The sequence below is a fragment of the Acidiferrobacteraceae bacterium genome (genome assembly GCA_037388825.1).
In the GTDB taxonomy this organism is placed as follows: domain Bacteria; phylum Pseudomonadota; class Gammaproteobacteria; order Acidiferrobacterales; family JAJDNE01; genus JARRJV01.
Genome location: JARRJV010000002.1, coordinates 1 through 54032, shown reverse-complemented (window position 1 = coordinate 54032; position 54032 = coordinate 1). Strand labels below are relative to the sequence as shown.

Below are 54032 nucleotides of genomic sequence, written 5' to 3'. Positions count from 1 at the left end.
TTGTTGGCTTGCCATTGCTCGGCGTACTCACCTCCGGCTTGCGGCTCCAGCCATTTCTGGAATTTCCCCCGACCCCACGGCCCGCGTACCCGGCGCCGTTCTCGTGGCCGGTGTTCTGGTCCATGGCCCTGTTCGTGCTGCTGGTGGTCGGTCCGCTGCTACTCCATGTATTGCGTTCACAGACAAACATCCGTACCCACCCAAACAGCGGCCGGCACTTCCCGTGGTGGGGCTGGGTCGGCCTTGCCTGGCTTGCCATTGCCTGGCTCCTCGCCTGGACCCGCTTTGACTGGATGGCGCCGTTGCAGCGTCACACCTTTGCTCCGGTCTGGCTGGGCTACGTCGTCGTCGTAAATGCCCTCGCCTGGCGGCGTGGCGGCCGTAGCCTGATGGTCGAACGGCCCGCGACCCTGGCCGTCCTGTTCGCCGTCAGTGCGCTATTCTGGTGGTACTTCGAGTTCCTCAATCGGTTCGTACAGAATTGGGGGTATGCCGGCATCGGCCGGTTCGGAACGCTGGAATATCTGGTCTTTGGCACGGTATCGTTCTCCACCGTGCTGCCGGCGGTGATCGGTACGCGCGACTTGTTCGCCACCTTCCCCCGCCTCAGCGCCGGGCTGGACCGATTCGCACCCCTTCGCCTCCCACGTCCATGCACTGTCGCATCGGTGGTACTGGTACTTGCCGCCATCGCCCTCGGCAATCTCGCGCGCTATCCTCACTGGCTGTTTCCGCTGCTGTGGGTGGCACCCCTGCTGGTCCTGAGCTCGGTCCAGGCGCTTCGCGGCGAGGCCCACGTGTTCGCGCCCCTCACTCGCGGCGACTGGCGCGGCATCTGGCTCGCGGCCCTGGCCGGCCTGGCCTGCGGACTGTTCTGGGAGATGTGGAACTACTACAGCCTGGCGCACTGGGAATACAACGTGTCTTTCGTGCAGCGTTTCCACCTGTTCCAGATGCCGCTGCTGGGCTACGCCGGCTATCTACCCTTCGGCATCGAGTGCCTGGCCATCGCCGCGCTCCTGGGTGCGGACAACAACAAGGAATCGGATCGATCGACATGAATGCCGTCGACGTCCCCGTGGTTCGGGAAAAACTGAGCTTTCCCAATCGCCATGGTGAAATGCTTTCCGCTCTGCTGGAAAAACCCGAATCGGGCGTGCGCGCGTACGCCCTGTTCGCCCATTGCTTTACCTGCGGAAAAAATATCGGGACGGCGACGCGCATCTCGCGCGCCCTTGCAGCGCGCGGCTTCGCCGTGCTGCGTTTCGACTTCACGGGACTGGGCAGCAGCGAGGGTGATTTCGCCAACACCAATTTCAGCTCCAATATCGATGACCTGGTGGCGGCGGCCGACTACCTGCGGGAGAACTACCGCGCACCCGACGTGCTCATCGGCCACAGCCTGGGTGGGGCCGCGGTCATCGCCGCCGCTTCCCGCATCCCCGATGCCCGCGCCGTGGTCACCATCGCCGCTCCAAGCGACCCGGGCCACATGCGTTATCTATTGCGCGACCGCGTGGAGGAAATAAACGAAAAGGGGTCGGCGCGAGTGGAAATTGGCGGTCAACCGTTCACGATTACCAGGCAGTTCCTCGAAGACGTGGCGGAGCATTCCCTCGACGAAGCATTGCAGCACCTGAAGAAGGCCTTGCTCATCCTGCACTCGCCACAGGACGAGCTGGTCGACATCGAGCACGCCCACCACCTGTTCGCCATGGCGCACTGCCCCAAGAGCTTCATTTCGCTGGATACGGCCGATCACCTGCTCAGCAAGCAGGTAGTCGCCGAGTACGCGGCAGAAGCCATCGCCGCCTGGGCCAGCCGCTATATCCGGGAGTCCTGAACCAGGCACCTCAGTAGACCGGCACCAACTGGTATCCCTGTGTCTGGTAGCCGATCGCCTCGACAAAACCATTGCCCACCGGATGAACCCCGGCGATAAGATCCCCGGGCTGCACGTCCATGCCCTTCATCGCGACACCGCAGGCCTTGGTGGGAATTGCCATCTTCGCCAGTTTGCCAACCTCTGTCTGCAGTTCCAACACCGCCCGCTCATCCATGTAGCCGATGCCACGCCGGTCCCTGGTCAGGAAGGCCACCGAGGGGCCGATAGCCACCACCACGATGTGGGGCTTAACGCCCTGTTCACGCAGGCTCTTGTCGGTCAGTTCGATAGTCTTGAATACGTGCGCAACACGCCCGGGTTTGTCTACGTCGATCAGGAATACCGCCTTGGCCACCTTGAGCCCTTTCAGCGCCTCCGTGTCCTTGAGGGGCGCAGCACTGGCGGCGGAAATAAACAGACTTCCGAAAACCAGCACGAATATCCGCAATGCGGTGTCTATCTTGGTCATGGTCGATCTCCTTGGTGTTTGGGAAACATGGATTGGCGACAAAGGACCAGCAGGACCCCCCTGCGCACAACTCATTCAGACCACGGGGATGCCTGGAAATTCGTGCCGAATTCAATACAACGACTGCGATTCGTCCTTGGCAGCGGCGGAAAGCCAACGACGGCCGGGGTGTGCCGGCGGAACCTACTTGTTCGCCCGAAAGACCCCTCTAACAAACCTTATCTGCCCCTCGCTCACGCTGCGCATGGCATTTTCAGCCTTCTGCGCGAGGTCGTCGACGTATGTGGACAGGCTCAGCTCCACCTTCGGCGCCGGGTCGGGCTTGCCGCTTGGCGACACACTGTTCACGTCCTCGAAGAACTCGGGAACGAAGCCACACTCGCCGAGCAGCGAGTGCATCTCCTCGATCGAAACCAGGAAGTTGTCCGAAGGATCCGTCGCCCAGGGCAGCGGAAAGTAGGAGGTGTTTGTATCGCCGGCCGCCATCTCCTGGAAGGCGAAGCGGCCACCCGGCTTGAGCACGCGATAGACCTCTTTATACAGTCCGCGCTTGTCCTCGATATTCATGCCGACATTCTGCATCCACGCGGCATCGAATGAATCGCCACCGAACGGCTGGTCGAGCGCGCTGCCCTCGTAGATTGCCACCCGGTCCTCGAGGCCGGTGATACGATTCAGTAGTGCCGCACCGGTGCAGTAGTCCCGCGACAACTCGATGCAATCGACATCACAACCGGGATTGACCGCGAGCATGCGCGCCGGACCCGCCAGACCCGCGCCGATATCGAGCACGCGATCCCCGGCCTGAATCCGCGACAGTTCCAGCAGGCGCAGGGAAGCACGGTAGCCACCGGTGTGGAAATGATCGAGCGCGCCCAGTTCCTCCGGCGCCAGGCGCTGGTCCGGATCCAGTCCCGCCGCGCGCAGCGCCGACAGAATGCGCGTCTCGATATCCCGTGCCGAATAATGTTCTTCGATTCCTGCCATCGGCGTGTGGCCTTTGAATCCACGATGAAAAGATCATACCCAATCGAGCTGGCAAGTGTCTGCTTTGATCAGTTAGCGGACGCCGATGAACCACTTTGGCTTTATGCGACCGAAGTCGGTGCGCACATGCTGCTTCACGCGCAGGCTCGAATCCAGAACACGGCCTTGGCCGTCTTCGCGCACGAACACCGCCCAGTGCCAGAACGGAACGCCGTTCTCGCGGTGCCACTTGATCGCCAATAGAGCACAATCGGGAAGAGTACCCCAACTGCGGAACGGGGTTTCCATCGCGTCGGCGCGGATGCCCAGCTTGCGCAACATGGTGCGCACGTAGTCGGTGCGGGACCACAGCTTCCGGTCGTCGGCATGGATACCGAGACTGCCGGCGAGCTTTCTTGCCTGTGGGTAGGTGAGGCCGGCCAGCACGGCGACGCTGGCGATACCGCAGCCGGTCTTCTCCTGCTGGACCACGGGTCTCAGTTTCTTCTTCATCCCTGAAGTCTATCAGCCCTTGCTAGCGGCGGCGCTTGCCGCGACCGGCGGGGCTGCCGGGTTTTTCGTGGCCGCGCGCGCCCTTGCGCGATTTGGGCTTGCGCTTCGATTCGCCGCGCGGCGGCAGACCGGTGTGCTGGGTGAGGATGCGACCCTTGCGCACATCGCCTCCACGAGTTTCGGCCTTTCCCTCGTATCCCGCCGGCTGTCGCGGCGGGACCAGGCACTGCTTGCCGTAGCCGATGAGGTCGGCGCGGCCCATGCGCTTGAGTGCCTGGCGCAACTTGGGCCAGTTGTCCGGATCATGATAGCGCAGGAAGGCCTTATGCAGGCGCCGCTGGCGCAGGTTCTTTGCCGCCGCCACGTCTTCCGAGGTCCGCGTCACCTTGCGCAGCGGGTTCTTGCCCGAGTAGTACATTGCCGTCGCCACCGCCATTGGCGAAGGCAGGAAGGTCTGTACCTGATCGGCGCGAAAACCGTTGCGCTTCAGCCACAAGGCCAGGTGCATCATGTCCTCGTCGGTGGTGCCCGGGTGGGCGGCGATGAAGTAGGGAATCAGGTACTGCTCCTTGCCCGCCTCCTTTGAATACTGGTCGAACAACTGTTTGAAGCGATCGTAGGCGCCGATGCCCGGCTTCATCATCTTGGAAAGCGGGCCCTCCTCCGTGTGCTCGGGTGCGATCTTGAGGTAGCCACCCACGTGATGGCTGGCCAGCTCCTTTATATAGGTCTTCGATCGTACCGCCAGGTCGTAGCGCAGGCCGGACGCGATCAGGATCTTCTTGATGCCCGGGATCTCGCGCGCCTTGCGGTACAGGTGGATCAGCGGCTCGTGATCCGTATTCAGGTTGTTGCAGATGTCCGGATACACGCACGAGGGCTTGCGGCAGGCGGCCTCGATCTCGCGGCTCTTGCACGCGAGCCGGTACATGTTCGCCGTCGGCCCGCCAAGATCAGAGATCATACCGGTGAACCCGGGCACGGTATCGCGAATTGTCTCGACCTCCCTGAGGATGGATGCTTCGGAGCGGCTCTGGATGATGCGGCCCTCGTGTTCGGTGATGGAACAGAAGGTGCAGCCACCGAAACAGCCGCGCATGATGGCAACAGAGAAGCGAATCATTTCGTAGGCCGGGATACGCGCGTTGCCGTAGGCCGGGTGCGGCCGGCGTGTGAACGGTAGTTCGTAGATCGCATCCAGCTCTTTCGTTGTCAGCGGAATCGGCGGTGGATTCAGCCACAGCTCCCGTTCGCCGTGGCGCTGCACCATGGCGCGGGCATTGCCGGGATTGGTTTCGAGATGAAACACGCGCGAGGCATGGGCATAGAGCACAGGATCGTCGCGCACCTGCTCAAACGACGGCAGGCGGATCACCGTGCGCTCGCGCGGCGGGCGCGGTCGACGGGCATGTGCCGTCACCGTCTGCACGCCCGCCCCCGCTGCCGGTTCGCACGGGGCGGCATCCCCCATGGCATAAGGGTGCGGCTTGGTATCGACCCGCCCCGGTGTATCGATGTGACTGGAATCGATTTCGCTCCAATCCTCGGGGGCAACGGTCGGAAGAAAGGCGGTACCGCGCAGATCGCGGATCGACTCGATCGGCTCGCGCGCCGCCAGGCGGTGGGCAATTTCTACGATCTGGCGCTCGGCGTTGCCATACACCAGCAGGTCGGCCTTGCTGTCGAGCAGGATAGAGCGACGCACCTTGTCCTGCCAGTAGTCGTAATGGGCGATGCGCCGCAGGCTGGCCTCGATTCCGCCGAGAATAATGGGTACGTCTTTATATGCCTCGCGGCAGCGCTGGGCGTACACGATCACCGAGCGGTCCGGCCGACGCCCGCCCTCGCCGCCCGGCGAGTAGGCATCGTCGGAGCGGATCTTCCGGTCCGCGGTATAGCGGTTGACCATGGAGTCCATATTGCCGGCGGTGACGCCGAAGAACAGGGTCGGCTGGCCCAGGGGCATAAAGCCCGACGGGTCGGTCCAGTCGGGCTGGCTGATGATACCGACGCGGAATCCCTGGGCCTCCAGCACCCGGCCGATGACCGCCATGCCGAAACTGGGATGATCGACATAGGCATCGCCGCTAACGAGAATGATGTCGCAGGCATCCCAGCCCAGTGCGTCCATCTCCTCCCGTGACATGGGCAAGACCGGCGCCGGACCGAACTTGTGCGGCCAGAACTTGCGGTAAGAAAACAGGTCGGGGGCGGCGGAAGGGTTCATGGGATAAACGTGCGGGCGGTGCTGGGGGCCGGAGATTGTATCGCCGGGAGAACGGGTACACACGGAATTTTACGCATTTTTTCCCGTGGCAGCGGCTTGGAAACCCTGCGGCCATGGTGTATTTTCATTTCTACCCTGAATTTCCGCCGCATACTGAATCGAGGAACCCCCATGGCTATGGATCCGCAATTGAAAGAAAACGTCACCGCGCGCACCACCTGGATCCGGGGTCTGTTCATCCTCCTGTTCGCGGTCATCTACAGCCTCGCCGAGATCCTTATCGTCGCCGTGGTCGTGTTTCAGTTCCTGTCCACCCTGCTCACGGCCAAGAACAACCACCAGCTCCTGCGCCTGGGCCGCAGCCTCTCGGAATTCGTGAAACAGGTCCTGCTATTCGTGACCTATAACACCGAAGAAAAGCCATTCCCGTTTGGACCGTGGCCAGACGGCGAGGCCACGAGCTCTGCGCCCGCCAAGAAGACGACGAAGAAAGCGGTGAAGAAGGCCGCTCCCCCCAAGGAAGAATGATCCACGCGCCGGTAGAGAGCGATGCCGGCGACCCGTTTCCATAACTTGAATTTCACAGTTGGAATCCGCCCCACCGGATGTCCTGCGCCGCCTTATCCCCTGATTTCTTTGCAGTATTTTTCCTGAGAAAAACAGTCCATTATTAAAACTAAGGTACTAACGGCGGTATCGCGCATGGAAGCAATAACACTCGGAACAGGGACGGACAGCCCTGGGATGGTGGACCGAATGAAACTATCGACAAAAAGCCGCTACGCAATAAGTGCACTGATTGAGATCGGCATGCAGGACAGCTTCGGCCCTGTTCCACTCAGTGATCTCGCGGCCAGCCATGGAATCTCACTTTCCTACGCGGAACAGCTGTTTTCGGCCCTGCGCCGTAAGGAACTGGTGCGTGGAACCCGGGGACCCGGCGGCGGTTTCAGCCTCGCGCGGCCGCCGGAGCAAATCACCATTGCGGAAATCGTTCGTGCGATCTACGGCCACGATTCATCCTCCGGGCGCACGAGCGACGAGAACCACCTTCCCACCCGGCTATGGATAAAGCTGGACCAGCGCATCGATTGTTTCCTGGACCGGCTCACCCTGGCCGATGCCCTGGAGCCCCTGACCAAACAAGGCGACGCCGTCGCCCGGCTAGGATCCAAATCCGGCGCTTGAGGCAAGCGGACCGGAGCGTCAGTTCTTCAACAGCGGTTTCAGCCCTTTCCAGACATTCTCCATCAGGCGTTGCTGCGCCTCGTCCCGGGGATGAACGCCATCGGTCTGCATCAGTTCTGCATGGCCGGCCACGCCCTCCAGAAAGAACGGTACCAATGCGACGTGGTTACGTTTCGCGATTTCGCCATAGATTGCATGGAACCGACCGGTGTACTGGGGACCATAGTTCGGGGGTATGCGGACTCCGAGCACCAGGATTCGCGCACCCGCGCGTTTCCCCTGGCGTACGATGGCCTGAAGATTATCTTCCAGCTGCGCCAGGGACAGGCCCTGTAGACCGTCGTTGCCTCCGATCTCCACGATCAGAACACGCGGATGAAAGGTCTCCAGGGCTCGTGGCAGACGGGCCAGGGCACCGGCCGAGGTATCGCCGCTGATACTGGCGTTCACCACGCGGTAGGGATAGCCTTCCTGTTTCAGGCGCTGTTGCAGCCGCTGCACCCAGCCCTGACGCACATCGATTCCGTGACCCGCGCTCAGGCTGTCGCCGAGCACAAGTACACTGGCGGCCCATGCGCTCATCGGGGCCAACAGCAGAACGAGCAAGAACGAACGTCTTAGCATGAACACAACCTCTTCCTCCCCGGTCGTCCAGGCAGATCAACTGCGCAAACAGGTTCGCAGCCCCGAGGGCGAACTGCTTATCCTCGATGATATCACCCTGTCCATTCAAGAAGGCGAATCGGTCGCCATCGTCGGGCCTTCGGGTTCGGGCAAGTCCACATTGCTCGGGCTGCTCGCCGGTCTGGACACCCCGAGCAGCGGGTCCGTTTACCTGGACGGGGTGGACCTCGCTACCCTCGACGAAGACGGGCGGGCGGCACTACGTGCGCGGCGCGTGGGCTTCGTGTTCCAGTCCTTTCAATTGCTGCCGGCGTTGACGGCGCTGGAAAATACCATGCTGCCCCTGGAACTGGCTGGCATGGAAGATGCGCGTGACACCGCCACGGAGGTTCTCACGCGGGTGGGACTGCAGCATCGGCTGCAACACTACCCAAACCAGCTTTCCGGTGGCGAGCAGCAACGCGTTGCCATCGCCCGCGCGTTTTCCGCGGGACCGCGGATCCTGTTCGCGGATGAACCCACGGGCAATCTCGACCATCGCACCGGAGCAACCATCAATGACCTGCTGTTCGAGTTGAATCGCGAACGCCACACAACCCTGGTGCTGGTCTCCCATGATGTTTCTCTGGCACGCCGCTGCAGTCGCGTACTTGAGCTCGACGGCGGCCGAATGAAGGCCTCGTGAACCGTTCCCTGCTGTTTTCGCTTCGCCTGCTCTGGCGCGAATGGCGTGCCGGCGAACTGCGCATGGTTGCGCTGGCGGTGGTAGTCGCCGTCGCTGCCTCCACATCCGTCGGTTTCTTCACGGAACGGGTGCGCGGCGCCATGGCCGCACAGGCCAGCGAGTTGCTGGCCGCCGACATCGTTGTGGAATCGCCGAATCCGATCAAGGTCGCCTGGCGGGCCAGGGCCCGGGGACTCGGTTTGCGTACGGCCGAGACCGTCACCTTTCCCAGCGTCGTGGTCGTGGGAGAACGTACCCGGCTAACCGAGGTCAAGGCCGTGGGACCGGGCTACCCCCTGCGCGGTCACGTCCGGGTCGCACCCGAACCGTTTGCACCGGACCATGTCACCTCCGCAATCCCCGCCGACGGCGAAGTGTGGCTGGATGCGCGATTGATGACATCGCTGCAACTCGCACCCGGCGACCAACTGGGCTTGGGAAGTCGGCGCTTCCGGATCCGACAGGTGGTGAGCTACGAACCGGATCGGGGCGGTGATTTCTTCAGCATCGCCCCACGCCTGATGATGCGGCTTTCCGACCTCCCATCCACGGGCCTGGTCCAGGTAGGCAGTCGTCTGCGCTACCGATTGCTGCTGGCCGGCAAACCGGAAGCCGTGCAGGCGTTTCGTCGCTGGATGGCTACGCGTCTGCCACCCGGTACGCGCCTGCTCGGAATTCACGATGCCCGCCCGGAACTCAGCGCGGCGCTGGATCGGGGCGAGGAGTTTCTCGGACTTGCTGCCCTGGTCAGTGTGCTGCTTGCCGGTGTCGCCATTGCCATCTCTGCCCGCCGCTATGCACGGCATCACCTGGATCCGGCCGCGGTGCTGCGTTGTCTGGGCGCCTCACAGAACTTTCTCGCGACTGCGTTCGGCGCGCAGCTGTTCTGGCTTGCGCTGGGCGCGGGCGTCGTCGGTGCGGCCCTGGGCTATCTGGCACAGTTCGGGCTGGCCTACATTCTCGGCGGTCTGGTTGGGGGTACGCTACCGAACCCGGGGCTACTGCCGGCCGTGGCAGGCATCGCCATGGGCGCGGTCATGTTGCTGGGCTTCGGCTTTCCTCCAATCCTGGCGCTCAAACAGGTATCACCTGCACGGGTCCTGCGACGCGATCTTGGCGGGCCGCCGGCGCGTTCGCTCCTTGTCTATGGCGCCGCACTCGCCGCCATCATCGCGCTGCTATGGTGGCAGACGCGCAATACAGAACTGGCTTCCTGGGTGCTGGCTGGCACCGCGGCGACCCTGGCGGCGCTCGCCCTCGTCGCCTGGTTGCTGGTTCGGGCAGTCGACGTGGTTCGCCGCCGCGGCGTTGGCATCGCCTGGCGTTTCGGAATCGCCAACATCGCGCGACGTACGCGCACCAGTATTATCCAGGTGGTTGCCTTCGGTCTGGGGATCACGGTGATGCTGCTACTCGCCATCGTTCGTACCGATCTGCTCAACCAGTGGCGGGCAAGCCTGCCCGCGGACGCGCCCAACTATTTCGTCATCAACATCCAGAAACAGCAACTGGATGCCGTGCATTGGTTCTTTGCCGACAACGGGCTTCGAACCGTCCAGCTCTATCCCATGGTGCGGGCTCGACTGGTCGCCATCAACGGCAAAGATCTCGATCCGGAACACTATAAGGAAGTGCGCGCTCGCCGCCTGGCCGAGCGCGAACAGAACCTGTCCTGGGCGGCAACGCCGCAAAAAGGCAACCGCATCGTCGCCGGGGCCTGGTGGCGGCCGCAGGACCGGGGCAAAAAGGAACTGTCGCTGGAAAAGGGAATCGCCAAGACCCTGGGAATTCACCTTGGGGATCGCCTGCGGTACACCATCGCGGGCGAAACCCTGGAGCTGACCGTAACCAGCCTGCGCGAAGTGAACTGGGATTCCTTTCGCGTGAACTTCTTCATGGTTGTACCGCCCGGGGTGCTCGACCCATACCCGACCAGCTATATCACCGGCTTCCGTCTGGACAGTGATCGTTCAGCGCTGCTCGGGCGGCTGGTACACCGGTTTCCCAATCTGACCGTCATCGAGATCGGGGCCATCATGGCCAAGGTGCGAAGCATCATGGACCGCGTATCCCTCGCGGTGGAGTTCGTATTCCTGTTCACCCTTGCCGCCGGAGTAATCGTATTGTGGGCGGCGATCCAGGCGACCCAGGATGAACGCATGCATGAGGGCGCGATCCTGCGCACCCTGGGCGCGAGCCGCGCGCAATTGCTGCGCGGCATTCTTGCCGAGTTCCTCGTCCTGGGAGCACTGGCAGGACTGCTTGCCGGAGTGGCCGCCACCGCAATCGGATGGACACTGGCGGAGAGGGTATTTCACCTCGACTACCAGCCCGGCTTGCTGGCGCTGGTGGCGGGATTGCTCGGGGGCGCCCTGGGGGTCGGGCTTGCCGGCGCCGCCGGTGCCCGACCCATCGTGCGCCTGGCACCGATTTCCATCCTCCGTCGGGGCTAGGCGACGTGCTTGATCCCCTTTCCCGGGAAGACAACAATAGAGCAAAAGACAGGAGGAGTCCGCCATGCGCAAGACCATTGCCGTTGTTCTGCTGTCCCTGACTCTCGCCGCGATCAGCCCGACCACTCACGCGCGAACCGTGTCGGGTGTCGAGTTGCCCGACCATGCAAGCGTGAAGGGGACAACCCTCGTACTGAACGGTGCCGGCATGCGCGTGAAGTTCTTCTTCGACATTTATGTCTGCGGCCTGTACCTGCCTAAGGCGGCGCACGACACGAAATCCGTGTTGGCACAAACCGGACCCCGGCGCGTACTCATGCATTTCGTGTACAAGAAAGTGGGACGCGACAAACTGGTGGAGGCCTGGAACGAAGGCTTTGCAGACAATTCATCCGAGGCGGAACTGGCAGGACTTCGCAAGCGCATCGACGCATTCAACGGCTTGTTTGAGACAGTGCGCCATGGGGATGTCGTCCTGCTGGACTATGAGCCCGGCATCGGGACGCGCGTGTCAATCAACGGCAAGGACAAGGGCACCGTCGCCGGCAAGGACTTCAACGACGCCTTGCTGCGTATCTGGCTCGGCAAGGAGCCCGTCACCAGTTCGCTCAAACGGGAAATGCTGGGCAAATAGATACGATCTAGGGGCAGACCACGGGTAGGCTCCGGTCGAGAACGATTTCCCGGGTAGTGACCCGCGCACGGTAGGCGATCAGCTCCACGCCTGCCTCCCGCGCCGCGCGCAGCATCTCGCCGTATTTCACATCGATCTCGTCCGCCGGGCGGACTTCTGTAACATCCCCGCGCTGAACCACGAAGAAGATGGCGGCCCGGTCGCCGGCGCCGGCGACCTGTATCAATTCGCGCAGGTGCTTGCTGGCACGGTCGCTGACCGCGTCGGGAAACAGCGCGATACCTCCGTCGACGGCCGCCGTGACGTTCTTCACCTCAACGTAGCACGGCGCTCGATCCCCTTCGCCTTCCAGCAACAGGTCGATCCGACTGCGCTCCTGGCCGTAGGGGACTTCCCGCCGGATGCTCGAATAGCCCTGTAGTTCCCCAACCCGCCCACCTTCGATCGCCTCCTGGACCAGTCGCGGCGGCAGGGCCGTGTTCAAACCAACCAGAGTGGCGCCTTCGACCTCGACCAGTTCCCAGGACAGGGGATATTTGCGGCCGGGCGTGGCGACCTCGCGCAACCACACGCGACTGCCCGGGGTCTGGCATCCGAGCATGGAACCCGTATTTGGGGTGTGAACCGTCGTGATACGACCGTCGTCGAACTCGACGTCCGCGAGGAAGCGCTTGTATCGCCGGATCAGGCGTGCCGGCAGCAGGGGACTAGCGAACTGCATCTGGAGCCACGGTATCGTCGGACTCAGAAACGCAGATTAACCCCGAGATGGATTCCGTCGTCCAGGGTGACGCGCCCGCCGGACGTGCCCGGCTCCACCGTGACATTCTGGAAACCGACATAGATGCTTGCGGTTTCCATCAACTGAAATTCGGCGCGCGCACCGAGCTGAAGGAAACTGCGCCCGCCGCCGGTGGTGATGTCCGGTGCGTAGTAGCCATAGCCGCCGACACCAAACCTGGAGGATCGGGGAAACCAGATCGCCTGGCCGCCGATCCCGAGCGCGGTGACCGTGCTACCCCCGACGTTGGCCAGAAACAGCTTGCCGCCAAAACCGCCTTCGACCTTTGAATTCCGCCCGTATTCCCGTCCTAATACAAGCAGGCCCGCGTTCGCGACCCAATCGCTGCTCTTGTTAAACATAAAGCCCGCGTTGATGTCAGCGCCACGATAGCTCGTCAGGTAATCCACACTGACCACATCGTTGTTGAGGAAGATATCGAGACCGTCGGCGCGGGCGACGGGAATCATAACCAGGAACGCGGCGGAAAGCAGGAGGCGTCGCATGAGAATACTCCGGGGAAACAACATTGCAGGAATTTCGACCGGCCCAATCTTCACATCACGCCGTCCGGAATTCAACCGCATGTCTGCCGCTAGTTCCCGGGCAAGGCAACGATAATGCGATCGCGGTCCTGTTCCCTGGCGAGGGCAAACGCCTCATCGGCCCGTTGCAACAGCGCGTCAGGTTTGTCGCCCTGGCTGTAGAGTGTCAGAACGCTGGTGAAGGGAGGGACCTTGAAGCTGGCGCCCTTGTGCTGAATCACCATGGATGACGCCCGTTTGTGGGCCTTGTCCAGGGCAGTCATTGCGCCTTCCTTCTGGGTATTCGGGAACAGGATGCCGAAGCGGTGTTCGCCGATGCGTGCCACGCAGTCGTAGCCTCGAAAATTGGAGAGTATTTCCTTTGCATAGGTACGCAGGATCTCGTTTACCGCCTCTTTACCATCTTTCCGGGCAATCTCGGCCAGGGCCTCCATGTGCAGAACGGCTACGGACAGCGAAAATCCATATCGCTTGGTACGCCCGATTTCGGCCTCGAGTTGACGCATGAAACCGGCACGGTTGTTCAGGCCGGTCACGTCATCGACCAGGCTCTGGTCGCGCACACGCGTGAGTTCGTCCTTCAACAGGTCGCGGTCCAGCTGGCTGATGCGAAGGTAGTGGCTCGTCGCACCCAGATCCTTGCCGAGGGATTCACTCCCCTGCAGCAGTTCCTCCAGCCCCGCGACCAGCAACTGTTTCAAATCGCCGATGTCCCGCGCGCCATCGGCAAGCTTCAGCCTCTTCAGACTGGAGCGCAGCAGGGTGTGGTATTCGCGGCTACGGGAAATGCTGTCGGCGAGCTTGTTGGCGAAGGTCTCGTGCAACTTGTCCACCCGATCGCGCGGATCGGCTGCTTCTGTCGCCTTTGCCGGCGGTGCCGCCGGAGCCGGTTCGGCGGCCCTGGTAACCGCAGGCACTACCGGCGCCGGATCCTGCTTTGCCCCCGCGGGCGCTGCCGGTGGCGGCGCCAGGGGTTGGGGTGCGGCGAAAATGGAGTTTGAGGCCGCCGCCGGGGGTACGGGTTCCGTCGAGCGGGTCCACGCCGGCGGCGCGGATTCACCCACAACGATATCCGGATCGTCGCTTTCCACCTCGGGGGCCGCGGGCCCCCAAGTATCCTGCAACTGCAGAGACTGTTTCGGTTTGGCCCGGGGTGGCTGTTTCGGTTCTTGCGCACTCACCGGCTTTGCCTGCTTGCTTGTCCTCTTTTTCTTCTTGCTTGCCGGTTTGGGTTTTGCCGCGGCCGGTTTCGGCTTTGTGGAAACAGACTCGCCTTTCTCCGGACTTGCGGATTTCCCCTCCGTCTTCTTTTTCTCCGGGCTCGCTTTTGGTGCTGGCGCGGAAGCGGCCTTCCGCTCTACAGGCTTGGGTCGGGCGGTTTCAGCGGCGGCCGGAGGGGCGGGTGGGCTGACCTTCTCCTGGACCGGGTTCTGCCCGGTCTTCGGCTCACGATCCTCAGCACGAACCTTGTCCACCGGCTGAGCATCGGCAGCCCGAGGCGCGTCGACCGGCTTCGCTGCCTTCTCCACCCCGGGTTTCGCCTGAGCCACCACCGGTTCCGGTTTCGCCTTTGGTGGTGCGGGTTCGGCCGGTACCGGCTCCAGTGCCGGTTCCTTTGGCGGATCGGTGGTTTGCGACGAGGCACCGGTGACTGGCTCCATGTCCGGCACCGGTGGTTCCTCATTCACGGATTCTGCCTCGGGGGCCGCTACCGGATCGGGCTCCACCGTTTCAGCATCGAGGGTGATTGTTTCGTCGTCCGGGATTCCCAGATCCAGTTCGTCCATGAGGTCCGCAAACAGGGGCCGGTTGGGATCGGCACGCGGAACGCTCTCATCCTCTGGCACGCGCCGGAATCGAAGCAGGTCGTCCGCGGCTTCGTCTTCGTCTTCCTCGACTGCCTGATCCGTGGATTCGATCGGTACGGTATCTCTTGCCGGCTCTGGTGCCGGCTCTGGTTCCGGCTCTGGTTGCGCCCGGGAAACCTCTTCCTGAATCTTGCCCGAGGGTGAATCGGTACCGTCCATCTCGGCGGACTCGGCCAGGAGTTCGTCCACGGCCGCCTGCAGCGGATCGGAATCCAGCGGCTCGTCCGGAGCCGAGTCCCGGTCGGTGGGCTTACGGGTGACAATCTCTTCCACCGGCGTCTCGATGGGCTCGACGGGGAGTTCTTCTGCCGCCTCCGCCTCGGGATGCGGCTCCAGCATATGAGAGGCGATACGGCGTTGAATCAAACGCACCTTTACCCGGGTAACGGTATCGCCGGAAGGCGTGGCGGCATATCGGCCGAGAATATTGTGCAGAAAGGCGACGAAGGCCTGACCGGTATCCCCTTCAAAATCCTGATCGCGACGTTTCAGCCCGCGCTCAATCAGACGATAAAGGAATTCCCCGTCGGTGGTCTTGCGCAGACCGTCCAACTGGGATTGGATAGAAGCGATAATGTCCTGATCGCTGGTGCTCAGCGCCACCTGCGAGACCCTCCCGCGTGGTGAGTATGAATTCTTTTTATATAAGCAATTTAGACCGTGATAACAAAAATAACAAGAAAGAATGTATGTAAGTTATTGATTTATCTTGGACATGCATATCTACAGGGGGTCAATATGGACCGATTCCGGCGACATTCCGGCAGATTCGAGCATTTTCCTCAGTTCCGGGGCATTGGCGGCCGGAAGAGCGGCGTAGGTCTCACTGCCGACCAACCCCTGCTCCCGTGCCATCGGGCCGCGCAGGAGGGCCACCGGATCGGCCCCGCTGCCGTCTTTTCCGTCTACCAGCGAGACAAAACGGAAGTTGTCGAGGGCATCGGCCCAGGACCGGCAATACCGCTCAAGATAGAGCCCCTCGTCGTCCGCGGCGGCCCAGTACAGGGTCATGGGATTGGCCAGTTCAAGGGCAATGGCGTGTTCGATGAGGCTGTTGATGGGGGCAAAGCCGCTTTCCCAGGCGATGAAGGTAATCGGCGATTTTACGTCTTCATCAAGAATAACCCCGCCCACCGGGCCCTGTAGCTGAACCGCGTCCCCGGGACGTGCGGTCTCGAACACGTGACGCATGAACGGGTCTTGAGGGTCCTGCAGCAGGTGGAACTGGAGTTGGAGCCCATTGCAGGGGCAGCTGGCCACCGGCAGCTCGCGTGGCGGAAGATCCCCGAGCTGAAGGTGCACGTGCTGCCCCGCCAGAAAACGAAACACCTGGCTGCGCGGTGCCCGCACGTGCAGGATTCTGGCACGATCGTTCAGGCGCTCGAGACGGGTAATCTTGGCGCTGATCCGTTGAACCGGGATGTCGCTGGCGTGGCTGGCTTCATCGGTCTGCAATTCCAGGTCTCCGGCGGCGTGGGCACGGCACAACAGGGTGACACCGGCCAGCTTATCGGCTTCCGACAGGACGTAATCGTGGAAATCCACCGGCCCGGGTTCACCGGACAGCACCCTCGCCCGGCATTCGCCGCAGCTCCCGTTGTCGCAGTTGTAGCGCGGCGACAGACCTGCGCGCAGGGCGCCCGAAAGAATGGTTTCGCCAGGTTCGACGACGAATTGGTGACCACTGGGGCGAAATGTAATCGTGGATGACATAGGGATGAACCGGAAACCGGGTTGCGAATACAGAAACTATGGTGCCCCCGGAAGAGGCTCGCAAGGATTGCCGTACCAATTGCAGGGAATGACGGGGGCTATTGAGCGACGACAATCAGTATGGATTGTTCGATGCGCCGGGCCAGATCTTCCAGCGACGCCTTTTTCGCCGGGATCTCATCCAGAATCATATCCATATCGGCTTTTTTCAGCATGGTGACTACATAGGAGGATTTCATCGCGTAATTCACGTTTTGCGGCAGGTCGCCGGTCCACTGGAATACACGCACGGCACTCAGCTTGGACGTTACCACTCCCACCACCTCCCCGTTCATATTGATCAAGGGGCCTCCGCTGTTGCCGCTCTGTACGGCAACGGATATCTGGTAGGTGCGCGGATCGTCGTGCAGTCCGGTTTCCGCGTTGACCACGCCCGTGGTCAGCTTGGGCTTGCTGCCCATGATGTCTGGATGGGGGTAGCCGATGGTAAATACTTCCGCACCGATGGGTGCAGGTTTCTTGGCAATGGTGAGGGCTGTCGGCAGCTGGTCGGTATCGTCGGGGGAAAGCAGGGCGATGTCGTTCGTGGTATCGGTAGCCAGGACCGTGGCCGAAATCTTGCGTCCATCCGTCGCGACCAGGGTGATTTGTTCATGACCGGCAATGACATGATTATTGGTCACTACCAGACCCTCGGCGACCGGCCAGCCGGTGCCCATACTGTAGGTATCGGAATCCGAAGGCTGCTCCGCGCCGTCTCCGGATCGGTCCTCCCCGCCTCTACGCAGGCCTCGCGCGACTTTCCGCGGCTTGGTTGTCCCGTAGACCCCGTTCTGACACTTGTTGTAGACCAGCTGCCCGATTTCGATGGTCGAGGTCGTTCGGTCGTCGCGAAATAGATAAACATAGTAGATCAACGGTCGCAGTACGGGCTTCGGGTTCTCCAGATACGACTGGAATTCCTGTTCCCGGGAGGTTGCCCAGCCAATCGCCGCCTCCAGCGAGGCGCCCCGACGCATGGAATTGCCAATCTTGACCGCCAGATCCCGCAGGGCGATACAGTAGGCCGGATTGATCTCGCCACCCTGGCTGGGCAGGCTCGCCGATAGGCCGACAATGAGAGAAAGAAAAATCAGCGTCCTTTTCATGTTCTTGCTTCCTGTTGCCTGTCCCGTCGCCCGATTAACTAGCGATGATAGTCGCGACTCAATTCGTGCACAGCGTCGATCAGCACCGAAGCCCGTTGCGGGTCCACGTTGGGATGGATTCCATGCCCCAGATTGAACACCATCCCTTCACCGGGGCCAAAGGCCTTGAGAATCTGGCCCACCTCATCCCGGATCCGCTCAGGCGATGCGTACAAAACACAGGGATCCATATTCCCCTGCAAGGCCACGCGATCGCCTACCCGGCGCCGGGCATCACCCATATCCGTAGTCCAGTCTATGCCCAGGGCGTCGCACCCGGAATCGGCAATGTCCTCGAGCCACTGCCCGCCATTCTTGGTGAACAGGATCACGGGCACCGGCCTTCCCTCGTTCTCGCGCGTGAGCCCGGCAACGATGGCGCTCATGGCACGCAAGGAGAAATCGCGATAGTCCCGCGGCGTCAGTACCCCACCCCAGGTATCGAAAATCATCAGCGCCTGGGCACCGGCGGCCACTTGCGCATTCAGGTAAATGGTGACCGCCTCGGCGACGGTGTCCAGCAGGCGATGCAACAGCGCCGGCTCGTCAAACATCATCGCCTTGATGCGCGAAAAATCCCGGCTGCTCCCGCCCTCGACCATATAGGTAGCCAGAGTCCATGGGCTGCCGGCGAAACCGATCAGCGGAACGCGGCCATGCAACTCGCGCCGAATCAGCTGGACGGCATCCATTACGTATTTCAATTCCTGCTCCGGATCGGGAACACCAAGGCGTTTCACGTCGGCCGCACTTCTCACCGGGGAATGGAATTGGGGACCCTCACCAGCAACGAAGTGCAAACCCAGGCCCATGGCATCCGGGACAGTAAGAATATCGGAGAACAAAATGGCCGCATCGAGCGCGAAGCGATCCAGAGGCTGCAGCGTCACCTCGCAGGCCAGTTCCGGAGTGGAGCACAGGGTCATGAAGTCGCCAGCCTTCTCGCGCGTGGCGCGATACTCCGGCAGGTAGCGCCCCGCCTGGCGCATCATCCATACAGGCGTGTAGTCCACAGGCTGTCGGAGAAGTGCACGCAGAAATCGGTCGTTTGTTAGCGGTTCCATGTGTGGCTTGTTGATCTGGCTGGGCTTCCGGGACACAGGCCGCGCGCTGCCTTCGCGCCCCTAGACCTGGAGATAGTCCAGGATCCCCTCGGCCGCCTGCCGCCCTTCCCAAACGGCCGTAACCACGAGATCGGACCCGCGCACCATGTCGCCCCCGGCAAAGATTTTCGGGTTGCTGCTCTGGTACTTGAACTCCCCGTTGGCCGGGGCCTGCACGCGACCGCGCTCATCGAGTTTCACCGATGCCTGCACCAACCAGTCCGGTGGACTCGGTCGGAAACCGAAAGCGATGATCACGGCATCGGCGGGAATCACTTCTTCGCTATCGGGAACGGGTTCAGGACGGCGGCGCCCCCGTTCGTCGGGCTCACCCAGCTCTGTGGTAATCACCTTCACGCCTTCCACCTTGCCGTCGCCCACAATCTCCACCGGCTGTCGATTCCACAGGAAGTGAACACCCTCTTCCTTGGCATTGGCCACCTCGCGCCGCGACCCCGGCATGTTCTGTTCATCACGCCGATAGGCGCAGGTCACCCGAGCCGCGCCCTGGCGAATGGACGTGCGATTGCAGTCCATGGCGGTGTCGCCGCCACCCAGCACGACGACCCGCTTCCCGCTCATGTCGATGAAATCTTCGGAATTCTCTTCCAGTCCCATGAGGCGACGCGTGTTGGAAATCAGGAACGGCAAGGCCTCGTACACGCCGGGCAGGTCCTCGCCCGGGAATCCGCCCTTCATGAAGCTGTAGGTGCCCATACCCAGGAACACGGCGTCGTGCCGATCCAGCAGGTCTTCGAGACTCACGTCTTCGCCGACGGTGGTATTGAGTACGAACTCCACGCCCATGCCCTCGAGCACCTCGCGGCGGCGCGCGATGACTTCCTTTTCCAGCTTGAAGGCGGGGATGCCAAAAGTCAGCAGGCCGCCGATTTCCGGGTAGCGATCGTACACCACGGGCTTGACCCCGTTTCGCGCCAGCACGTCGGCGCAACCGATACCAGCCGGGCCCGCACCCACGACAGCGACGGTCTTGCCGGTGTCCTGGACTGCCGACAGATCGGGACGCCATCCGTTCGCGAGGGCGGTGTCTGTGATGTACTTTTCCACCGCCCCGATGGTGACGGCGCCAAATCCGTCATTCAGGGTACACGCGCCTTCGCACAGGCGGTCCTGCGGGCACACGCGACCGCAGATTTCCGGCAGGCTGTTGGTGCGATTGGAAAGCTCCGCTGCCCTGGACAGATTGCCCTGGGCCACCAGCGCCAGCCACTGGGGAATATAGTTGTGAACCGGGCACTGCCACTCGCAATAGGGATTGCCACAGTGCAGGCAACGCTCGGCCTGGACCGAAGCGGTCTCGGCATCGAACTGGCCGTAGATCTCCTTGAATTCGTGGATACGCTGATCCGACGGTACCTTGGTAGGATCCTGGCGCGGGACTTCGATAAACTGCAGGGTGTTCTTCTTGGCCATGACGTAGTCCAGATCAGGCCGCTTCGCGCAGCGTGTCGAGCAATGTGGCGAGATCACTGGCGATCGGTTTCACCAGCCAGAAGCGACGCACCATCTGATCAAAGTTGTCCAGGATTTGCTGGCCACGCGCGCTGCCGGTTTCCTGCACGAACTCATGCACCACTCCATGGAGATAGTTGCGATAGGCCTCCATGGATTCGATGTTGATGCGATGGATGTCAATCAACTCGTGGTTGTAGCGATCGACGAAGGTGTTGTCCTCGTCCAGCACGAAGGCAAAGCCACCGGTCATGCCGGCACCGAAATTCAGTCCGGCGCGCCCCAGGACCGTGACCACGCCGCCGGTCATGTACTCGCAACCGTGATCGCCGACACCCTCCACCACGGCATGCGTTCCCGAGTTGCGTACGCCAAAGCGCTCGCCGGCCAGGCCAGCCGCATACAGCTTGCCGCCGGTGGCACCGTACAGGCAGGTGTTGCCTACGATGGGCGTCTCGGCGCTGTTGAATGTACTGCCATCCGGTGGCCGAATGACGATCTTGCCGCCGGCCATGCCCTTGCCGACATAGTCATTGGCATCCCCTTCCAGGTACATGTGCAGACCACCAGCATTCCACACGCCGAAACTCTGACCGGCCGTGCCCGTCAGGCGCAGGATGATCGGGTTGTCGCTCATGCCGTTGTTCCCGTGCCGAAGCGCGATCTCGCCGGAAAGCCTCGCACCAATGGACCGGTTCACGTTACGGACCGGGTATTGGAACTCGCCGCCGCTGGCGTTCTCGATCGCGCCCAGGGCATCGGCCACCATGCGCTCTGCCAGGTCACCCTTGTCAAAGGGTTCGTTGCGCGGGACCTGGCAGTAACGCGGCTCGTCCGCCGCGACGCCCCCATCAGACAGGATCGGGCTCAGGTCCAGGCGCTGCAGGCGCGCGCTATCGCCGGATGCGGCCTGCAACAACTCTGTATGGCCGATGAGTTCGTCCAGACTCCGCGCACCCAGGGATGCCATATACTCCCGCACCTCCTCGGCGACAAAGCGGAAATAGTTCATCACCATTTCCGGCAGGCCGATGAAGTGCTTCAGGCGCAGTATCTTGTTCTGCGTCGCCACGCCGGTGGCGCAGTTGTTGAGGTGACAGATACGCAGGTACTTGCAGCCCAGGGCTATCATGGGCGCGGTGCCAAAACCGAAACTCTCGGCGCCGAGAATGGCGGCCTTGATGACATCCAGGCCGGTCTTGAGACCGCCATCGGTCTGCAGGCGGACCTTCTCACGCAGCTTGTTGGCACGCAGCACCTGATGGGTCTCGGTCAAACCAAGCTCCCATGGACTGCCGGCGTACTTCACGCTGGTCAACGGTGATGCCCCGGTTCCGCCGTCGTAACCGGAGATGGTGATCAGATCGGCATAGGCCTTGGCCACGCCGGCGGCGATGGTGCCTACGCCCGCCTCGGCCACCAGCTTGACCGACACCAGGGCCCTCGGATTCACCTGCTTGAGGTCGAAGATCAGCTGGGCCAGGTCCTCGATGGAATAGATGTCGTGGTGCGGCGGCGGCGAAATCAGCGCGACGCCGGGCTTCGCGAACCGAAGGCGCGCAATCATCTCGTCGACCTTGTGGCCGGGCAATTGTCCACCCTCGCCGGGCTTGGCACCCTGGGCAATCTTGATCTGCAACACCTCGGCGTTGGCCAGATAGTGCGGCGTGACACCGAATCGGCCGGAGGCGACCTGCTTGATCTTCGACATCTTGTCGGTGCCGAAGCGCGCCGCGTCCTCGCCACCCTCGCCGGAATTGGAACGGCCACCAAGGCGATTCATGGCCTGGGCCAGGGACTCGTGGGCCTCCGGTGACAAAGCCCCGAGGGACATGGCCGCGGTGTCGAAGCGGCGAACAATGTTCTCCACTGGCTCGACTTCGGACACATCGATCGGCGTGCGGTCGCCGCGTAGGCTGAGCAGGTCGCGCAAAACCATGGGAGAACGCCCATTCACCAGCGCGGCAAATTCGCGATAGGCGCCGGCGTCGTTCTCCTGCACTGCACGCTGCATCAGAGTCACCACGTCCGGGTTGTAGGCGTGATACTCGCCATCGTGGATGTATTTCAGCAGTCCGCCGGCCTGCAGCGGCTTGCGGACATTCCATGCATCCCGGGCCAGGCGGCGCTGATCGTCGTCCAGATCCTGGAACTGTGTCCCCTGGATGCGGCAGGTGGTGCCCTTGAAACAGAGATCGATCACATCGCTGTGCAAACCGACGGCCTCGAACAGCTGCGCGCCGCGATAGCTGGAGATGGCCGAGATTCCCATTTTCGACATGATCTTGTACAGGCCCTTGTTGATGCCCTTGCGGTAATTGTGGAGGGTGCCGGCGGTGTCCCGCTGCCGAATCTCTCCGCCGCTCATCATGTCGCACAGGCAATCGTAGGCCAGATACGGAAAGACGGCGGTGGCGCCGTACCCGATCAGGCACGCGAAGTGATGGGGATCGCGGGCGGTTCCGGTTTCGACCACGATGTTGGCGTCGCACCGTAGCCCTTCGGAAACCAGTCGATGGTGCACGGCCCCGGTTGCCGCCAACGCGTGGATCGGTAGACGCCCGCGTTCGATTTGCCGATCCGACAGGACCAGTATGGTCTTCCCGTCGCGCACTGCGGACGCGGATTGCTCACAGATACGGTCGATGGCATCGCGCAGGGATTCCGATTCGGAATAGTTCAGCTGCACAAGCTCATGCGCGTAGGCTGCGTCGTCGATCGCGAGCAGGCGATTGAACTTGCTCGTCGAGAGGACCGGCGAGTCGAGCAGCAGACGCGGCGCGTGTTCGGCGGTTTCGACAAACAGGTTCTTCTCCCGGCCGAGACAGGTCTCCTGCGACATGACGATCTGCTCGCGCAGCGGATCAATGGGCGGATTCGTGACCTGTGCAAACTGCTGGCGGAAGTAGTCGTACAGGGAGCGCACCTTGCGCGACAGTACCGGTAGCGGTGCGTCGTCACCCATGGAGCCAACGGCCTCCTGGCCCGAGTCGGCCAGCACACTCAGTACCTGTTCGCGTTCCTCCAGGGTCACCTGGAACATCTTCTGGTACTGGCGAATGGTTTCCGCATCCGGGGTGACCGCACAGGTTTCCTCGTCGTCCAGTACCGTTTCCAGCCGTCGCACGCCCTTCTTGAGCCATTCACGGTATGGGTGGCGGGACTTGAGCTTGGTATCGATATCCTCAGGCAGCAGCAGGTTCCCGGTCTCGGTATCCACCGCCAGCATCTGGCCCGGTGCCAGGCGTCCCTTGCGTACCACGTCCTCCGGCTTGTATCCATAGACCCCGATTTCCGAGGCCAGGGTGATGTGTCGATCTTTTGTCACCACCCAGCGCGCCGGACGCAGTCCGTTGCGATCCATGGTGCAGGCCGCATGGCGGCCGTCGGTAAGCACAATTCCCGCGGGGCCATCCCAGGGCTCCATGTGCATGGAGTTGTATTCGTAGAAACCGCGCAGGTCGGAATCCATGGTCTCAACGTTCTGCCATGCCGGCGGGATCAGCAGACGCATGGCACGGAAGATGTCCATGCCGCCGGCAAGCAGGGCCTCGAGCATGTTGTCCAGGCTGGAGGAATCGGAACCCTCCATGTTCACCAGCGGACGGACGTCCGCCATGTTCACCAGTGGCGTTTCGAACTTGTGGCTGCGCGCCACCGCCCAGTGGCGATTGCCCTGGATCGTATTGATCTCGCCATTGTGGGCGAGGAAACGGAACGGCTGTGCCAGCCGCCACTCGGGCCAGGTATTGGTCGAGAACCGCTGGTGAAAAACGCACAGGGATGATTCCAGGCGCTCGTCTTTCAGGTCGAGGTAGAACACGGGCAGATTGGCCGGCATCACCAGGCCCTTGTAGGAAATCACGCGCGCCGACAGGCTGGGTACATAAAAGGTATCGTCTTCGGGCTGAATTGTCTTTTCGCATCGGCGGCGCGCGACGTACATATGCCGCTCCATCGCATCCTCTGCCATATCGGCGGGCGCGTTGACGAATACCTGTTCGATCCGCGGCAGGCTCTTCAGGGCCTCTTCGCCACAGGCGGACTGGTCCACCGGGACCACGCGCCAGCCAGCCACTTCCAGGCCTTCGGCGCTCAATTCGGATTCCAGCCGGGAACGGGCCTTCGCTGCCAGCGCTTCATCTTGGCTCAGAAATACCATGCCGGCGGCATAGCGATCACCCAGCCCCAGGCCCGCATCAGCGGCGATGGCACGGAGGAAGGCATCGGGCTTGCGCAGCAACAGGCCGCAGCCGTCGCCGGTCTTCTGGTCGGCGGCAATGGCGCCGCGGTGGGTCAGGCAGGCGAGGGAATTGATCGCCGTCTGCACCAGCCAGTGACTGGGCTTGCCATCCATTTGGGCAATCAGACCAAAACCGCAGCTTCCTTTCTCAAAGGACGGATGGTACAGGCCCCCGTTGATTCGCTTGTTCGTGCTCACTTTCTTGTCACCCGATTTCCTGACTCTGCTGTTCCATCGCCTCGGCTCGCGACAGCCGGACACACCCCGACGGTCCCGAAGGCCGGGCAAAGGGCGAAAAAGTATACCGGCGGGTTATGAGGCGTTCAATGAGAATACGCCTTCAAAACCGGGGAAATTGCGGAAAATCAGCCACCGGCCTCGGGGAAATACAGGCGTTCGTGCTCGCGGATCGCGTAGCGGTCCGTCATGCCGGCGATATAGTCGGCGATGGTGCGGGCACGGCAGGCTTCCGCCTCACCCCCGCTGGCGGTGCAGGCCGCGATCTTTTCCTGGTACTGGGGAGGCAGCAGGCGGCTGTCCTCGAAAAAGGCCTGAAACAGCCGCCGGATCACGGTCACGGATTTCAGGCTCATGCGGCGGACCTGGTAGTGATTGTACAGGGCCTCGCGCAGAAATCGCTTCAGCGTCAGGGCCTGCTCGCGCAGATCCGCGCTGTAGGCAATGACCGCGCCCTGGGTCGAACGGACCTGGTCCGGATGGGTGGCGCCAACAGCGTCAAGCAGGCGACGGCTGTTTTCGATCAGGTCCACGACCTGCCGATTCACCATACGCCGGATGGTCTCGTGGATCTGCCGGCGGCTTCCCAGCTCCGGATACCGGCTTTCCACCTCCCGGTACTGTTCATCGAACAGGGCGATTCCCCGCAGGTCATCGAACTCGATCAGCCCGTACCGCAGACCATCGTCAACATCGTGATTGTTGTAGGCGATCTCGTCGGCAATGTTGACCAGCTGCGCCTCGGCACCGGGCCAGGTTTTTTCCAAAAACCGCTTTCCCAGATCGCCGAGCTCGCGGGCATTCCTGGGCGAACAGTGCTTGAGAATTCCTTCGCGCGTCTCGAAAGTGAGGTTCAGTCCCGGAAATTCGGCATAGCGTTCTTCCAGCAGGTCCACCACGCGCAGGGACTGGAGATTGTGCTCGAAGCCGCCGAAGTCCTTCATACAACTGTTGAGCGCATCCTGTCCCGCATGGCCGAATGGCGTGTGGCCCAGATCGTGGGCCAGGGCAATGGCCTCGGTGAGGTCTTCGTTCAGGCCCAGGGAGCGCGCAATGGAGCGTGCAATCTGCGCCACCTCAATGGAATGGGTCAGGCGCGTCCGAAAAAGGTCGCCCTCATGATTGACAAAAACCTGGGTCTTGTATTCCAGGCGCCGGAATGCCGCGCTGTGGACGATGCGATCACGATCGCGCTGGTACTCGCTACGATATTCGGGCTTTGGTTCCGCATAATGACGGCCGCGGGTGTGCGCGTCGCTTGCTGCATAGGGCGCCAGACTCAAACGTCCGTCTCCGCAAGAGCTTTCGCCGCGCGACAGGACTCGATGGTCTGCCGCAAGGCCCCGCGGTCAAACTCGTCGGTGACGAAGGCATTCCCAAGGGACTTCAACAGCACCAGACGCCAGCGGCCGTCCAGAACCTTTTTATCCACCGCCATATGCTCCAGGAAATTCTCCACCGAAATGGAGTCCGGTGCACGCACCGGCAGATGTGCTGCGCGCAACAGCTTCTCGACGCGCTCGACGTCGCTTTTCGTCAACCAGCCCATGCGACGGGAAAGATCCGCGGCCATGGCCATGCCGGCGGCGATCGCCTCCCCGTGCAGCCATTGCCCATAGCCCAGACCGGTCTCGATGGCGTGGCCGAAGGTGTGCCCGAAGTTCAACAATGCCCGTTGTCCGCTTTCGCGTTCGTCGGCAGCGACGACTTCGGCCTTGATCTGGCAGCTTCGCTCGATGGCGCAGGCAAGCGCTTCCGGGTCGCGCGCCCGCAGCGCGTCGAGGTGCTCCTCCAGCCAGGCCAGGAACTCAACATCGCCAAGAACGCCGTACTTGATCACCTCGGCCAGTCCTGCCGCCAGTTCGCGATCAGGGAGCGTATCGAGAGTATCGGTATCGATGATTACACAGCGCGGCTGGTAAAACGCGCCGATCATGTTCTTTCCGAGAGGATGGTTGACTCCGGTCTTGCCTCCCACCGAGGAATCCACCTGCGCGAGCAGGGTCGTCGGGATCTGGATGAAGGGCACGCCGCGCTGGTAGCAAGCAGCCGCAAATCCGGTCATATCCCCGATCACGCCGCCCCCCAGAGCCACCAGCGTGGTCTTTCGGTCGCAACGGGCCTCGAGCAGTTGATCGAAAATCCGGCTCAGATATTCCAGGTTCTTGTACTGCTCTCCATCAGGGAGAACCACGGTTACCGGATCGTATTTCGCAAGCACCGACCGGACTTTCTCAAGGTAAAGGGGCGCGACCGTTTCGTTGGAAACAATCGCGACCCGGTGTCCGGCAATGTGACCCGTCACGAGTTCCGGACGCGTGAGCAGTCCCCTCCCGATATAGATCGGGTAGCTACGTTCACCGAGCTCAACCTGAAGTGTCTTCATGACCGGATACCGATTTGCGCTCGAGTTCGTTCAGTATTTGCCGGGCCACGGCCTTCGGGGGCCGCTGGTCCGTATGGACGACCACATGGGCGGTCTCGCGATAGATCGGGTCGCGAACCTCCAACAGTTCAGTCAGTTTAAGCTTGCGATCCACGTTTTGCAGCAAGGGCCGGTTCCTGTCGCGTCGGGTACGCTGAACCAGGGTATCGATATCGGCCTGCAGGTAAACCACCACGCCGCGTGCGCGCAGGCGCTCGCGATTGACCGGATCGAGGACGGCGCCGCCCCCGGTTGCCAGCACCACTCCGTCGCTCGCGCTCAGTTCGTCGAGCAGTGCCGACTCCCGGGTACGGAAACCACTTTCACCTTCGATCTCGAAGATCAGTGGAATGGAGGCACCGGTTCGTTTTTCGAGTTCCCGATCACTGTCGACAAACTCTTTTCCCGTCATTTCGGCTAGTTGTCGACCGATGGTCGATTTGCCCGCGCCCATGGGGCCGATCAGGAAAATGTTTTCGGGGATCGCCATGCCGGGCAGATATGCCAGCATCGAGGTGATAAATCAAGAAACCGCCGGGCGCCCCGGGGCGCCCGGCGGTTCATCGTCAGCGAAGACTGACCTTATCCGAAAGGATGCGTGGTGTCAGGAAGATGAGCAGCTCGGTTTTGTTGTCCCGGCGCTCCCGGTTCTTGAACATCCAGCCGATCATGGGCAAGTGCCCCAGAACCGGAATCTGCGTGGTCTGTTCGCTCTTGTCCTGTTCGTAGATACCGCCAATGGCCACGGTCTCGCCATTGTCCAGCAGGACGTTGGTCGTGACGCGTTTCTTGTTGACCAGGCCCGTGGAAGACGGGTCGAAGCTGTCCTTGGTAACAAACACATCCAGGATCACGCGTCGATCTGGCGTGATCTGGGGGGTCACTTCGAGCTTGAGCGATGCACTCTGCACCTTGGACACACCAGCGCCAAGCGAGAATTCCCGCTCCTGGCCCTGCTCAATCGTGGCCTTCTCCTGATTGCCCGTGATGATGCGCGGGCTGGAAATGATCTTTCCTCGACCTTCCTGCTCCAGGGCGCTCAGTTCCAGCTGCAGCAATTCGCCACCCGCCGTAGCCAGAGTGTAAGCGATCTGCCCTGGAGGAGTGGTTCCTATACCGGTAGAGGGAAGATTCACGTTCAAACCGTCTGTGTTGGCGTTCAGCGGAGTGCCGTTGAGGATATCAATATTGCCCTCCAGGCTGCCGGTTACGCTGGTGGTGGAAGTCGGTCCCGTATTGGTATTCGTGACACCGAACCGCGCACCGAGGGAACGGGCAAACGTGGAAGTCGCCTCCACCAGCCGCGCTTCGATCATCACCTGCTCGACCGGCTGGTCCAGCTTGGCGATCAGGGCACGCACCTCGCGAATCTTGCTGGGCGTATCCTGAATGAGAATGGAATTGGTGCGGTTATCGACCGTTACCTGACCGCGCTTGGACAACAACGAGTTCGAAATGGTCTTCTGCTCGCCGGCGTAGCTGACGGTCTGGAACGGACTGGTCGTACCGACGTTGCTCGCGACCGCCTTCACAGATTTCAGCAACGCGGCAATGTCCGAGGCCTTGGCATAGTTGATGCGGATCAGTTCCGATACCAGGGGCTCGAGCTCGCGAGTTGATTTCTTCGCCTCCAGCTCAGCCTTTTCCTGTGCCGCCAGTTCCTTGGCCGGCGCGATCACGACCACGTTTCCCCTCTTCTTCATTCCCAGATTCTTGCTCTGGAGAATAATGTCCAGCGCCTGGTCCCACGGAACGTTCTTCAGTCTCAGGGTGATGCTTCCGGTAACCGCATCACTGATGATGAAGTTCAGACCGGTGAAATCTGCCAGAACCTGCAGTGCATCGCGCACTGCGATCTTCTGGAAGTTCAAGGAGAGCTTCTCGCCGGTGTACTCGGTTCCGCCCTCTGCCTTGCTCTTCTTGGCTTCGGGCTTTGCGACAGGCTTCACATTCACGGTAAAGACATCGCCCGCCTGGTACGCCAGATGCTCGTAGGGACCATGAGGGGTAATGACGATCCGGGTATTGTGGCCCTGGCTGAAGGTGTCGATGTATTGCACCGGTGTGGCGAAGTCCGTCACGTCCAGACGTTTCTGCAGACGTTCCGGAGCGGATGTGTTGAGCAGATCTACGATAATGTCTCCGGCCTGTTGGTGAATATCGATTCCGGCGGAAGGATCTGACAACTTGACCATGATCTTTGCGCCGCCGTTGGTGTCGCGGCGGAAGTTGATGCTCTTGACCGTGTACTTGGTCTTGATCTGGGTCCCGGCGAAATGCGTAGCGCCCGGTTCCACGGCTCCGGCCGCAATGCTTGGGCTGTTGACGGTCAACACATAGGAGTTCGCTTGAATTTCAGCCTTGTAGGGAACGGACTGATACAGGCTCAGCACGACGCGTGAGCGGTCGCCCGCACTGACAACATTCACGGAATCCACGGCACCAATCTTCACCGGTATACTTTTCTTTGCCAGGTGCGGCACCGTGTTGGGGAAATCCAGGGAGATTCGCGCCGGATTGCTGATCGTAAAGGTATGAGGCTCCGAAGGGGTCTGCGCCATCTTCAGCGTGATCTGAACGCGGTTGCCGGGAAGCTTGGCGTAGAGCACATTGGTGATCGCATTTTGTCCTGCATTCGCGGACGTAGCGGCTTCGGCGCTCGCCGACGCTCCACGATTGATGGAAACCCGGAACCTGTGCCGGCCCGGATCGACGCTCAGCTTGCCCGGTTCGTTCAACAGGAAATCGATATTCGACGAAACCCCGTCACCGGCAAGGTAGGGATAGACGCCCTTGACGATACCCACGCCCTTCAGGTCGAGCACGTTCGAGGCGACGGTGGTGTCCTTCAGGGTCAGGCGCAGACGGCGACCGCCATCAAACGACTTCACGTCGTATGACGATGGCCTGGTCGATACCTTGATGTCCAGTACCGGTTCGTCGGTCTTGTTCTTCCACGCCAGCTCACTCACCTGGCCAGCAAGCGCGGTTGACGCAAAGCCGCCCAGCAAGATCGATGACATCAGCGCGACAGCAAGCCGCCGGCCCCCGGTATTCCATTTTTCAAGTATTGTGGTCATAGGCCTGACCCCTGGTCTTATTCTTTAAGTTGCAGAGAAGTTTCCTTCTCCACCCATCCCCCGAGGGCGCTTTTCACAAGTTCGACCAGGGTAATCTGGTCGTTGCTGATTTTCGTAATCATTCCGAAATTGCGCCCCATGTGGTCTCCCACCTTCACCTTGTATACATCCCCGTCGCCGACGGTAACCTTGATGATTCCGTACATGGTGTTCTTGCGTTTCAGCGTCCCCACCATGGCCAGGGAAGCCAGTGAGTAGTCCTCCAGAGGCTCCTTGACACGCGTCGGGTCCGGTCGCGGTCCGTTGTCATTGCTGTTGTCCAGGGCAACGTTGGATGCGCCCCCGGACAGATTTGCTGTGGAGAAGGGATCCGGAAGGCTGCTTGCCGAATACGCAAATTTTTCCTGCACCTTCACCTCGGGCATGGACTCGATTCGAGGTTTTTGATCCTTGTAGGCATCCTTGACGAAGCGCTGCAGGTCGTCCGTGTTCCCGCTGCTACAGGCAGCGAGCAGGAACAGCATCATTATTGGCGTAAGTTGCTTCTTCATAATCATCTCGCCCTACCGCCGACGGCGACCTCTCCTGCCCCGCTTCTTCTTGGCCGGTGGTGCCTCACCGGGACGAAGATACCGGTAGGTATGCGCCTGCGCGGTCATGTTCAGGGTCGAGCCGGTCTTGCCCTTGTGCCCGATTTGCACGTTTGTAATCGTCACAATCCGGGGCAACGCAGCCACATCGCTTACGAATCCGGCCAACTCATGATAGGTGCCGGAAACCTTGATATTGATGGGCAACTCGGCGTAGAAGCCCTTCTTCGATTCATTGCCTGGTTTGAACAGGCTGAAGGTTAGCCCCCGTCCGAGCCCCGCCTGGGTGATATCCACGAGCAGCGACGGGACCTCGGTAGAATTGGGCAGCTGCCTCAGCAAACTGCCGAAAGTCTGGTTCATGATCTCCATCTGCTTCTGATACGCCGGCAGATTGATCGCCAGGGCCTTCTTGTTCATGAAAGTGCTCTTGAGAGACTCTTCCTGTTTTTGCGCCCGGGCGTAGTCATCAAGCTCGCCACTGATGATGAAGTAGAAGCCACCGATCAGGATTGCCACGCAGATCAGGAAGACCCCCGTGACCTTGATAAAAAACGGCCATGCCGAAAAATCGTTCCAATCTACGGCCTGAAGTTCCGCCCATTTCTGGTTGAGATCGATCTTCACGAGCGCTTACCCTTCTTTGCCGGTTTCTTTTTCTGCTCCTTCTTTTCCTCTTCCTTCTTCTTGGTTTGGTCCTTTGCCTCGCTCAACTGGGTGACTGTCAGATTGAAATTGCTGATGCGCGAACTGCCCTTGTGTACGACATTGACCACCTTCAGGTTCGGGTTCGCGAACCACTGGGATCCCTCGAAATTACGAAGAAGGGCGGCAATGCGGGCATTCGATTGCGCGCCTCCCGTGAGAATGAGGTTGTTGCCGCTCTGCTTCATCGATTTGTAATAGACACCTTCCGGCAGCGTGCGAGCGAGCGCATCCATGATGTGCACCATGCGGGTACGATCGGACTGCAACTTGTAGATGACGCCCATACGATTTACGAGGGCCGAACGCTGCTTTTTGATGTCCTTGATCTTGGCAATAACCTTGTCCAGGTCCGCGATTTGGGTGTGGAGGTACTTGTTCCGTGCCTGCTGCCCCTCGATCAGCGTCGTAACCTGATGGTGGCCGTAAAAGACAACCAGGCCCATCAACAGCCACGCAAAGATGCCGATACTCAGGAGCTGGCGGTCCTGCTCCTTTCGACGCATATCGCGCCAGGGCAACAGATTGACGCGGGTCGTCATCAGTCAAAACTCCGCATGGCCAGGCCACAGGTAATCATCAGGGACGGCGCGTCATTACTGAGAACCTGGGGTTTGACACGGGACGCAAGCGACATGCTGGTGAAAGGATTCGCCACCATGGTCGGAATTCCGGTGCGTGCACTGACCAGTTCTTCGACTCCGGGAATCTGCGCACATCCGCCGGCCAACAGAACCTGATCGACACTGTTGAAGGTACTGGAGGAATAGAAGAACTGTAGCGCCCGCATCACTTCCTGACACAGGGCCTCCATGAACGGCCGCAGTACATCGGTCTGGTAGTTATCCGGCAAGCCACCCTGTTTCTTGGCCAGGCCCGCCTCTTCGTAGGAAAGTCCGTAGCGGCGCTGGATCTCTTCCGTCAACTGCCGACCGCCAAAGGTATGGTCGCGCGTATAGATTGAGCGGTTGTTGTGCATCACGTTGATGTTGGTCGTGGTCGATCCGATATCCATCACGGCAACGGCCTTTTCCATCCCGGCTCCTGGCATGTGCTGGGAAATCAGCCCGTAGGCGTTCTCCATGGCATAGGTTTCGATATCCACCACGGAGGCCTTCAGCCCCGAGCTCTCGATCACGGCTACGTAGTCGTCCACGATTTCCTTGCGGCAGGCGGCGAGGAGAACCGCCTCTTCCTCCGCACCCTCTTCCGACGGGGACTGCGGGATGTCCAGAACCTGCCAATCGAGATTCACCTCGTCCAGGGGGTACGGAATATAATGATCCGCTTCCATTTCGATCTGACCCTGGAGTTCAACCTCGGAAAGCTCCGACGGAACCTTCAGGGTCTTGGTAATCACATGGGCGCCGGCCACGGCCACGGCCGCATTGCGGGTCTTGGTACCGCTGCGCTTGACCGCCCGACGCACCGCATCCGCCACCTGCTCGACCTCGGTGATCGCATGCTCGACCACCGCGTTCTGGGGCAGCGGCTCCACGGCGTAGCGCTCCACGCGGAAGTGCTCGCCACTACGGCTCAACTCCAGCACCTTGACGGAAGAGGCGCTGATATCGATTCCAATAAGCGGCGGGCGCTTTTTCTTGAATATATCTGCCAGGCTCGGCACGTTTTTTATCCTTCTAAATCATAGCCTTACGAGAGATACATGTCCCTCTGGATTAAATACTATACTCAAATATAGACGAAGACAAACAGAAAAACCAAGGACGCTTTAAGGATCAATGGTTTTGGCTATATACTTGGCCGCCTGATCTCCCTGGTCGGCCCGCCCCGTGCGCCGGCCCCACCGACAAGAGTAGTACCCTGGGCGCCTGCCGAGTATGAGATGGATAAGTCGTAGCAAGCGGACGGACAAGCAGCTAGCCGCCGGCTTCGGCCCGCTCGACCCCGAAACCCGGGTATCGCCCAAGCACCCTGTTTTGCGGCGCCTTCTGCGGATTTCCCTCTATCTCGCCGGCGCCGGCACGATTGCCGGCCTGATCGTGATCCTGCTGCTGGTCCCCACCCTTCCCCCGGTCAGCAACCTGGCCGAAGAGCACCTCAAAGTACCCATGCGCATCTATTCCGCGGAAGGGCGCCTTCTGGGCGAATTCGGGGAAGAACGGCGTATACCGGTATCGATCGATGAGGTGCCGAAGCAGCTGATCCACGCGGTGCTGGCGGCCGAGGATGACCAGTTCTACCACCACTGGGGTGTGGATTTTCCGGGAATCGCGCGCGCCGCCATCACCAATATCATCACTGGCCGCCGCGGCCAGGGCGCCAGCACCATCACGATGCAGGTGGCGCGCAATTTCTTCCTGAGCCCGGAACGAACCTATACCCGCAAGCTGAAGGAAATGCTGCTCGCGTTCAAGCTTGAATACCAGTTGAGCAAGGACGAGATTCTCGAGCTCTACCTCAACAAGATCTTTCTCGGCCATCGCGCCTATGGCTTCGCGGCCGCGGCCCAGGTCTACTACGGCAAGTCGCTGGATGAGCTTACCCTGCCGCAAATGGCCATGCTCGCCGGGCTACCCAAGGCACCTTCGCGCAACAACCCGGTGAGCAACCCCGACCAGGCACTCGAGCGCCGGGCCTATGTGCTGCACCGGATGGCCAAGCTGCAATACATCGACGAAACCCAACTCGAGCAGGCGCTGAAGGCGCCGGTCACGGCGAGCAAACATGACTTCGAATACGCTGTGAAGGCACCGTACGTGGCGGAGATGGTCCGGCAGTACATGTACCGGGCGTATGCGGAGAAATCCTATGCCGGCGGATTCAATATCCACACAACGATTCGTGCGGAAAACCAGAAAGCCGCAAACCAGGCACTTCACGACGGCATCATCGCCTATGACCATCGCCACGGCTATCGCGGCCCGGCCGGTCACGTCTCGCTTCCCCGAAACGCGGACAAGGATGCCTACGACGATCTTCTCAAGGGCTACCATCAGGTGGGCGGCCTGGTCCCGGCCCTGACCCTTCTCGTGGGGGACAAGCAGGCGGTCGCCTATACCCAGGACGGCTATGTCGCGAACATCGACTGGAAGGGCATGGCGTGGGCCCGTCGCTATCGCACACGAAACCTTGTGGGCTCTCCGCCGAAGAAGGCGAGAAACATCCTTCGGGTCGGTGATGTGATCTATCTCGATACTGACGCCAAGGGAAACTGGCTGTTGTCCCAGGTACCCGAGGTTTCCGGCGCCATTGTGTCCTTGCGTCCGAGCGACGGGGCGATCCTTGCACTCAGCGGCGGTTTTGACTTCAACGAGAGCAAGTTCAATCGTATTACCCAGGCGCAACGCCAACCGGGTTCCAACATCAAACCATTCATCTATTCGGCCGCCCTGAACAAGGGCTTCACGGCGGCAAGCCGGATCAGCGGTGCACCCATCGTCATTGAGGACGCAAACCTGGAGACCCAATGGAAGCCAGAGAACTACAGCGGCAAGTTCTTTGGCCCAACCCGGTTGCGCATCGCCCTGATCAAGTCATTGAATCTGGTTTCTGTGCGCCTGTTGCGGGCCATTGGTCCCGAGTATGCGGTGAATTACTTGTCGCGCTTCGGTTTCAACGCACAGGAGCTGCCGGCAAATCTTTCGCTCGCGCTGGGTAATGCCTCGCTCACGCCGCTGCAAGTCGTGTCCGCATTCTCCGTGTTTGCCAATGGCGGGTATCTCATCAAGCCGTACTTCATTACCCGTGTGGAAGACGCGGAAGGCCACGTACTGGAACAGACCAATCCGCTGGTCGTCTGCAAGACCTGTAAGGAAACCCCGAAACCCTATCTCGACTCGCCACCCCCCGTGGCCAACGCCAGTGGCGAGCCGGCGGCACCGGCCAACACCGGCACCCAGGCAAAGGCGCGGACGCCTCAGGATGCACTCCCGGCGGCCGCCAGTGTTGCACCGGCTCCGGAAGTCGTTACTTTCCCGCCGGTCCGGGAGGGCGAACCCCTGCCTACAATCGAGATCAAGCCGCGCTACGCACCGGAGGTGATCTCGCCCGAGAATGCCTTTATCATGACCACCATACTCCGGGATGTGATTCAGCATGGCACCGGACAGCGGGCAAAGGCGCTCAAACGTGAAGACCTTGCCGGCAAGACGGGCACCACGAACGATTTCAACGATGCGTGGTTCTCCGGCTTCAACGGCGACGTGGTCACCACCGCGTGGGTCGGTTTCGATCAGCCCGCTACTCTGGGTCGACACGAATCCGGCGCCCGGGCAGCTTTGCCAATCTGGATGGACTACATGCGGGTGGCCCTGAAAGAAAAGCCGGAAACCAAGTTGGTGAAACCGGACGATGTCGTCGAGGAAATGATCGACCCGGTCACCGGCGACTATGTCGGTCCGGTCGCCGACCAGACTTCCAGCCCCGACCAGCCCGGTTTCAATTCCACCCAGACAGCCGCGAACGACAGCGCGTCGGACAACAACGATAGCGAGGACATCGATCCCGCTGTTGGTGAAACGCCGGTGACGGACCAACCGCCAGATGACGAGCACAAGCCGGTGAAGGAATACTTCATCGCGGGCACGCAACCCGGTCCGGCCACCACCGCAACCGACGGCACCGCACCGGCGCCTCCACCGAAACCCGCCAGCGACGACCTACAGGGGCTGTTCTGATGGCCCGGCCGCGCCGAAATCGAGAGCATCATCGGCCGGCCATCCACCAGCGCCTTCGTATTGCCGCCGACGCCGCCCGCATGTTGGCGGACGACGGGGTGCGTGACTACCAGACCGCCAAACGCAAGGCAGCCCACCGCCTGGGGCTGACCGAAGCCGCATCGCTGCCAACCAATGAAGAGATTGAACGGGCCCTGCACGAGCACCTGGTGGTATTTCATCGCGAGGCCTATATCCGGCGCATTCAGAAATGGCGAGCCATCGCATGCCAGACCATGGAGTTCCTGCACGAATTCAACCCGCGTGCCGTCGGTGCTGTCCTGTCCGGTACCATCACGCCCTTCAGCCCGATTCAGCTGCACTTGAGCAGCGACGGACCCGAACCGGTTGCCGACTTTCTGTATGAACAGGGCATCCCGTACGACCAGAAGACCCGTCGGCTCCGGTTCAGCGGATCCCGTCATGTAGACGCACCCAGTTTTCTCTTCCATGCAGAAGAAGTGCAGGTGGAACTGGCCGTATTGACGATGACAGCCATGCGCGAGCCTCCCCTAAGCCCCATCGACGGTCGCCAGATGCGGCGCGCCGATCATCGACAGCTGCTGCGCCTGCTGGAGGAAAGCGGCGGCGAACGCTAGAACCGGCTGTGGGCCTTCGACAGGCTTCGAAATTGTCTCTAGAATCGCAGCGATCTCCATAACGGTCCGGATAAGGCCGCGCGCATGGCCGCGCTACTAGAAAAACTCAGACAGACTTTTCCTTCATTCTCGATTGGTCGCCTGTCCTCTCAGTGGGTGGCGATCGGCCTGACTCTGCTCTTCGTCGCAATCTACATCGGAGACATGTTCAGCGACCGCAGTCTGCTCGATACCATCGAACACCGGACCTATGACACGCGCCTCCTCTCCCTGAAGGACCCGGCTGCGGCCCGGGACGTGGCCATCGTAACCATCGACGAAAAAAGTCTGAACGCGATCGGTCGGTGGCCGTGGAATCGCAACATCCTTGCGGAGTTGATCCGCAGGATCGATCAGGACGGCGCAAGAATCATCGCCTCGGATATCTTCTTTCCCGAGGCGCAAAACCCCAGGCTCTCCAGACTGGTAAATCAGCTGCACAAGGAACAACCGCGGGTCGCCTCGGTTCCTGCGTATCGCCAACTGGAGCGGTTTGCCGGCGGTGACGAGGCCCTCGCGGCTGCGATCCGCAAGAGCGGCAAGGTCATCCTTTCCATGGTATTCCTCACTTCGAGATCCCAGGCCAGTCACCGAGATGAGGCGACGCGACAGCAGGTCAAGGACGAACTTCGGGGCGCGGCCGTGCCGGTCGTTCACGGTCATAGCGGAAACCCGGCGGCCATCGGCCTGCCGTACGAAGTCTTTGGTGTGGATGCCAATATCCCGCCCATCCAGAAGGCCGGTCTCTACGCGGGGCACATCAACACGATGCCGGATACCGACGGCACCCTGCGCTGGACGCCGCTGGTCTTGCGTTACCACAAGACCTACTACCCCTCCGCGGACGTACAGGCAGTGCGTGCGTTTCTGGGAAACGGGCAACTGGTTCTGGACACTGATGCCGCGGGTATCCGCGGTCTGCGGATCGGCACCCTGAAGATCGCGACCGATGAGGAGGGGCGCGCCCTGGTACATTACTATGGTCCGCAGCAGACCTTCCCGACCCTGTCGGCGGCCGATGTACTTCAGGACAAGGTTGCTCCCGACACACTGAGGGGAAAGATCGTGTTGCTCGGATCCACCGCCGTATCCGTCGGTGATATCCGGGTAACCCCGTACAGCCCTGCCTTCCCGGGAGTGGAGGTGCGCGCCACCATCATCCAGAATCTGATCAACAACGATTTCATGCAGCGCCCGCGATGGATGACGCTGGTCAATCTTCTGCTCCTTCTGGTGTTGGGGGTGGGTCTCTCCTTTGTTTTCCCCCGTACGGGGGTCCGCGTTGGAGCCGCCGTGCTGGCGGCCAGCTTCGCCGCCCTGATCGCGGTCACGCTGTACCTTTTCGACCGCCACCACATCTGGCTCAACGTCACCTACCCATCGCTTCTGCTTCTGACCCTGTTTGTAGCCACGACGATGCTGCACGATTTCCACACCGAGGGTGAGAAGCGCCAGATCAGATGACCTGGACGATCCGGTGAGTCGTTATTACGTCCGGCGCTGCGACGCGCCACAAGAACGCAAATCCGACTAGGTCGGGCTTCTCGGCGCGGCCACACACCGGTAGAATCCGCATCCAACTCCAATCGCCAGAAGATTTCGCGTGAAGGAAAAAATCCAGCATCTTTTGCACCAGGCAATCCTCGGCTTGCAGGCCGGGGGTATTCTCCCGGACAGCATCGATGCGCCGATCATCGTCGACCGGGCGAGACAAAAGGAACATGGCGATCTCGCCAGCAATATCGCCCTGGTGCTGGCCAAGAAGGCGAAACTGAAACCGCGCGCGCTCGCGGAGGCGATCGTCAAGGCCCTTCCCTCATCCGACGACGTTGTCCGAACCGAGATCGCCGGTCCCGGATTCATCAATTTCTTCCTGCGCGCCGATGCGGTGTTTGCCGTAGTGCCACAAATCCTGGATGCAGGAACGGCCTTTGGCCGTAGTGAGGCCGGGAAAGGCAAGACCGTGCAGGTGGAGTTCGTTTCTGCCAATCCCACTGGTCCGCTGCACGTCGGACACGGCCGTGGCGCCGCCTACGGGGCCACCGTTGCCACCCTGCTGGAGGCGGCGGGATTCAGTGTGCACCGGGAATATTATGTCAACGACGCCGGACGCCAGATGGACATCCTCGCTGTCAGCGTCTGGCTCCGCTACCTCGACCTTTGCGGCGAGGAGGTGCCATTCCCCAGCAACGGATACCGCGGCGACTACGTATGGGACATCGCCGCCACTGTGCACCGGGAACAAGGCGATACCCTGCGCCACGGCATCGGGGACGTTTTCGAGGATCTCCCGGCGGATGCGCCTGCTGGCGGCGACAAGGAAGTACACATTGACGCACTGGTTGCACGGATGCGGACCCTGCTCGGAGAGGACGCCTACCGAACCGTGCACCGTACCGGACTCAATGCCATTCTGGAGGACATTCGCCGCGATCTCGAGGAATTCGGCGTGACCTACGACGAGTGGTTCTCCGAGCACAGTCTGGTGGAATCCGGCGCCGTAGAACGTGCGCTCGAACGCCTGCGCAAGTCCGGCCATGCCTACGAGAAGAACGGGGCCTTGTGGTTCCGATCGACCGATTTTGGCGATGAGAAGGACCGGGTAATTGTTCGGGACAACGGCCAACACACCTACTTTGCCGCGGATATCGCCTATCACATGGACAAGCTGGATCGCGGCTTCGCCCGTCTGCTCGACATCTGGGGGGCGGACCATCATGGCTATGTACCGCGGGTCAAGGCCGCGCTGGCAGCCATGGACGAGGACCCGGCGCGGCTTGACGTCCTGCTGGTTCAGTTTGCCGTTCTCTACCGGGGTGGTGAAAAAGTGCAAATGTCCACGCGTAGCGGCGAATTCGTTACCCTGCGCGAACTGCGCCACGAGGTGGGCAACGACGCCGCACGTTTCTTCTATGTGATGCGCAAGAGCGAACAGCACCTCGATTTCGATCTGGACCTCGCAAAGTCGCAGTCAAACGACAACCCGGTCTATTACATCCAGTACGCCCACGCGCGGATCCACAGTGTATTCCGGCAGATGCAGGAAAAGGGGATGAGTCACGATGTGGACGACGGAAATGCCAATCTCGCACGCTTGACCGAAGATCACGAGGGCGAACTGCTGAACATGCTGCAACAGTACCCCGAGCTGGTGGAGCAATCGGCCTTGCGTCACGAACCACACCAGCTTGCCCACTTCCTGCGCGAACTGGCGAACCGCTTCCATACCTATTATAACGCCCACACTTTCCTGGCCGACGATGAATCCCTGCGAAATGCGCGCCTGAACCTGATCAACGCAACACGGCAGGTCATCGCCAATGGCCTGGCCCTGCTGGGCGTTTCCGCCCCCGAGGCGATGTAGGAATGGCGGCGACCCGACGCAAGAAGAAGAACGTACGTCGTACGTCCACAAGCGGCCGCCGGAAGACCGCGCGCCGTAGCGGGAAACGCAAACTGCCAAACTGGAGTCTGCTGGTATTGGGCCTGTCCATCGGAATCGTGGTTGCCGTGTCGGTCCAGTGGGCCGTGCAACGAGCACGCACGCCCGGGACCGGTTTGTATAACCTGTTCTCGCGACCTACGCCTCCGCCGCGAAAACGGGTCGCGCACCACACAGCGCCTGCCACCCCTCCCAAGACGACCTTTGATTTCTACACGATCCTTCCGGAAACCGAGACCGTCATCCCCGACCGGGAATGGGAAGATCTGCGCCACAACCCGGAGAAGGGTTCGCGCTATATCCTGCAGGCTGCGTCGTACAACAATTTTCAGCAGGCCGACAAACTGAAGGCACGCCTGGCGATCAATGGACTGGTATCCGTCATCCAGAAGGTGACTGTAGGGAACAAGGGGACGTTCTACCGTGTGCGCCTGGGACCGTACGGTGATGCCGCCTCCGCCGATGCCGTGAATCGCAAGCTTTCCGAGCTTGGTATTCACGCCCTTCGTTTGCGACTCAAGAAGGAAGGCTAGTTCCCGGGCGTGTCCTTTTCGAACAGGGCGCGTTTCTGTCGAATCAGGGCGCTCATATCATCATCGCCGTGACCCGCCTCTCGCAACAGCCGGTAATGCACCAGGGTCATCTCAACCATAGGAAGGTGAACGCCCAGGGCGCTACCCAGGTCGCGGCACAAGCGGAGGTCCTTTTCATGCAGCGCCATTCGGAATCCGGGGGCGAACTCTTCCTGCAGCATGGAGCGACCGCGGTGCCTCAGTAACCAGCTGCCGGCCGCGCCCTCCCCCAGGAGATCCACCAGCCGATCCATGGGCAGGTCCAGCGCCTCACCGAAGGCCAGGGCCTCGGACACGGCCTGGTTGATTCCGGCGGCCATCAACTGGTTGACCGCCTTGGCCGCCTGGCCGCTTCCGGCCGGACCCAGGTACTCAATCCGGCGAGCCAGGGCCTGCAGGGCGGGGCGGACGCGCTCAAGCTCCGCCTCGGGTCCACCCACCATCATGACCAGGCTCGCCTGGCGCGCGCCTTCGACGCCACCGGAAACCGGGGCGTCGAGAAACTGGACCCCAAATCGGGCCAGTTCACGGGAGATTTCCCGGGACAGGGAGACCGACACGGTGGACGTGTCGACGACCACGGCGCCCGGCAGCAAATGTGGCGCTGCTGCATCGACCACCTCGCGCAGGGCTGCATCATCACTGACGGAGATCAGCAGCAGATCGGCTTGCGAGGCGAGCTCAGCCACGGAATCGAATCTCCCGACTCCGGTTTCGGCGGCAAGGGCCTCGGCCTTTTCGCGGGTGCGGTTCCAGACGCCGGCCAGATAACCGGCATCGTGCAGATTGCGCGCCATCGGTGTACCCATGGCGCCAAGTCCAATCACGGCGGCTTTCATGTGGTTTCCTCGGTCAGTCTTCGAGGTAAGTGTAGCCCTTCAGGCCCTCGGACAACTCATTGCGATAGGCACGGCGGGTCGCATCATCCAGCGACGCGCGCGCGACCTTTTCGTCGAAGCGGGCAAGCAGGGATTCCGGATCGAAATGTACATAGCGCAGTACCGTATCCACATCATCGCCCTTGCGAACCTGCGTCAGCTGGTGGCTTCCGTCGTCACGGATCTCGACATGCACCGAATCGGTATCGCCAAACAGATTGTGCATGTCGCCGAGAATTTCCTGGTAGGCACCGACCATGAAGATGCCCAGCAGGTAGGGCTGATCGGGTCGCAGTTCGTGCAAGGGAAGGGTTGTCTCCACGCCCTCGGCATCCGGGTACAGATCCAGCCGGCCGTCGGAGTCGCAGGTGATATCCTCGAGCACGCCGCGACGTGTCGGTCGTTCGTCAAGACGGTTCAATGGCACCACCGGAAACACCTGGTTGATGGCCCATGCATCGGGCATCGACTGAAACACGGAAAAATTGCAGAAGTACTTGTCGGCAAGTTTTTCATTCAATTCGTCGAGCAACTCGCGGTGGGAGCGTGTCTGCGGGCGCAGCAGCTTGCGTACCTGCTGGCACAATGCCAGATAGATCTGTTCCGCCCGCGCGCGCTGCGCCAGTGACAACATGCCGTGATTGAACATGCTCCGTGCTTCCACGACCCGGTAGGTGGCATCGTGGTAGGCCTCGACGGCGGAGCGGGCCGTGACGCCGTCGAGACTGGCCCACATTTCCTGCAATACCACGGGCTCGTCCTCACCAACCGGTTCCCCTGGGGAACCGCCAGGGGCTGATTCGATCTCCAGTACATTCGTGATCAGCAGCGCGTGGTGCGCAGTCATCGCGCGACCCGATTCCGTGACCAGATCCGGATGGGGCAACTCGTGTTTGGCACAGACCTCGGCCAGGGCGCGAACGATATTGGCGGCATACTCACCGACGGAGTAGTTGATGGAGCAGTGGCTACGCGAGCGCGTGCCCTCATAGTCCACACCCAGTCCCCCGCCGACATTGACGCACGAGATCTGCGCACCCTGGGCATGAAGTTCGGCAAAGAACCGGGCACCCTCCCGCGCACCGTTCTGAATGTCGCGAATATTGGAGATCTGCGATCCCATATGGAAATGCAGCATTTGCAGGCAATCCAGGCGTCCGACGCTGCGCAGACGCTCGATCACCCGAAGTACATCGGCAGCCTGCAGGCCAAACTTGGATTTCTCGCCGCCGGTGTTTTGCCATTTGCCGACGCCGAGGGAAGCGAGTCGAACACGTACGCCGATCAGCGGTTCGACCTTCATCTTATCCGCCTCGCTTAGCAGCAGCTCGAGTTCCGACAGCTTCTCGATGACGACATGGATGCGATGACCCAGGGCACGCCCAATGAGGGCAAGCCGCAGATATTCACGATCCTTGTAGCCGTTGCACACAATCAAGCCCCCGTCCTGGGGCGCCTGTCCCAGTACCGCAAGCAGCTCGGGCTTGCTCCCGGCCTCCAGCCCCACGCGGTTTCCGCCATGGTTGAGAATCTCTTCGACCACACTGTGCTGCTGGTTCACCTTGATCGGATAGACGGCGGTGTAGCGGCCCCGATACCCGTACTCCTCGCCCGCCCGATCGAAGGCGGCGGCCAGGGTACGGACGCGGTGGCGAAGGATTCCGGAGAATCGCACGAGCACGGGCAAGGAAAGACCCGCTTCACGGAGTTCATCGGTCAGCGCGAACAAGTCCAGGGAGGGACCGTCCCGTTCGCCGTCCGGAAATGCCGTCAGATGCCCTTTGGCGCCGACGTCAAAGTAGCCGCCACTCCACCAGGCAATGTTGTAAACGGCGCGTGCGTCGTCGATAGTCCAGTCACTCACGGGAATTCCGTCTTCTCGGCCGGGATTGGATTCTGGGCACTAGATAACAGGAAACCGGGCGCTTGTCACCGGATTCCCCCGCCGGTATGGTGCCGGCTGATTCACCCACGACTCGCAGCGCAATGGGTACAGAGAAGATCACTCCTGATTCCTGGTATACCGAGATCTGCCGCGAAGGTGGCTCCGCCCTGTCTCTCCAGATCAGGAGCAAGATCCATGACGAGCAGACCCCGTATCAGCACCTGGAGATCTACGAGACCGAGAAATACGGCCGGCTGATGACCCTGGATGGCCTGGTGATGCTGACCGGCCGGGACAACTTCATCTACCACGAGATGCTCGTGCATCCGGCGCTGTTCACCCACCCGGCACCGAAAAAGGTACTGATCATTGGTGGCGGCGACTGTGGCTGCCTGCTGGAGACCCTGAAGCATCCGGGTGTGGAGCGGGCCGAGCTGGTGGAACTGGATGAACAGGTAACGCGGGCAGCGGAAAAGTATTTTCCCGAACTGTGCGCCTCGAACAACGACCCTCGCGCCAGCCTTAACTTCGTCGATGGCATCAAATGGATCGCCGAGGCCGGAGCGGGATCCTACGATGTCATCCTGATCGACTCCACGGACCCGGTGGGACCTGCAACGGGCCTGTTTACCGAGTCATTCTACCGAAACTGCCTGCAGGCCCTGGGCCCGGACGGCGTGCTGGCGGCGCAAAGCGAGTCACCCCTGTTCCATCGCGACATCATTAAGGATATGCGCTCCGCCATGGATGCCGCCGGATTCCCCCACCTGGCCACCCTGCATTTTCCGCAAAGCACTTATCCCTCAGGCTGGTGGACCGTGACGCTGGCGAGCAAATCGGTGAATCCCACCGATTTCCGCCGCACGCAAACCCAGGATTCCGGAGTGCAGACCCAGTACTACAGCAGCGCCTTGCATCAGGGCGCCATGGCCCTTCCTCCCTTCCTCCGAAAGCACCTCGGTCTCCCCTAGAGCACCAGTACCGCTACTGTTTTCGATTCAGTCACTTAGGGATCGAAGCGTTAAATTTGTGCTAGGCTTGAAGACCTGACAGCCGTTCCCGCCCCTACAGCCCTGAAACAAAACTACAATCACGGGGACCAGGCTGGATTGAGGAGGAACATGCCCAGGTCGCTGCTAAGCGCACTGGCAGTGTATTTGCTGTCCGTCGCAGGAGTGCTTCCCCACGCGCAGGCCGCGTCGGAGCGTACCTTTGCGGTTGTCCCCCAGCAGGCTCCAACGCGTCTGGCGACCCACGGGCAACCCCTGCTCGATGCCCTGTCCGACCGCACGGGTATCCGCTTCCATTTCGTCACCGCCCCGAATATTCCAGAATTCGAACGACGGGTACTGGAAGGCAAGTACGACTACGTTTACATGAACGCGATCCTGTACCAGGTTGCCCATGAAAAGCCGGGGTACCGCATCCTCGTGCGCAGGAAACCGGATCTGCACAGCGTCCTGGTGGTACGACGTGATGGCCCACGCAAACTTGAGGCCTTGCGCAACAGCATCATCGCCTTCCCCGCCCCCCATGCCTTCGGGGCCACCCTGCTCAATCGGGCCAAGCTGAAAAGACTACATATTGATTATCGCGTCGCTTTCCTCGGCACCCATGAGTCCGTATATCGGGCGGTCGCCCAGGGTCAGTTCATTGCCGGAGGAGGCGTGCAGCGCTCGTTCACGGTGCTTCCTGACGCGGTCCGCGACCAGCTCCGCATCCTGTACCGATCTGGTGGGGCCCCTTCGCATGCGATTGCTGCCAACCCGTCGATCCAACAGGACGAAAGGCGCCGGGTGCAGACCGCTCTTCTCGACCTGCCCAAAGACCCGACCGGCCGGAAGCTGCTGTCTGATCTGGATATTGATGGATTCCGGCCGAATTCGGTCTCCGATACTCGCCACCTGCGCGCGCTCGGAGTCCGGCGCCGAGACCGGGTCAGCCGGATGGAGTTTCACGTCATCCCCAGGCTGAATGCCACGGACACCGCGCGGCAAATGCAGCCGCTCGCGACCTATTTCAAACAACGCCTGGAGATCGACGTTTCCCTGCACACTTATCCGACGATGTCGGCGTTCGAACGGGCCGTCTACAGCGAAAAGCGCCCGGCGCTCGTGAACGCGAACCCGCTGCAGGCCATTAATCTGGCCAGGAAAGGCTATTCGATCATTGCGCAGCAGGTTCCGGTAATGTCCCCGGAAGGAATGCGCAGCATTATTCTTGTGCGGGAAGACAGCTCCTTGCAGGCGCTGTCTGATCTGCGCGGTAAACGGATCGCTTTCGGGGGCAGTGCGACCGCCTTCTTTGCCTCTATGGTGCCCCACGTTTTGCTCAGGCGCGCAGGCCTGCAAGGGAAATACGAGGATGTTTCCCGGCCCGGGCCGGTCTCTGACGTGGTCGCGCGACTGCGACGCGGAGAAATTGACGCCGCCGGAACCGGCACCATGGCCCTGCACAGCGAAAGCCTGAAGCGCCGTTATGCCGTCGATCGCATGCGCGTGATTGCGCGCAGCGAGCCCATGCCTGGACTGGCGTGGCTGGTCTCGCCGGCGGTGAGTCCGGCGGTGCGAACAGAAATCCGGCACGTATTGCTTGGCTACAACCGTAAAGCGCCGGGGCATTCGGCGCTGACCGCGGGCGGAATCGCAGGTCTGCGGGCGGCATCGCGCAAGGACTACGCCGTGGTGGAACGGTACGTTCGGGAGTTGAACGAGCGATGACCTGGTCCCTGCGCTACAAGGCGGCGATCCTCATCGCGGTGACCGAATCCCTTTTGCTGGGCATCCTGCTCGTCAGCAATCTGCACAACAGCGAAGTCAACCTGGAACAGGAGCTCCAGCATCGGGCAAACAGCACGGCTGAGCTGGTCGTCAATTCGACCACGGAACCACTGCTTGCCCTGGACATCGCACAGCTGCGCAGCCAGGTCGAGGGACTGGTGGACCGCCACAACGTCACTTTCGTGTCCATCGTCGATCATCTGGACCATCCCCTGGCCGTCGCCGGCCAGCGCGAGGGACGCGACAAGGTCGTCACAAGCCGACGGCCAATCGAGGTTGCCGGCAGTCTGTTCGGCCGGGTCGAGATCCAGATCTCGCGCGCCCAGGCTGACGCGGCCCTCAGGCGAACCACGCAATACAACATAGTTATCGTCGCCATTGAAATTGCACTGGTTGCGCTGATTTCCCTCACACTTGGCTGGTTTCTCACGCGCGACCTCGGGGTGTTTATGCGCAATGCGTCTGCTATCGAACACGGCGATCTGTCGGCCCGGGTACCGGTAGCCAGCAAGGACGAGATCGGGACCCTGGCAACGCGCTTCAACACCATGGCGGAGCGGCTTCAATACAACATGGAGGAGCTCGAGCGCAGCAATCGCCGGTTCCGCGATATGGCCGATAACACCAGCGACTGGATCTGGGAGATCGATACCAACGCCCGCTACATCTATGTATCCAACCGCATCGAGGCCCTGCTGGGTTATGCGCCGGGCCAGGCGCTGGCCAGCAGTATCTTTGATTTCATGGACCCCCAGGACGCCGCCCGCCTGAACGTGCTCCTTGAGGAGGCAATGGCGGATGAAAAGCCATTCTACGGTTTCGAATACCGGGCCAAACACAAGAACGGAACGGAAGTAACGCTCGAGTCCAATGGCGTTCCCATCATTGACCGCGAGGGCCGTCTGGTTGGCTATCGCGGGGTGACGCGCGACATCACGCGCAGACGTGAGGATGCGTCACGGCTTGCCTACCTTGCGGAACGGGACCCGCTGACCGGGCTTTATGCGCGCCCCAAATTCATCGAGTTGCTGGACGAAGAGTTGCGAATTGCCGATCAGGCGAATACGCCAGTGGCATTGCTTGTTGTCGACCTGGATGATTTCAAGTTGATCAATGACTCGCACGGACACCTCGCCGGGGACAGTCTTCTGCGGCTGACCGCGGACGTGATTCGGGATCGCGTCGGCGATCGCGGGCAAATTGCGCGTCTGGGGGGCGATGTCTTCGGGGTAATGCTGCGCGGCTACAATGCCGCCGACGCCAAAGGGGTCGCAAAATCAATTCTGGGTGCATGCCAGTCCGCACGGACCACGATCAATGATACGCCGGTACCAATTTCGGTCTGCACCGGCATTTGTGCCTTCCCCGACGACGGCAATGACAGCCAGACCCTGTTGGCACGCGCCGACATCGCGATGTCCCGCGCCAAGTCCCTGGGCCACAATAGCTACTACATCTTTCGCAGCACGGATCGTGACCTGGATACCATGCGCAAGCTCGTCAACTGGCGCAGCCTGATCCGGAACGCGTTGAAGACTGATCGCCTGGTGCTGGAGTACCAGCCAGTGGTCTCACTCAAAGGGGACGAGTCCGTACGCATGTACGAGGCACTGGTACGGCTGCGCGACGAGAACGGTACGATCTTTTCGGCGGGCCAGTTCATCGATGCAGCCGAGCAATCGGGACAGATCGCAGACATCGATCGCTGGGTCATACGCGCGGTCATGGAAACGCTGAAGAAGCCGGAAAATCACGATTGTTGCATCTCGGTCAATTTGTCAGGCCGATCCCTGGACATGCCGGGATTCTGCGACTTCTGTGAGCAACTGACGCGCGACGGCCCATTCCGGCCCGATCAACTCATTTTCGAGATCACCGAATCCACGGCCATTCGGGAAATCGCGCGGGCCGAAAGTTTTCTCACCATAATGAAGCGGAACGGATTTCGCTTCTCCCTTGACGATTTCGGATCCGGCTTCTCCTCGTTCTCCTATCTCAAGCAACTGCCCGTGGATCAGCTCAAGGTAGATGGCAACTTCATCCGACATATTGCCACGAGCCGGGAGGACCAGGTCTTTGTGACAGCGATTGTGCAGGTCGCGAGGGGGCTGGGGCTGGAAACCGTGGCCGAGTATGTGGAAAATTCGGAGGCACTTCAGATCCTTGGAAGAATCGGTATCGACAAGGTCCAGGGAAATCATATCGGCTCCCCCATGGCGAGCCTGTACAAGGTGGACGTGAAAAACATCAATCAACAGGCCTTCCACAAACCCGGCGGGAAATCACGTCCGAATGGCAACTAGGCGCCCGAAATCCGGGCGCGAAGATCGCGCCAGACCCCAGAAGGCGTCCTCCGGTTCAGCATCGGTCCGGACAATCGTTCGCGTTGTCGCCGCCGTCCTGTTACTTGCGGTGATCGCCGCAGCCGCAATTCCCTGGTGGCTCGGGAGCCGAATCGCATCAACATTTCCGCAAACCGCCAAGGCCGCAGCGACACATGCCGGCCTGAGCGTTAAGGAATTCAACTATCACCGCGGGTGGTTTAGCTCTACCGCCGACAGTACCCTCGCGACCCACAGTGCTACACCAATCCTCATCGTTGCGCGCTATGAGATCGAACACGGCCCGATTCCCCTGCATTCCTGGCAGCGGGCGCCGGCGCTCGCCGTGATCCACGCGCACTACTCCGTGCGCGCCGGTTCCAAGGCTCCACCGAAGCTGGCCAAGGAAATCGCTACCATTCCGCCGGCCACCCTGGAGGCCACCGTAGACCTGCAAGGAGATGCAAGCGGCACGATCGCGATTGAGGGAGGCAAGCGTCGCTCTGGCGACAAGAGTGTTGCCTGGGCACCGGTAAGTGGCCAGATCGCCTTCGATACCGGGTGGACACGACTGAAGATGTCCATTGCGGCGCCATCCCTTGAAATCGACTCGGGTGGCTCAAAAATTCGCTTCGCGAAGATGGCCCTGGCAACGGACCTGAACAAGGGGCCCGCAGGCACGATGGTGGGCACAAACCGGTTTTCCCTGGGCTCGGTTTCCGTGCCCGGACTGGCCGAGTTCAAGGGAATACAAAACACCAGCCTGTCGCGAATGGCCAATGAACTTCTGTCCGTGGAGTTTGAATGGAAACTGGCGAATGCAACCATCTCCGGGAAGCATTTTGGGCCTGCCGACGCCAAGGCCACGCTGAAACGGATCGATGCGGCAGCGTTGCACAAGTTCCAGCAAGAGATGAACGCCACCTACAACCGGACCCTTCCGCCAGAACAGACGCAGATGATCGTGTTTGGCAAGGCGCTTGTGCTTGCCGGGACCCTGTCGCGACGCAACCCGGAGTTCGACCTGAGCAAGTTCCAGCTCAAGACGGAGTTCGGACCGGTTTCGGGAAATGCCCGGCTCGCGGTGGACGGATCCAGTCAGGACATCGGTGCCAATCCCATGCTGCTGTTGACCGCGATTGAAGGCGACGCACAACTGTCGGTTCCGGAAGCCGCGTTTCGGGCGCTGATCAAGGCGCGTATCCAGAAGGACGTGGAACTCTTGCGCCACTCCGGCAACCTGACCCAGGGCGAAGAGAAACAACTCACGCCAGAAGCGCTCGCAGCCATTACCGATGCCGCTTATCCGGCCTATCTGAAGGACTCCGGACTGCAGCGATTCTTCCAGCTCGATGGCGACGCCTATCGATTCCGTATCAAGATGGAAAAAGGAAGGATTACGATCAACGGGACCCCGATCAATCCCGTTGCGCTATCGCGGCCGTCAAAATAAAAGGGGCGCCCGAAGGCGCCCCCGTACATCACACTACCGTTGTGCCTAGAGGTTGTAGCCCTTTTCGTCGTGCAGGGCGATATCCAGACCTTCGGTTTCCTCTTCTTCGGTCACACGCAGACCCATGATGATGTCCAGCACCTTCAGGATGATGAAGGTCACGACACCGGTGTAGATCAGGGTCGCGGCGATGCCCACCAGCTGCACACCGACCTGGTCGCCGATGGAACCGGATTCGACGCCAAGACCGGCACCGCCCAGGCTCTTCGCGGCGAACACGCCGGTCAGGAGCGCACCGATGATGCCGCCGATCGCGTGCACGCCGAAGGCGTCCAGCGAATCGTCGTAGCCAAAGGCCTTCTTGATCTTGGTGGCGGCGATGAAACAGCCGATGCCCGCGGCGGCGCCGATGGCGATGGCACCCATGGGACCGGCGGTACCGGAGGCCGGGGTGATCGCAACCAGACCCGCAACTGCACCCGAGGCAATACCCAGCATGCTCGGCTTGCCGTGGGTGATCCACTCGGACAGCATCCAGCCCAGGGCCGCAGCCGCCGTCGCGATTTGCGTGACCGCCATGGCCATACCGGCCGTGCCGTCGGCCGCCAGCTCACTACCGGCATTGAAGCCGAACCAGCCCACCCACAGCATGGAGGCACCGATCAGGGTAAGCACCAGGTTGTGCGGAGGCATGGGAGTGGTCGGATAGCCCTTACGTTTGCCAAGCACCAGCGCCGAGACCAGACCGGCAATACCCGCGTTGATGTGCACCACGGTACCGCCAGCGAAGTCCAGGATGTTCATGGAGCCGAGCCAGCCGCCGCCCCACACCCAGTGGGTGATCGGCGAGTAGACCACGATGGACCAGATACCCATGAACCACAGCATGGCCGAGAACTTCATACGCTCGGCAAAGGCACCGACGATCAGCGCCGGGGTAATGATGGCGAAGGTCATCTGGAAGGTCATGAACACGGTCTCCGGAATCGTTCCGGAAAGCGCGTCACCGGTAACACCGGCCAGGAACAGCTTGCTCATGCCGCCCATGTACTGGTTGGCATTGCCGCCATCGGTGAAGGCGATCGTGTAGCCGATGATGGCCCAGATGATGGTGATCAGAGCCGTGATGGCGAAAACCTGCATCAGAACGGAAAGCACGTTCTTGGTGCGCACCATGCCGGCATAGAACAGCGCCAGGCCGGGAATGCTCATGAAGAGCACCAGGGCCGTGGAGGTCAGCATCCACGAAGTATCGCCCGCACTAAGCGTGGGCGCTTCGTCCGCGAGTGCCAGACCCGGCGCCGACGCCAATACCAGCGCCGCCCCGAACAGCATTTTGGAAAATAATTTGGATTTCATCGTTTCATTCTCCCGTATCACAGCGCATCTTTACCGGATTCACCGGTACGGATACGAATGGCCTGCTCAAGATCGAAAATGAAGATCTTGCCGTCGCCGATCTTGCCAGTCTTGGCGGCCTTGATGATGGCCTCAGTGACCTGATCGACGAGGCTCGCGTCTACCGCGACCTCCAGTTTCACCTTGGGTAGGAAGTCCACCACGTATTCGGCGCCGCGATAGAGTTCCGTGTGTCCCTTCTGGCGACCGAAGCCTTTGACCTCGGTCACGGTGATGCCGTGCACGCCCACTTCCGAAAGGGCATCACGCACATCATCGAGTTTGAAGGGCTTGATGATAGCCGTAACTAACTTCATCAGATTGCTCTCCTTTGATTATCCGATTCGGGACGCCGGGGTCCGGCGTCCCGGTCCGGATGTTACTTAGATGGACTTGCCGATGCTGACGTACGGCTTGCCTTCCTTCGTCGACTCGGAATAGGCATACACCGCAGCCAGATCCAGTCCACCGGCACTGCCACTCACGCCGATCGAATAGTCAAACGCGGCTCCACCCGAACTGGTGGTGTAGGTTTCCCCGTAACCCGCGTGCAGGTCCAGGCTGACCTTGCCGAAACCGTGGGAGTAAGAAGCCTCCAGGTAATACGGGTTGCCCGAAACATCGGTTGCATAGGACGCCATCAGCGAGACCGGACCTGCGTCACCACTGACGTTCACTTCGGTAGAACCAGAATTGCCAAGCGAACCGGTCGGGAAGTAGTAGTAGATCGCACCAACGGACACGGGGCCAAAGCTGTAAGCACCGTACAGATCGATCTCGGTACCACCTTCGGCAAGGCTGGAACCCCAGGTACCGAACGAGAAGGCACCCGTCTCATAATCCATACCACCCTGCATGGTCGGGGCGGCACCGGGGGACTGCTCGACACCACGCCAGACATAGTCACTGACGAGGGCAACGTTGCCGCTGAGACCATCGGCCAGGACCGGCGCACTCATACCCGCCAGCAGACCGGCGGCAACCAAGGACTTGGTCAGTTTGTTCATATGCTTGCTCTCCTATCGTTAAGTAATACAGGTTTCACTACAAAGCTCTTTCGAGACTTTCCCTGCTCAGAACCAAAGCATTCCGTAAAACATTTGCTTTGCTGGCCCCCTTTAGAGCAGTTCCCGTGCCAAGCCTAGTTATTCTTATAATTCAACGAGTTATCTGTACGAAGAGGGTGAATATGCAACATTGGTGCACTAATGTGGTGCGCACTCCCCAGGTCGGTGCACTATGCCCGGGCAATTCCGGGGCGTAGTTCTGATATGATCCGCGGCGATATGGCCATGAACCCCAAACAGACCCTGGAAGACCTGGTTTCCGCAGTTTCCGACCTGCTGCCCGAGCCACCGGCCGAGGGCTTTCGCCAGAATCTGCGGGCCGCATTCCGCTCGGCCCTGGATCGGGCGGACCTGGTCACGCGGGAGGAACTGGAGATTCAGGAGGCGGTACTGCGCCGGACCCGGGAGAAGCTGGAACAGCTGGAAAAGATGGTTGCCGAGCTCGAGGAAAAGCTGGTAAACAAGTAGGGGCCCCAGAGGGCCTACCCACACTATGGAAAGGATTCCATGTCACTCGCCATCGTCTATAGCCGCGCCCTGCTCGGTATCCAGGCCCCGCCGGTCACGGTAGAGGTCCACCTGGCCAATGGGCTGCCGGCCCTGTCCATTGTCGGGCTACCAGAAACCACGGTCAAGGAAAGCAAGGACCGGGTGCGCAGCGCCATCCTTAACTCCCGCTTCGACTTCCCGGCCCGGCGCATCACGGTCAACCTGGCACCGGCCGATCTGCCGAAGGATGGTGGACGCTTCGACCTGCCCATCGCCATCGGCATTCTGGTCGCCTCGGGCCAATTGCCGGCCCGGCACCTGGACGAGCACGAATTTCTCGGGGAACTGGCACTCACGGGTGAACTGCGGCCGGTACGCGGCACACTGACGGCTGCATTGCAGTGCGCGGAGACGAAGCGCTCGCTCATCGTTCCGCGGGAGAATGCCGATGAAGCGGCGCGGGTCAGCCGAACCCGGGTCGTCGCCGCGGCGCACCTGCTCGATGTCTGCGCGCACCTGACCGGCGAAGCGCGTCTGCCGGCCCATCAGCCCGCCGGCGGGCATGAACCCTTGGCCACGACCCCCGACCTCGCGGATGTGCGCGGCCAGCACCAGGCACGCCGCGCCCTGGAAATCGCCGCTACTGGCGGGCACAGCCTGCTCATGGTTGGGCCACCCGGCTCCGGCAAGACCATGCTGGCTGCACGCCTGCCGGGGATTCTGCCGCCGATGGAAGAGATCGAGGCAATCGAAACCGCCGCCGTCTATTCAGCCTGCCAGTCCGGATTCGAGCCCGG

Annotated in this window: 44 protein-coding genes; 18 read left to right on the top strand and 26 right to left on the bottom strand. The window is 61.1% G+C overall.

Annotated elements, in window-relative coordinates:
* Positions 1-122 precede the first annotated feature (122 nt).
* Positions 123-1061: a hypothetical protein gene (locus tag P8X48_00635; GenBank protein MEJ2105818.1), complete on the top strand. Its 939-nt coding sequence runs from the start codon at positions 123-125 to the stop codon at positions 1059-1061.
* Positions 1058-1843, top strand: coding sequence for an alpha/beta fold hydrolase (locus P8X48_00630; GenBank protein MEJ2105817.1), 786 nt, complete (start codon positions 1058-1060; stop codon positions 1841-1843). The genes P8X48_00635 and P8X48_00630 overlap by 4 nt, the downstream gene beginning before the upstream one ends.
* Before the next feature lie 10 nt (positions 1844-1853).
* On the opposite strand, the gene P8X48_00625 is transcribed toward P8X48_00630, so the two are convergent.
* The 4 genes from P8X48_00625 to P8X48_00610 form a co-directional block, all read right to left on the bottom strand.
* The gene (locus P8X48_00625; GenBank protein MEJ2105816.1) at positions 1854-2354 is read right to left on the bottom strand and encodes a hypothetical protein; all 501 of its coding nucleotides are present in this window, start codon (positions 2352-2354) and stop codon (positions 1854-1856) included.
* Between the two features lie 183 nt (positions 2355-2537).
* Positions 2538-3341, bottom strand: coding sequence for a methyltransferase domain-containing protein (locus P8X48_00620; GenBank protein MEJ2105815.1), 804 nt, complete (start codon positions 3339-3341; stop codon positions 2538-2540).
* A gap of 72 nt (positions 3342-3413) precedes the next feature.
* Positions 3414-3833: a hypothetical protein gene (locus P8X48_00615; protein MEJ2105814.1), complete on the bottom strand. Its 420-nt coding sequence runs from the start codon at positions 3831-3833 to the stop codon at positions 3414-3416.
* Positions 3834-3855: 22 nt separating this feature from the next.
* Entirely contained in the window at positions 3856-6060 is a 2205-nt protein-coding gene (locus tag P8X48_00610; GenBank protein ID MEJ2105813.1) for a YgiQ family radical SAM protein, read from the bottom strand.
* Between the two features lie 171 nt (positions 6061-6231).
* Here P8X48_00610 and P8X48_00605 point away from each other — a divergent pair, with 171 nt between their 5' ends.
* The gene (locus P8X48_00605) at positions 6232-6588 is read left to right on the top strand and encodes a DUF4389 domain-containing protein (GenBank protein ID MEJ2105812.1); all 357 of its coding nucleotides are present in this window, start codon (positions 6232-6234) and stop codon (positions 6586-6588) included.
* A 228-nt stretch (positions 6589-6816) separates the two neighbouring features.
* Positions 6817-7248 (top strand): Rrf2 family transcriptional regulator, encoded by a 432-nt coding sequence (locus P8X48_00600; protein ID MEJ2105811.1) that lies wholly within the window; start codon positions 6817-6819, stop codon positions 7246-7248.
* An 18-nt stretch (positions 7249-7266) separates the two neighbouring features.
* On the opposite strand, the gene P8X48_00595 is transcribed toward P8X48_00600, so the two are convergent.
* Positions 7267-7872: an arylesterase gene (locus P8X48_00595; protein ID MEJ2105810.1), complete on the bottom strand. Its 606-nt coding sequence runs from the start codon at positions 7870-7872 to the stop codon at positions 7267-7269.
* On the opposite strand from P8X48_00595, the gene P8X48_00590 reads away from it, so the two are divergent.
* The 3 genes from P8X48_00590 (at position 7871) to P8X48_00580 (ending at position 11683) form a co-directional block, all read left to right on the top strand.
* Positions 7871-8557: an ABC transporter ATP-binding protein gene (locus tag P8X48_00590; protein MEJ2105809.1), complete on the top strand. Its 687-nt coding sequence runs from the start codon at positions 7871-7873 to the stop codon at positions 8555-8557. The genes P8X48_00595 and P8X48_00590 overlap by 2 nt on opposite strands.
* Positions 8554-11049 (top strand): hypothetical protein, encoded by a 2496-nt coding sequence (locus P8X48_00585; protein ID MEJ2105808.1) that lies wholly within the window; start codon positions 8554-8556, stop codon positions 11047-11049. The genes P8X48_00590 and P8X48_00585 overlap by 4 nt, the downstream gene beginning before the upstream one ends.
* 64 nt (positions 11050-11113) lie before the next feature.
* A complete protein-coding gene (locus P8X48_00580; GenBank protein ID MEJ2105807.1) occupies positions 11114-11683 on the top strand; it encodes a chalcone isomerase family protein in 570 nt (189 codons plus the stop codon).
* Between the two features lie 7 nt (positions 11684-11690).
* Here the strand turns inward: P8X48_00580 and sfsA are convergent, their stop codons facing one another.
* The 16 genes from sfsA to P8X48_00500 all read right to left on the bottom strand — a co-directional run bounded on the left by sfsA (position 11691) and on the right by P8X48_00500 (position 33260).
* Positions 11691-12404, bottom strand: coding sequence for a DNA/RNA nuclease SfsA (sfsA, locus tag P8X48_00575; GenBank protein ID MEJ2105806.1), 714 nt, complete (start codon positions 12402-12404; stop codon positions 11691-11693).
* 23 nt (positions 12405-12427) lie between these two features.
* Positions 12428-12970, bottom strand: coding sequence for a YfaZ family outer membrane protein (locus P8X48_00570; GenBank protein ID MEJ2105805.1), 543 nt, complete (start codon positions 12968-12970; stop codon positions 12428-12430).
* Between the two features lie 89 nt (positions 12971-13059).
* A complete protein-coding gene (locus tag P8X48_00565) occupies positions 13060-15480 on the bottom strand; it encodes a GGDEF domain-containing protein (GenBank protein MEJ2105804.1) in 2421 nt (806 codons plus the stop codon).
* Positions 15481-15600: 120 nt separating this feature from the next.
* Entirely contained in the window at positions 15601-16590 is a 990-nt protein-coding gene (locus P8X48_00560) for a 2Fe-2S iron-sulfur cluster-binding protein (GenBank protein MEJ2105803.1), read from the bottom strand.
* A gap of 98 nt (positions 16591-16688) precedes the next feature.
* Complete coding sequence (locus tag P8X48_00555; protein MEJ2105802.1) at positions 16689-17738, bottom strand: trypsin-like peptidase domain-containing protein; 1050 nt, start codon at positions 17736-17738, stop codon at positions 16689-16691.
* Positions 17739-17776: 38 nt separating this feature from the next.
* On the bottom strand, positions 17777-18841 hold the full coding sequence (hemE, locus tag P8X48_00550; GenBank protein MEJ2105801.1) for a uroporphyrinogen decarboxylase: 1065 nt from the start codon (positions 18839-18841) through the stop codon (positions 17777-17779).
* 60 nt (positions 18842-18901) lie between these two features.
* Positions 18902-20314 carry an FAD-dependent oxidoreductase gene (locus P8X48_00545; GenBank protein ID MEJ2105800.1) on the bottom strand — a complete coding sequence of 471 codons (1413 nt, stop codon included), beginning with the start codon at positions 20312-20314 and terminating at the stop codon, positions 18902-18904.
* Between the two features lie 13 nt (positions 20315-20327).
* On the bottom strand, positions 20328-24794 hold the full coding sequence (gene gltB, locus P8X48_00540; protein MEJ2105799.1) for a glutamate synthase large subunit: 4467 nt from the start codon (positions 24792-24794) through the stop codon (positions 20328-20330).
* Between the two features lie 167 nt (positions 24795-24961).
* On the bottom strand, positions 24962-26116 hold the full coding sequence (locus tag P8X48_00535) for a deoxyguanosinetriphosphate triphosphohydrolase (protein ID MEJ2105798.1): 1155 nt from the start codon (positions 26114-26116) through the stop codon (positions 24962-24964).
* Positions 26113-27219 carry a 3-dehydroquinate synthase gene (gene aroB / locus P8X48_00530; protein MEJ2105797.1) on the bottom strand — a complete coding sequence of 369 codons (1107 nt, stop codon included), beginning with the start codon at positions 27217-27219 and terminating at the stop codon, positions 26113-26115. Before aroB ends, P8X48_00535 begins: the two co-directional genes overlap by 4 nt.
* Entirely contained in the window at positions 27200-27769 is a 570-nt protein-coding gene (gene aroK / locus P8X48_00525; GenBank protein ID MEJ2105796.1) for a shikimate kinase AroK, read from the bottom strand. The genes aroB and aroK overlap by 20 nt, the downstream gene beginning before the upstream one ends.
* A gap of 55 nt (positions 27770-27824) precedes the next feature.
* Positions 27825-30338 carry a type IV pilus secretin PilQ gene (gene pilQ / locus P8X48_00520; protein MEJ2105795.1) on the bottom strand — a complete coding sequence of 838 codons (2514 nt, stop codon included), beginning with the start codon at positions 30336-30338 and terminating at the stop codon, positions 27825-27827.
* 17 nt (positions 30339-30355) lie between these two features.
* Positions 30356-30889, bottom strand: coding sequence for a pilus assembly protein PilP (locus tag P8X48_00515; protein ID MEJ2105794.1), 534 nt, complete (start codon positions 30887-30889; stop codon positions 30356-30358).
* Between the two features lie 12 nt (positions 30890-30901).
* Positions 30902-31555 (bottom strand): type 4a pilus biogenesis protein PilO, encoded by a 654-nt coding sequence (locus tag P8X48_00510; GenBank protein ID MEJ2105793.1) that lies wholly within the window; start codon positions 31553-31555, stop codon positions 30902-30904.
* On the bottom strand, positions 31552-32175 hold the full coding sequence (locus tag P8X48_00505) for a PilN domain-containing protein (protein MEJ2105792.1): 624 nt from the start codon (positions 32173-32175) through the stop codon (positions 31552-31554). Before P8X48_00505 ends, P8X48_00510 begins: the two co-directional genes overlap by 4 nt.
* On the bottom strand, positions 32175-33260 hold the full coding sequence (locus tag P8X48_00500) for a pilus assembly protein PilM (GenBank protein MEJ2105791.1): 1086 nt from the start codon (positions 33258-33260) through the stop codon (positions 32175-32177). Before P8X48_00500 ends, P8X48_00505 begins: the two co-directional genes overlap by 1 nt.
* A gap of 214 nt (positions 33261-33474) precedes the next feature.
* On the opposite strand from P8X48_00500, the gene P8X48_00495 reads away from it, so the two are divergent.
* The 5 genes from P8X48_00495 to P8X48_00475 all read left to right on the top strand — a co-directional run bounded on the left by P8X48_00495 (position 33475) and on the right by P8X48_00475 (position 40925).
* Positions 33475-36273, top strand: a complete 2799-nt coding sequence (locus P8X48_00495; protein MEJ2105790.1) for a penicillin-binding protein 1A — start codon at positions 33475-33477, stop codon at positions 36271-36273.
* On the top strand, positions 36273-36911 hold the full coding sequence (locus P8X48_00490) for a hypothetical protein (GenBank protein ID MEJ2105789.1): 639 nt from the start codon (positions 36273-36275) through the stop codon (positions 36909-36911). The genes P8X48_00495 and P8X48_00490 overlap by 1 nt, the downstream gene beginning before the upstream one ends.
* An 84-nt stretch (positions 36912-36995) precedes the next feature.
* A complete protein-coding gene (locus P8X48_00485; GenBank protein ID MEJ2105788.1) occupies positions 36996-38414 on the top strand; it encodes a CHASE2 domain-containing protein in 1419 nt (472 codons plus the stop codon).
* Between the two features lie 139 nt (positions 38415-38553).
* Positions 38554-40314 (top strand): arginine--tRNA ligase, encoded by a 1761-nt coding sequence (gene argS, locus P8X48_00480; protein MEJ2105787.1) that lies wholly within the window; start codon positions 38554-38556, stop codon positions 40312-40314.
* A 2-nt stretch (positions 40315-40316) separates the two neighbouring features.
* Positions 40317-40925, top strand: coding sequence for an SPOR domain-containing protein (locus P8X48_00475; GenBank protein MEJ2105786.1), 609 nt, complete (start codon positions 40317-40319; stop codon positions 40923-40925).
* On the opposite strand, the gene P8X48_00470 is transcribed toward P8X48_00475, so the two are convergent.
* Together P8X48_00470 and speA are read right to left on the bottom strand one after the other, a co-directional pair.
* Positions 40922-41803 carry an NAD(P)-dependent oxidoreductase gene (locus P8X48_00470; GenBank protein ID MEJ2105785.1) on the bottom strand — a complete coding sequence of 294 codons (882 nt, stop codon included), beginning with the start codon at positions 41801-41803 and terminating at the stop codon, positions 40922-40924. The genes P8X48_00475 and P8X48_00470 overlap by 4 nt on opposite strands.
* A gap of 13 nt (positions 41804-41816) precedes the next feature.
* Positions 41817-43706: a biosynthetic arginine decarboxylase gene (speA, locus tag P8X48_00465; GenBank protein MEJ2105784.1), complete on the bottom strand. Its 1890-nt coding sequence runs from the start codon at positions 43704-43706 to the stop codon at positions 41817-41819.
* 122 nt (positions 43707-43828) lie between these two features.
* Here speA and speE point away from each other — a divergent pair, with 122 nt between their 5' ends.
* The 4 genes from speE to P8X48_00445 all read left to right on the top strand — a co-directional run bounded on the left by speE (position 43829) and on the right by P8X48_00445 (position 50281).
* Positions 43829-44698: a polyamine aminopropyltransferase gene (speE, locus tag P8X48_00460; protein MEJ2105783.1), complete on the top strand. Its 870-nt coding sequence runs from the start codon at positions 43829-43831 to the stop codon at positions 44696-44698.
* 150 nt (positions 44699-44848) lie between these two features.
* Positions 44849-46447 (top strand): phosphate/phosphite/phosphonate ABC transporter substrate-binding protein, encoded by a 1599-nt coding sequence (locus tag P8X48_00455; protein ID MEJ2105782.1) that lies wholly within the window; start codon positions 44849-44851, stop codon positions 46445-46447.
* Positions 46444-48810: an EAL domain-containing protein gene (locus tag P8X48_00450; GenBank protein ID MEJ2105781.1), complete on the top strand. Its 2367-nt coding sequence runs from the start codon at positions 46444-46446 to the stop codon at positions 48808-48810. Before P8X48_00455 ends, P8X48_00450 begins: the two co-directional genes overlap by 4 nt.
* Positions 48800-50281 (top strand): YdgA family protein, encoded by a 1482-nt coding sequence (locus tag P8X48_00445; protein MEJ2105780.1) that lies wholly within the window; start codon positions 48800-48802, stop codon positions 50279-50281. Before P8X48_00450 ends, P8X48_00445 begins: the two co-directional genes overlap by 11 nt.
* A 45-nt stretch (positions 50282-50326) precedes the next feature.
* On the opposite strand, the gene P8X48_00440 is transcribed toward P8X48_00445, so the two are convergent.
* The 3 genes from P8X48_00440 to P8X48_00430 form a co-directional block, all read right to left on the bottom strand.
* Positions 50327-51640, bottom strand: coding sequence for an ammonium transporter (locus P8X48_00440; GenBank protein MEJ2105779.1), 1314 nt, complete (start codon positions 51638-51640; stop codon positions 50327-50329).
* Between the two features lie 17 nt (positions 51641-51657).
* Positions 51658-51996, bottom strand: coding sequence for a P-II family nitrogen regulator (locus P8X48_00435; GenBank protein ID MEJ2105778.1), 339 nt, complete (start codon positions 51994-51996; stop codon positions 51658-51660).
* A 66-nt stretch (positions 51997-52062) separates the two neighbouring features.
* Complete coding sequence (locus tag P8X48_00430) at positions 52063-52686, bottom strand: TorF family putative porin (GenBank protein ID MEJ2105777.1); 624 nt, start codon at positions 52684-52686, stop codon at positions 52063-52065.
* Between the two features lie 285 nt (positions 52687-52971).
* On the opposite strand from P8X48_00430, the gene P8X48_00425 reads away from it, so the two are divergent.
* A complete protein-coding gene (locus P8X48_00425; protein MEJ2105776.1) occupies positions 52972-53214 on the top strand; it encodes an accessory factor UbiK family protein in 243 nt (80 codons plus the stop codon).
* A 39-nt stretch (positions 53215-53253) separates the two neighbouring features.
* On the top strand, positions 53254-54032 hold a 779-nt coding region (locus P8X48_00420), incomplete at its 3' end, for a magnesium chelatase domain-containing protein (protein ID MEJ2105775.1).

What these genes read in the sequence shown, in the direction of transcription:
- P8X48_00635 (MEJ2105818.1), top strand. Translation starts at nt 123, where the DNA reads ATGGCCCTGTTCGTGCTGCTGGTGGTCGGTCCGCTGCTACTCCATGTA.
- P8X48_00630 (MEJ2105817.1), top strand. Translation starts at nt 1,058, where the DNA reads ATGAATGCCGTCGACGTCCCCGTGGTTCGGGAAAAACTGAGCTTTCCC.
- P8X48_00625 (MEJ2105816.1), bottom strand. Translation starts at nt 2,354, where the DNA reads ATGACCAAGATAGACACCGCATTGCGGATATTCGTGCTGGTTTTCGGA.
- P8X48_00620 (MEJ2105815.1), bottom strand. Translation starts at nt 3,341, where the DNA reads ATGGCAGGAATCGAAGAACATTATTCGGCACGGGATATCGAGACGCGC.
- P8X48_00615 (MEJ2105814.1), bottom strand. Translation starts at nt 3,833, where the DNA reads ATGAAGAAGAAACTGAGACCCGTGGTCCAGCAGGAGAAGACCGGCTGC.
- P8X48_00610 (MEJ2105813.1), bottom strand. Translation starts at nt 6,060, where the DNA reads ATGAACCCTTCCGCCGCCCCCGACCTGTTTTCTTACCGCAAGTTCTGG.
- P8X48_00605 (MEJ2105812.1), top strand. Translation starts at nt 6,232, where the DNA reads ATGGCTATGGATCCGCAATTGAAAGAAAACGTCACCGCGCGCACCACC.
- P8X48_00600 (MEJ2105811.1), top strand. Translation starts at nt 6,817, where the DNA reads ATGAAACTATCGACAAAAAGCCGCTACGCAATAAGTGCACTGATTGAG.
- P8X48_00590 (MEJ2105809.1), top strand. Translation starts at nt 7,871, where the DNA reads ATGAACACAACCTCTTCCTCCCCGGTCGTCCAGGCAGATCAACTGCGC.
- P8X48_00595 (MEJ2105810.1), bottom strand. Translation starts at nt 7,872, where the DNA reads ATGCTAAGACGTTCGTTCTTGCTCGTTCTGCTGTTGGCCCCGATGAGC.
- P8X48_00580 (MEJ2105807.1), top strand. Translation starts at nt 11,114, where the DNA reads ATGCGCAAGACCATTGCCGTTGTTCTGCTGTCCCTGACTCTCGCCGCG.
- sfsA (MEJ2105806.1), bottom strand. Translation starts at nt 12,404, where the DNA reads ATGCAGTTCGCTAGTCCCCTGCTGCCGGCACGCCTGATCCGGCGATAC.
- P8X48_00570 (MEJ2105805.1), bottom strand. Translation starts at nt 12,970, where the DNA reads ATGCGACGCCTCCTGCTTTCCGCCGCGTTCCTGGTTATGATTCCCGTC.
- P8X48_00560 (MEJ2105803.1), bottom strand. Translation starts at nt 16,590, where the DNA reads ATGTCATCCACGATTACATTTCGCCCCAGTGGTCACCAATTCGTCGTC.
- P8X48_00555 (MEJ2105802.1), bottom strand. Translation starts at nt 17,738, where the DNA reads ATGAAAAGGACGCTGATTTTTCTTTCTCTCATTGTCGGCCTATCGGCG.
- hemE (MEJ2105801.1), bottom strand. Translation starts at nt 18,841, where the DNA reads ATGGAACCGCTAACAAACGACCGATTTCTGCGTGCACTTCTCCGACAG.
- P8X48_00545 (MEJ2105800.1), bottom strand. Translation starts at nt 20,314, where the DNA reads ATGGCCAAGAAGAACACCCTGCAGTTTATCGAAGTCCCGCGCCAGGAT.
- aroB (MEJ2105797.1), bottom strand. Translation starts at nt 27,219, where the DNA reads ATGAAGACACTTCAGGTTGAGCTCGGTGAACGTAGCTACCCGATCTAT.
- aroK (MEJ2105796.1), bottom strand. Translation starts at nt 27,769, where the DNA reads ATGCTGGCATATCTGCCCGGCATGGCGATCCCCGAAAACATTTTCCTG.
- pilQ (MEJ2105795.1), bottom strand. Translation starts at nt 30,338, where the DNA reads ATGACCACAATACTTGAAAAATGGAATACCGGGGGCCGGCGGCTTGCT.
- P8X48_00515 (MEJ2105794.1), bottom strand. Translation starts at nt 30,889, where the DNA reads ATGAAGAAGCAACTTACGCCAATAATGATGCTGTTCCTGCTCGCTGCC.
- P8X48_00505 (MEJ2105792.1), bottom strand. Translation starts at nt 32,175, where the DNA reads ATGACGACCCGCGTCAATCTGTTGCCCTGGCGCGATATGCGTCGAAAG.
- P8X48_00495 (MEJ2105790.1), top strand. Translation starts at nt 33,475, where the DNA reads ATGAGATGGATAAGTCGTAGCAAGCGGACGGACAAGCAGCTAGCCGCC.
- P8X48_00490 (MEJ2105789.1), top strand. Translation starts at nt 36,273, where the DNA reads ATGGCCCGGCCGCGCCGAAATCGAGAGCATCATCGGCCGGCCATCCAC.
- P8X48_00485 (MEJ2105788.1), top strand. Translation starts at nt 36,996, where the DNA reads ATGGCCGCGCTACTAGAAAAACTCAGACAGACTTTTCCTTCATTCTCG.
- P8X48_00475 (MEJ2105786.1), top strand. Translation starts at nt 40,317, where the DNA reads ATGGCGGCGACCCGACGCAAGAAGAAGAACGTACGTCGTACGTCCACA.
- P8X48_00470 (MEJ2105785.1), bottom strand. Translation starts at nt 41,803, where the DNA reads ATGAAAGCCGCCGTGATTGGACTTGGCGCCATGGGTACACCGATGGCG.
- speE (MEJ2105783.1), top strand. Translation starts at nt 43,829, where the DNA reads ATGGGTACAGAGAAGATCACTCCTGATTCCTGGTATACCGAGATCTGC.
- P8X48_00455 (MEJ2105782.1), top strand. Translation starts at nt 44,849, where the DNA reads ATGCCCAGGTCGCTGCTAAGCGCACTGGCAGTGTATTTGCTGTCCGTC.
- P8X48_00450 (MEJ2105781.1), top strand. Translation starts at nt 46,444, where the DNA reads ATGACCTGGTCCCTGCGCTACAAGGCGGCGATCCTCATCGCGGTGACC.
- P8X48_00445 (MEJ2105780.1), top strand. Translation starts at nt 48,800, where the DNA reads ATGGCAACTAGGCGCCCGAAATCCGGGCGCGAAGATCGCGCCAGACCC.
- P8X48_00440 (MEJ2105779.1), bottom strand. Translation starts at nt 51,640, where the DNA reads ATGAAATCCAAATTATTTTCCAAAATGCTGTTCGGGGCGGCGCTGGTA.
- P8X48_00435 (MEJ2105778.1), bottom strand. Translation starts at nt 51,996, where the DNA reads ATGAAGTTAGTTACGGCTATCATCAAGCCCTTCAAACTCGATGATGTG.
- P8X48_00430 (MEJ2105777.1), bottom strand. Translation starts at nt 52,686, where the DNA reads ATGAACAAACTGACCAAGTCCTTGGTTGCCGCCGGTCTGCTGGCGGGT.
- P8X48_00425 (MEJ2105776.1), top strand. Translation starts at nt 52,972, where the DNA reads ATGAACCCCAAACAGACCCTGGAAGACCTGGTTTCCGCAGTTTCCGAC.